This is a genomic window from Pseudomonas sp. W17 (assembly GCF_040268305.1).
GTDB classification, from domain to species: domain Bacteria; phylum Pseudomonadota; class Gammaproteobacteria; order Pseudomonadales; family Pseudomonadaceae; genus Aquipseudomonas; species Aquipseudomonas protegens.
In genome coordinates, this window is record NZ_CP158490.1 from 3161022 (window position 1) to 3218692 (window position 57671).

Consider the following 57671-nt stretch of genomic DNA (forward strand, 5'->3'; position numbering starts at 1 on the left):
GCAGACGTGGCTGAAACCGTCATCAAGGCGCTGGAAAAACCTCGGCTTGAACTGTTCGTTCGTCCCAGTGAGTCCTGGACTGCGCGTTTAGTCATGCTTGTGCCGGGAGTTTTACCGTACGTATTGCCCTTGTTCCGGCGCAAGAGCGAAAAGGGCCATCGCAACTACGTCGTATCGCTCGAGCAGCGAGGGTTGATAACCAGAAATGGTGAAGGCTGGCGTCTGAAATGACCTGAGGAGAATGAACAGAGTAGGCAAGGACAAAGCAGTCGATGAGTTCTTCAGGGCTTATTTGAGTGAGCATCTGAATAGGCCAGCAAGTCGACTGCATTTTGTCGGGTCGCCTAATGCAGTCGACTTGCTGGTCGTGACCTGCGTATGACTGTCACTCACTCGCACTGCCCGAATTGCCTTAGCGCAAAGCCCTCTGGTTTTTATTGAACAACACCACGTAGAGCACCGGAATCAACCCAAGGGTCACCAATGTGCCCAGCGCCAGGCCACCCATCAGCGTGATCGCCATGCCTTCCCACAGTGGGCCGGCGAAGAGCATCAGCGGGATCAACCCGATAATGCAGGTCAGCTTGGTCATGACGATGGGGCGCAGGCGTTTCACGGCAGCATTCACCACCGCTTCGTACACCGGCAGGCCATAGTGGAGTTCCGCTTCAATCCGTTCCAGCAGCAACACGGCGTTGTTGACGATAATCCCCGCCAAGGACAACAGGCCGAACGTGGCCATGAAGCCGAACGGGTAGCCTGTGATCAGCAGCGCGATCGCAACGCCGATCAATACAAAGGGGATTGCGGAGATGACGATCAGCACCTTGCGCAACGAATTGAATTGCCAGACGAACAACAGCAGCATGGCGATCAGCGCGTGGGGCAGGTATTGCAACAGCGCCTGGTTGGCGTCTGCCGAGTCTTCGATTTCGCCCCCCAGCTCAACGCGGTAGCCCGGCGGTAAGGCCAGTGCGGCCACCTGCGGGGCCAGCTGTTCGACGATGGAGGTCGCCGTCAATGAAGGGTTGTGCCCGACCACGGTGATGCAGCGCTCCTGATTGCGGCGCACCAGTGTGGAGGGTTCGCTGGACGCGACGATGTTCGCGATGGCCGTCAGCGGCAGCGGGGTCGAGCCGTCGGCCGGGTAGACCAGAATGCCGCGCAGATCGGGCGAGTCATGGTTGGCCGTGGCGGGTTCGCGCACCACCAGAGGGACGCGTGTTTCGTTGTCCTGCAACGACGAGATCTGGATGCCGCCGAAGTGTAGTTGCAACGCCTGGGCAATCGCTTGGGTGTCTACACCGGCACGGCGAGCACTGTGCTGATCGACCTCGACGGTATAACGCGCCAGTCGCGTGCTCCAGTCATTGTGCACATCCAGTGTGCCAGGCACGTTACGTAAGGCCTGCTCGATCTGGCCGGCCAGGGTGCGTAATACGTTCTCGTCCGGACCCAGCACGCGATAGATGACGACACCGGCCTCGGTGGTGCCCAGGGAAAACCGTTTCGGCTCGGCGCGCAGTTCAGGGTGTTCTTTGAGCAGGTAGCGACGCATATTGGCGATGACCGCGTCGATATCCGTACCAGCCTTGACGCTGACCGTGAAGTACGCGGTTTCCGGTGCCGGCAAGGGCGGGTTGAGGCCCAGCACGATGCGCGGCCCGCCATCACCCACGTAGCCGATGCTGTCGACCACCTGCGGTTCCCTGCTCAGCCACAGGCTGATCTCATGCACCTTTTGCAAGGTTTTGCGCGAGCCGCTGCCGGGCTCCAGGGTGATGGGCACCTGAAACTGCAAGCGGTCCGACTGAGGCAGGAAGTCATAGGGCACGCGCATCAGTTCGAACACGGCGGCGCCCAGCAACACCAGCATGGCAATCAGAAACAGCGCCTTGTGCTGCAGCACACGGCAGATGACGGCCCGATAGCCACGGTAAAAACCGCTGTCGTAGTTACCCTCCGACGCCGCGTGACGCGCAGCCTTGGCGAAATACAGGCACAACAATGGCGTAACCGTGATGCTCAATAACCACGAGCCGAGCAGGGTGAGCGCCAGCACGATGGCCAATGAGCGCAGGTATTCATTGGTGCTGGTCTGGCCCAGAAAGAACGGCGAGAACGCCAGCACAATCACCAGTGATGAGGTCAACAACGGAATCGCCAGGGTGCGTCCTGCCTCTTCGCAGGCCTGGCGCCGTTCTTCACCGGCCTGCAACCGGCGTTCAATGTCCTCGGCGATCACAATACCGTTGTCCACCAGCAAGCCGAGCGCGAGGATGATCGCGGCGATCGATACCGTTTGCAACTCCACCCCCAGCATGCGCATGGCGATCAACGTACCCAGAATGGTCAGCGGCACGATGGCGCCTACCACCAGCCCGGTGCGCCAGCCCAGAAACAGCATCACCACGGCCATGACGATGACGACTGTCTCGATCATCACATGCTTCATCTTGGCCATTTGCTGATCGACCACATCGGCTTGGAACGTCACCACATGCGCGGCAAAGCCCAGTGGGAGTTGCTTTTCCAACTGCGCCAAACGAGCGCGCAGGGCTGCGCCGAACTGATGAATGTTCTGCCCGGCCGCCATGGACACAGCCAGCACCACGGCGTCCTGGCCCTGGTACACCGCGGCGGTCTGTGGCGGGTCGGTAGCCATCACCGAAACCTGCGCTATGGCGCCTAGCGCAATGGTTTGCGCGGCGCCGGTGGTAATCGGCAATTCGCGCAGTTGATCCACGCTGAGCAGTTCGCCGGTCACGGTGAGGGTCGTGATCTGCCCGCCGATGTTGGCGATGCCGCCAGGCGCCAACACATTCTGCTGCTGCAATTGCTGGAACAACTGTTGCGGGGACAAACCCATGCCAGCCAGGCGCTGCGGGTTGAAATCGATCGATAGTTGTTGGTCTTGGATACCGTGCAAGGTGACCTGGCCAATGCCGGGTAACCCGCCCAATTGGTCGCGCAGGCGCTTCAACGGTCCACGCATCTCGCTCATGCTGTAGCCGGGCGCGGTGACGGCAATGGAGGCGACAGCGACACGCCCGAAATTGTCATCGACAAATGGGCCCTGGGTGCCCGTTGGAAAGTTCGCACCTGCCTCGGCGGCTTTATTGCGTACTTGTTGCCACAGCACCCCCAGGTCCTTGATTTCGTCGCGAGCCGTCACCTGGATCACCACGCTGCCGGGGTGGATGGTGGTCACGATGTTTTTGATCTGCGACAGCTCGCGCAGCTTTTCTTCCGTGGGGCGGGCCAGCAGTTCTTCGACGCGTTCGCTGGGCAACCCGGGGAACTGGATACTCACCAGTGCGTCGCGGATGGTCACCGAGGGCTCTTCCTGGGTCGGGAAGTTCAGGAACGTTGCCACGCCTGCAAGCAGGATCAACAGGGCGGTGAATAATGTCAGGCGGCTCGCACCCAATGCGTGACGGGTCAGATTGATCATTCGGTCGCGCTCAAACGGCTGGAGGACTGAAGCAGGTTGACGGGCTGGCCGTCGTTGAGAAACGCGACGCCGGTGACCACGACTTGTTCGCCATCTTTGAGACCTTTATCGATGGCGACGCGGCCCTGGTCGATCAGGCCAATGGTGATATCACGCAGGGCGACTTTGCCCTGGGCCGGGTCATAGACGAACACCTGTACCTGGTTGGCGTCGCCACCCATGCGCAGGGCCTGCGTCGGGATAGACAGCGAGAGCGGGGCAGTGCGTGCCAGCCTCACGTTGAGGTTCACGCCGCTGGGCAGCGCGAGTTCGTTGGCGATCAGGCGAAAGCGCGCACTTTGCAGCAAGCCGTTCTGCGCGCGCATCGACAGACCTTCCAATACCATCGGCAGGATAGAGGCGGGCGCGGCCGGGTCGACGGCAACGGCGTGGTCCCCAGGTTTGAGGGCGGTGGCCTGTTCCACCGGCACTTGCACGATAACTTGCAACGCGCCGACGGCCTCCAGCTCCATCACGACTTGGCCGGGAGACAGCTCGCTGTACAACTGCGCGGGTCTTGCCACGACGCGACCGTTAAACGGCGCAATGAGTTGGCCCTGGCGCTGATCGCGTCGCACCAGGTCCAGCGCCGCTTCATCGGTGGCCTGCTGCGCAACGGCCGCCTGCCACGCCGCTTCGGCTTGCTCCACGGCGCTGGCGGCGACGCTGCCCTGGGTATACAGCTGTTGCTGGCGGACCTTGTTGAGCTTGCGTTCGGCGGTCTGCGCCACGCTGGCGAACAAGCTGGCCTGCGCCTGTTTCAAGCGTAACCTGACGGCCGCCGTGTCCAGACTCGCCAGCACCTGGCCTTGTTTCACTGCATCGCCAACGTCAACGTTCAACGCTACCAGGCGGCCCGCACCTTCGAAGGCCAGCGCGGCACGCTCGCGTTGCCGTACGACACCGCTCAAGATCGCGCCGTCGGCCTCCGCGGCGTGCACGCTGGCGACTTTCACCGATCTAACGGCCGGCTCCGGCGGCGGTTCCTCGCGCGAGCAAGCCGCCACAATCAGGCAGGCAAGGCCGAGCAGCAGGGGACGGGCCCAGGGATAAAACAGCTGAGGAAAACCACGCATGCCTGGGACCTCGATATTAGAAGGTGTAGTTGATTGCGAACATGCCAAGGCCTGCATTATTACGCATGACCAACGGGCTCTTGCGGGCCTGGTCGGCGTAATGGGTCAGCGTGAGGCTTACCAGCGTCGACCAGTGCGCGTCCAGGGTGTGTTGCCAGTTCAAGGCGGCGGAGTAGGCATAGATCCCGGCGTCGGCGTCATATCGCCCGTAGAGCGAGCGTTGGCTCTGTGCCTGGGTGACGCCGAAGAAGGTCTGGTTGTAGCGGCCATCACCAGCATGGGCGTCGACGTCCAGGGCCAGGGTATCGCTGTCAGAGTGGAACAGGATGCCTTCCAGGCCGAATCGGTAGCGGTTGCCGCGATGCTCGCCGGCCATGCGCAGTTCGGCTTCGCCGCTGACCGACAGCCAGTCGAACAGTTGCTGGCTGAGGGTGAAGTCGGCGACGGTTGCGCCGTTGATATCACCCAGGCCATTCAACTCGCGTCCGCCCGGGCGTGTGGTGTTGTCCTTTTCCTTGCGGCCCAGGTCGTAGTTGATCGCCATGCTGGCGCCGAAACCGCTGTCGGATTGAAATTGCAGGCCCACGCCACGGGTGGTGTCGGCAAACAGTACCCCGTGCTGGAGACTGAACATCGGCAACACGAGTGCGCGGTAACGGTCGGCGCCCATGTAGCGAGGCGTGACGCCCATGCCAAGCCCGAGGGTAGCCGTGGTTTTGTCGGCTGCCGGAGTGGCATCGGCCGCCTGGACGTTGCTCATGAGTGTGCTGCAGGTTAGCAGGGCGGCGCTCCACAGCACGTGGAGGGTAGGGGGAGTGGTCAAGTTCATGGTGAAACCCTTTCTGCGGAGGAAAACAGCGGTGCGCCGGACAGCGCGCGATATAGCGCCAGGCGGTTGAATAGCAACTGGTGGGCCGCCTTGCGTACCTCTATGGCGGATTCGGCCAGGCGAATTGCAGCGGCCAGGTGTTCCGAGCGCGCGGCCGCACCGGCGGTAATCTGTTGGTCGAGGCGCTTGGCCTTCAGTGCCGTAAACGCCTCCAGATCGATTTGCGTGGTGGCGTTGGCCAAGGCTCGTTGGCGTTGGCTCAACAGGTCGGCGATTTCGCGGAAGGCGTCCTGTACGGTCTTTTCGTATTGGGCGACGGCTGATTGGCGGCGAGCTGTGGCCAGGTCCAGGTTGGCCTGGTTGCGGCCACCGTCGAACAGCGGCAGGTTCAGTTGCGGCGTGAACAGCCACGCGCCGCTGCCGGATGAAAACAAGCTGCTCAAGTGCGGGCTGGCGATGCCGGCACCGGTGCTCAAGGTGATCGAGGGAAAGAACGCTGCACGCGCGGCACCGATGTTGGCATTCGCTGCGCGCAGGGCCTCTTCGCATTGGCGCACATCGAACCGCTGCAACAGTCGCTGTGAGGACAGTTCGACCAGCCATGATGGGGTTTCCAGGTAGATGACGGAGATTTGCGCCGTCTCTGTCGAAGGGGCGGCCTGATAACCGGTGACCCACGACAGCGCCTGCAATGCGCGCTCGTGGTCAGCGCTTGCATCCTGCAATTGCTGGGTGGCGCGACGAACCTCGATGTGTTGGGTGTCGACGGTGTCCTGGGCTACCAGGCCTTCCTTTTGCTGGCCGACGAGCATGCTAAGCAGCTGGTTTTGGTTGTCGGAAATGGACTGCGTGTCGGCCTGCACGCCTGCTTGCAAGCGCTCCTGCAAATACAGTCGGGCTACTTCGACGATCAGCGCCTTGCGCGTGGCCAGGGCGCCGTAGCGCGTCGCCAGGTAGTCATGCTGCGCAGCGTCGGCCAGGCTGCGGACCCTGCCGAAAAAATCCAGCTCGAAGTCCGATACCCCCAAGGAGGCCACTGCGATGTCCTGCCCATAACGCTCGTCGGCAGCCTTGTCGTGCAAGTGCTGGCGGTTGCGTTGCAGCCCTAGTGCCGTCGTGGGCCAGCGGTCGGCGCGGGAAATGCCGTACTGGGCACGAGCCTGTTCGACACGCAATAACGCCAGGCGCAGGTCGCGATTGTAGTTCAGGGCCTGATCAACCAACTGGGGTAACTGCGCCGATGAATCCAGCCCGGCCAGCAGCTGTTTTTCTTCCTCGGAAAGCTTTTCTACTTCGTGGGTCATGGTCGAAGGCACGCCGGTAGTGGGTGCGCCTTGCAGGTTGTCTGGCACCGGCAGCGCTGGCGTCTGGTACGCCGGAGCCAGCGAACAGCCGGCCAGCATGCCGACCAGCAGCAAAACCGCGCCGAGGCGTTCAGGCAGTTTGATAGGCTTGGACAGCGGTGCACTTGTCGGCATAGGATCGGTTCGCGAAAGTTTGGCGTAAGGCAATACTGGCAGTGGACTTTCAATAAACCGTTCGTGAATTATCAAGGTTTCATCAAGGGGCTTCTTTGTGTCAGGAAAACGTATCCTTATCGTCGAAGACGACGCTGACAGCGCCAATATTCTGGAGGCCTATCTGCGCCGGGATGGCTTTGAGGTGGCCTTGGCGGAAGACGGCCGACGCGGGTTGGACCTGCACGAAAGTTGGTGCCCCGATCTGATATTGCTCGACGTGATGCTGCCGCGCTTGAGTGGCACTGAGGTGCTGTCCGCCGTGCGTCGCAGCAGTGACACGCCGGTGATCATGGTCACGGCCATGGGCGACGAACCGGAAAAGCTCGGCGCTTTGCGTTATGGCGCGGACGACTATGTGGTCAAGCCCTACAGCCCGCGAGAGGTGGTAGCGCGGGTGCATGCGGTGTTGCGGCGTACCGCGGGCAGCCAGCCGGTAGAACAACTGCTGCGCCATGAGAACCTGCGGGTGGACCTTGCCGCTTTTACTGCGGCCATTGAGCACTGTGGTATGCCATCGCAGTTGCTGGACCTCACGCCGACTGAATTCAAGCTGCTGGTCACGTTGCTCAAGACTCCCTCCAAGGCCTTCACACGCGATGAGTTGCTGGAAATCTGCCTGCCGGAAAGCGAAGCCCTGGCCCGCGTCGTCGACGCCCACGTGCATAACCTTCGGCGCAAGCTCGAAACCCATGGCATCGCCGGGGTGTTGGTGACAGTGCGCTCCATTGGCTATCGGTTCCGGTAAGCAGCATGCTTGAGCAATCACGGGTCAACGACAAACCTTTGTGGCGCTGGGTCGGCATGCGCATGAGCCTGTTGGCGATCGGCGCCGTGGTGGCTATCGCCTTGTGCATGTGGATCAACTTCAAACTGTCTGACCGGTATTTTTTGCAACACTTGCCGCCGGCGGCGCGCAAGGAGTTGCTACAACTGCGCGCCGAGCCGCAGCTCAACGAGGTACGCTTGCGCCAGCTGGTTGCCGAATATTACCCGGTGGAGTTCTTCCAGCCGAACATCGCCAATCGTGACTGGCTGATCTTGGTCGGTCTGGTGCTGGCCGCCATCCCGATCATCATCGTCTGTGGCTTGTGGTTTTCGCGCCCCTTGTCCAGCCAGTTCTCGGCAATAGCCCAGGGCGCGCGTCGGGTCGCCGGCGGTGATTTCTTCACGCGGCTGCCGAGTCATCCACACACCCCCGACGAGCTGCAACGGCTGGTCAGCGACTTCAACAGCATGACGACGCAATTGGAGCGTTATGAGCGGGATGTGCATGAGTCCAGCGCGGTCATCGCCCACGAACTGCGGACACCGTTGAATGCCGCCATGGGGCGCGTGCAGGGCATGCTTGATGAGGTCTTCCCCAGTAACGCTGCGCAGTTGGGCATGGTCAAGCGACAACTCGATCAACTCAGGAAACTGGTGGATGATCTGCATCTGTTGTCTATGGCCAGGGCGGGGCGGCTAGTGCTTGAATGCAGCGACTTTTCCCTGGCGGCTTTGGTGAGCGAACGGCTGGCCTGGTTCCAGCCGTATTTGGATGAGGCAGGCGTGCAAACGCAGGTAAGTATTGCGGACGGGTTTCGTATCCATGCCGATCGCGATCGACTTGGCCAGGTGCTGAATATCCTGGTCGACAACCTGTTGCGCTATGCTGCAGGGGGCGGGGAATTGGACATCATGGCGCGTCAATTCGAAGAGCGCGTTGTGATTGAGATCGGTGACCGAGGGCCGGGTATTGAAACACAGCACCTGGACAGTGTATTTGACCGCTTCTGGCGGGCGGAGCGCTCCAGGGCGCGTTATTCGGGCGGTAGCGGGTTAGGCCTGTCCATCGCCCGTGCGATCTGCCAGGCTCATGGCGGCACCATTGCTGCTAGCAATCGCGCACAGGGTGGCACGCTGATCAGCGCGGAATTTCCGATGTAGGCCTCCAGTTATATGTTTATCGTGTATTGGCGGTTGATTTCCCTGTTGACCCGGTCCGATGGTCAAGCCAGTGTGCCGTTCTCGAAATAAGTTATTGATAATCTCCTCTAAACTTTAACCGTCATCCTTGCCTTGGGGAGCCTGCAGTGGCGCTCCGGACATAACGCTTCCACCGAAGAAACAATTAAGCTGAAACGGCGAGTCCGCTCTGCGACCGTCGCGTACAGGGAGGGTGGGCGTGTAGGCATAATCCTATTGGCCGCCGAAAGCGAAACCCGAGATAACATTGCGCGGCTGAGCGGCTTCTCCTGCACAACAATTACTCAGTCGTTCAGTGTTTCCAGGCACATCAACCGTTGGACGACAAGTTGGGACGCAAATCATCATTGCCTTCGGCGGCCGTCCGCGGTGTCTTGGAACAGGTCAAGCGACCTTGCATCGGGAAACCGTGCTGGAGCTATCAGAGCATGGCAAGGGCGGCGGGCATTTCCTCGACCACCGCCCATAAACCATGGGCCGTGCTGCTCATGTATGAGCGTGGAGAAGCGCTTCTCTCAAGACACTGCGGCGTACATCCGTGATGGCAAATTTGCTTCTGTGCTTGAGCTGAAGAGATCCATTACAACGTTCTTGGCGTCAGGCGACGCTGAGCCGACCCTCTGCGTTTGGAGTGCTAAGGGAGCGTAGCAACTGAGCAAAGCTCAACTAGTGCGTGAGGGGGCGGATATAGTAAATACTAAGTAAATCATTTCGAGAACAATGCACTAGTGAGATTTATAGGTTGAAGAAAAAACTTTCAATAGAGGTGTTAATGATTAAAAACCCTTTCCCTAACAGGCAAAGGGTTGTCATTGGTTGCATGATCCAGGCTGCGATGACAATTTTAAGAAGTTGTGATGCACGCGTTTAATTTTACGACTCGTTGATCAAATGCTTTGTAAAAAATGAAAATCAGGGCTGCTATGAGGTTCAACGCCGCGGGAATAAGTGAAACAGACATGCTAATCCCTGAAAGTGCGCTTCCCGGCTGGTCGATGAAGCCTTCAGTCGTTTCGACCAAACCGGTGGCCATGAAAATCGCGCCGCTCAAAAGGGCTCCTGTGGCGAATCCTAGCTTTTCTCCCGCAATAAAAATGCCGTTGTACATAGCTTCCGTTGTTAGCTCAGTGTCTGATGTAGTGTTTTCTCGAATGCAGTCTGCCAGCATTGAGAAGGTAAAAACTTGAATGCCTCCCTCGTGCATACTTGCAAGGGTCACTACTGCTAGAAGAGTGGTAAGTGGAGTGGTGGCGCCCACAAAAAAATAGGCAGTGGAGAAGATGACAATCAAGCATAAGCCAGTAATGTAAGCGTAAAATTTTCCGACCAGCCTCCCCAGCCAGACATAAAGTGGTATCACTAGCACTGATGTACCAAATGAGAGCAGAAACAGAAGTGCAAGGAAGTCGGTATCACGTTGCAGGATGTAGGCTACGAAATAGGCTAAGGCAGCCCCAGTAACTCCTGCTCCGACGATGTGTAGGAAATACGCAGATAAAAGCAGAAGAAAAGGACGGTTACTTGAGATTGAGGTCCAAATCTGACGAAAAGAAGGTGGGGTAGTTGTATTTTTTCGAGCTGGCTCACGAGCGGTAACGAAAGTAATCATCGTGGCAACGGCCATTACTGCTCCCATCGCTATCCCCATAGCGGCATAACCATCTTTGCCTCCACCAAAATGCTCCACAATGAGGGGAGCACCAGCACCCGCTAGAAGACATCCCACCATCGAGTACATCGTCCGGTAGGAGTTCAGCGATGTTCGATCATGGTAATCGGTTGCGATTTCTGAATTAAGCGCCAGGAACGTCACGGGAAAACAAGAAAAACAGACAGTGCAGATGCTGAAGGCACCGATCACAAAGAAAGCAGAGACCGTTGCCGAAGAGAATGGCGATACCCAGATCAAGGCAAAACTTGGCAGGATTGTCAACGCAGCAAACAACATGTAAGGGCGCCGTCTTCCTAGTCGGGTCGTGGTGCGGTCGGACAGTGCGCCGATAAATGGATTGGCGAATAGATCGATGACTTTGGGTAGAAACGCCGCAGCTGTTGCCAGTGCTACTGGAATACCCAATATGTTCGTCATATAGAACATCAGCAAAATGCTAGGGGTGACCGAGTAGATGCCGGATGCAAGGTCTCCAATGGTATAGATCGGATACCAGACAAGGTTTTTCGGTTTTTGAGTGTTCATGTCAGTAAGGCCACCAAAAATTGTGATTTTTGTGAAGGGGGCAGGCAATTGTTTGTGGAGGATGGGGTCGCTAAGTGCTCGCCGTAGCTCCATTTTCTTCTTGTTAGCGCTCAGGCATTGCTCGTTGCGTCATACCTGGTTGCTTTGACCTGGATGAACGCTTTCTCTGTTAAGTTCTTGCACTGTAATAGTGCAAAAAACTACATCGACTCATCAAGTTGCTCCCTTTTCGAAAGAAAAATCGTTCGTGGAAGGCAGCGTTTCATGCTTTTTGTGTGCCCGCTATCCGTAGGCAAACCCAGATTCGATGTACCTTTACATGCACGCTTGGAGATGGCATTTTTTTTGCATTAACCTGGCGTAAGTTAGCTTTACACGGCTAAAATTCCTGGTCAAGGACGATTTATGTGGATTACACCCAAAAATTCGTTTGCTTCAACAGATTTGCGGCCATATTATCTGACTAAAATAAAAATATGGGTCGCTGAGCTTTGCCACAATCAAGGCTGCCCACAGGAGAAAAGCAATGACTGAATGTACAACAGGTTCCCTGATGCAGATCGCCTATGTCGTTGAGGATATCGATCTTGCAGTCAAGCACTGGGCTGAGAAGCTCGGCGTCGCACCATTCTTTGTCACCCGGCACGCAAAATACTCCAAGCTCACGTATCAAGGTGAGCAAGCCTATTGCGACATCAGTCTCGCGTTTGCTTACTCAGGTGACTACCAGATTGAGCTTGTCCAGCAACATAACGACATGCCATCTGTCTTTCGGGACTTTGTCGAGCGCAATGGGTTCGGGATGCATCATGTCGGGATCCTGGCCGAAGACCTTGAAGAAGAAATACTAAAGCTGGCGGCACGAGGGGTCGATCCCGTACAGCATTGCATTTCAGAGCTGGGGGTTGAGGCGATATTTTTTAACTGCGACCTTCATCCAGGTGGAATGCTCGAATTGATACAGGCGACCCCTGTTCTGAGTGCGGCGTTTAGCTACATGAAGGATGCGGCAAAAAACTGGGACTGCACGAGTCCTTATTTAATCGAATACTGAATTTTCAATACCTAATAACTAATTTTCTAACGAATTCGCCCGGTCTGTTGCTGAAAGGCCGAAATATAACTGAAAGTTGAGAAAACGTGATGATGCTAAAAATCGGTGATGTTGAGTATCCATCTTTAAAGGGTAAAGTCTCGGAGGAGGAGTGGCAGGCGCGTGTAGAGCTAGCTGCTATGTATCGATTGGTTCCAATGATGGGGTGGGATGATCAGTCTCTGACTCACTGCTCTGCGCGGATCGGTGAGCACTATCTTTTTAATCCACTTGGGTTTTTGTTTGAAGAAATCACTGCCTCCAGTTTGGTGAAAGTCACCCTTGATGGTGAGATTGTTTCGGATACGCCGTTTGAGATTACCATCGGGGGGTGGTATGTAATGAAAGCGGTACATGCGGTTCGTGAAGATGCTAACTTTGTTATTCATACGCATGATGATTTCGGTGCTGCCGTAGCCGCCCAGAAAAGAGGGCTGCTCCCTATATCACAACCGGCGGCGTTTGCGATTGGTGATGGTTTGGCTTATCACGATTATGAGGGCGTCGAAACCTATGAGGCGCGCATGCCTTCTCTTCAAGCGTCGCTGGGGAAAGCCAATAATAACCTTATTCTTCGCAACCATGGTTTGTTGACGTTGGGGTACTTTGCCAAGCACGCGTTTCTGCGACATCATAATTTGAGAAAAGCATGCCGTATTCAAGTAATGGCAGGGGCGGATGGCTGTGAACTGGTTGAAGTTCCAACGCCCATTTTAGAAACGTTTCCAGTTGAAATTATGCGAGCGGCCTCTGGGGAGGGCAATGATGCTTGGCCTGGGTTGCTTCGAAAGCTTGAACGTCTTGATCCAGGGTTTAAAGATTGATATTCGTTTGTCAGTAGCATTCAGGTACTGACTATTTACTGAGTCTTGGTGCGAAGGTTTAATGGAAAACGATAATAAGTTTATCTATCGGGCTGTGCTATCCAAAATTTAGTATTTTGGGCTGATGGTGGTTGATAACTTTCGGGGAAACAAGAATGATACCAATTCGAATGATAACGACTGCTCTCGCATATATTGCCGCGACCGCTGTGTATGCATCTCCAAATAGCGCTGATATTGCCAAACTGGGGAGTGAGCTAACGCCAATTGGCGCTGAAGTGGCCGGAAGCAGTAGCGGAGGAGTTCCTGCATTTGGTGGAGCGGTAATGCATGCTCCTACTGGGTGGTCTGCGGGAGCAAAACCCGTCGATCCATACTCGAGGGAAAAGCCACTTTACATTATTGATGCTGGGAGCGCTGACCAGTACAAGGACAGGCTTTCACCCGGACAATACGCTCTAGTAAAGTCGCTGCCTGGTTATAGTATGGCTGTATTTGAATCTCATCGAAGTTGTGGTATCCCGACCGTTGTTGCCGAGCAAACAAAAAAAAATGCAAGCCTTGCTTCTCTTGATGGTGAAGATCGTCTAACTGCAGCAGTCGGTGGTGGTTATCCATTTCCTTTACCCAAAAGCGGAGCGGAAATCATTTGGAACCATAAACTGCGCTATAACGGACCATCTGTTGAGACGTACGTTGTCAATGTCATTCCGCCTAAAGGCTCGAAAGGAACTGATTTTGGTGAGGTCCAGCTCTATTTGGATCAGTTGTATTTTCCGATGGCGTCAACCTCAGTAACAAGTCCTACCGAAGTAGGCAATGTCGAGTCTGCGTTGCGAGAGCAAACTTTGGCACCTCCGTCGGTCGCAGGTGATGGCGTTGCGTCCATCTCTTACATAGATAAGCCTACAGAAGCTAATTTGTATTTTTCTGCTCAACGCAGGATGCGTCGCGCACCCAACTATCAGTACGACGCGCCAATTTTAAATACGGATAACCTCATCACTGCCGATGTGGCCTGGATGTTCAACGGCGCAATGGATAGATATGACTTTAAGCTGATCGGAAAGCGAGAACTGCTCATTCCTTATAATACCTTCTCGCTTTATGACCATACGCTAAAAGCAACGGATGTGTTTCAAGGGGAGTTTATAAAGCGCAGTATGGTGCGTTATGAACTTCATCGGGTGTGGGAGGTTGAGGCCACCGTCAAAGCAGGGAAACGGCACTCAATGCCGAAACGAGTATTTTATGTCGATGAAGATACTTGGACTATATCCGTTCAGGATCTTTATGATAGTTCTGGAAAGACCTGGCGTACTATGGAAGGGTATTTGGTTCCTGAGTATTCATTGGGTACATGTTTTCTCGCTGGCAGTACGATATACGATGTTCAAGCTGGTCGGTATGCCGGGCAAAGTATTGTTGCCGCCTCCGGTAAACCTGCTCGGTTTTCGAACGATTTGAAAGCCAGCGATTTTTCCGCTGATGCATTCCGGCGATGGATTGGTCGCTGATAGTACTGAACTTTATAGTTACTAGCGGAGCTTCCTCCAATGAAAATAAGTACTAATCTTCGAAAATTTGGCGTGTCGCCTGCAGCAACGTTAGCATCGGCATGTTTACTTCAGTACGCCCCGGCAGGCCATGCAGCATTATTTGATTTGGGAAATGGGGTGTCGGGTAGTTTTGACAGTACCTTGTCTATTGCGACTCAGATTAGAACTGGCAATCCGAGTTGCCGCTATGTTGGCTATGACAACGGGGGGTGTCCAAGCGGCTCATCGGCTCGTGCTTCTGGCGTTTTTGATCAGACTGGCATAGTCAATATAGATGACGGGGACCTGAATTATAAAAAAGGGCGCCCATTCAGTACCACCGTTCGAGGGGTGCATGATCTTTATATACGAGCGCCAGACGATCTGAAAGTGCTTCTGCGCGCAGCGTGGTTCAAAGACTACTCCGTTACGCATACGGAAAGGACATCAATTGAGGGTGATGCTCATGATGATGCCGTTTCAGATATAGAATTGTTGGACGCCTACGTCGATAAAGGTTTTCAGTGGCAAGAACAGTCAGCTAGTGTCCGTATCGGCAATCAAGTAATCAATTGGGGCGAGGCGCTTTTAACTCAAGGTGGTATCAACGAAGCGAACCCGCTGGATATACGTAAAGCGACTGCAGCAGGGGTGCAACTAAAGGAGCTGTATATTCCGCGGCCGATGTTTAGTATTAGCAGCAGTTTAACTGACAAGCTTGGGGTGCAAGCGTTTTATGAGCTAGGATTCAAGCCTTCAACATTGCCTGCCTCCGGTACGTTCTTCAATACCGCAGATTTATTGGGGGCGGGGGGGCGAGCACTATATTTTGGTACTAATGCGCTGGCCGGCTTTATAGGGCCAGGCGCAATTGGTGGTGATAACGGAACAATAGACGCTGTCACTGGTCGCCCGCTTACAGTTGAAGAGCGTCTTGCCAGAGGGTTCGCTGTTGGTCGTGGTCGTGATATCAAGCCGGGCTCTGACCAGTGGGGCATAAGCATGAAGTACGCCTTGGATTCGGGTGACGAGTTTGGTCTTTATTACATGCGCTACCACGAAAAATTACCGATGGTTTCGTATGTGATGGACGCTAATAGTCTAGTTGCTACTAATACCGGGGGTGGATTTCCTGTGGCTGCCTACGCTGCTGAATATGTCGGTAATCGCGACGTATTCGGCGCCTCCTATAATTTAAAATTAGGTGATTTCTCCTGGGGGATGGAGGCGGCTTATCGCCCGAATCAAGTTTTAGCAATTGATCCAACGACGTTGTTTAACACCGGTTTATCTGGCGACTGTGCCGGACTTCCAAGTGGCTCTATATGTCATGGGTTTGTAGAGACCAAGAAGTGGCAGTTTACGGTGTCAGGCATGGAAATTTTGCAGTCGTCAAGCTGGGGAGGGTTAGTTGGTCTTCTCGGAGCGACTGAGGGTACGCTGCTGGCTGAAATGGCGGCGGCCTACTATCCCGATTTAGACCGTTCTCGGCTACAGGCTCCCTTGGCGTCTGCACCTCTAAATAGCACCCTCGTACCATATTCTAATAGTATTGGTTATGAGGTGCCGACAAAAAGCTCTGGAGGTCTCGCTTTCGATCTAGTGTTGAACTACGCAAACGTATTTGGCACGCGAATTAAAGTTTCACCGGAACTCGCGGTTAACCAGGGCCTATGGGGGATCGCAGCGCAGTCAATGCCTGGATTTTCAAGAGATGTAGGACAGATGACTGCGGCGTTGAATATTGACTTCAAAACAGAAGTTCCGTTGAAAGCACGTTTGGATTACACGCAATTCTACGGCGGGGGGGATACCAATCCGATGCAGGATCGTGATTACGTTAGTATTTCACTTAGTAGTTCATTCTAGGCCGTATTATTCGACCTGGCTTGATAAGGCAGGTCGATTACCCCAATAATCTTTCAGAGGTGCGACAGAGTTCGTAATGTCCTCATGCTAATAAGAGTTATTAATATTCTGGAGTCTTGGCTGTTTGGGCACCGCGCACTGGTTATCAGCCTATTCGCGTTGGCGACACTCGTTGCAGGTTTTTTTGCGGTGGAGCTGCGAATGGAGGCAGGGTTTGAGAAGCAGTTGCCTCAAGATCATGAGTACATCAAAACATTCAATGAATTTCGGGACCAACTATTTGGAGCTAATCGGGTAACTGTGGTTTTGCACTCCAGGCACGGTGACATCTGGAACGAAAATGGGTTACGGCGGTTGCTTGATGTGACTGAAGCTATCAGTGCTTTACCGGGTGTGAACCGGTCGTCGGTGACTTCGTTGTGGACGCCCAACGTTTTCTTTACGCAAGTAACCGAGAATGGCTTTGAAGCTCAGCCGGTAACGGGGGGGGATGTTGCTCCAAATGGTCTTACCGATGAGGTGATCGCCCAGATCCGCGACCGTGCAACTCGAGGAGGGCATATAGGAACCTTGGTTTCGAATGATCAGACCAGTGGTGCAGTCACCGCTGATTTATTCGATCAGGAGCCGGGGTCAGGCCAGAAGTTAGACTATATTGCGTTCAATAAGTTGTTAGAAGGTGAGATTCGAACCAAATTTGAGAATGACGATTATGAGGTACAGATCATTGGCTTTGCAAAGCAAATAGGAGCCATTGCAGATGAAGGTCGTGCCTCCACGCCATTTTTTATTTTGGCGTTTGTGCTTACGGCGCTTGCAGTATTTTGGTATTGTCATTCGATTAAGCTTACTGTACTACCGCTATTTTGCTCGCTTATCTCTTTAGTCTGGCAGTTAGGGGCTTTGCATTTACTCGGTTATGGGTTGGATCCCCTTGCAGTGTTAGTGCCTTTCTTAGTTTTTGCGATCGGCGTTTCGCATGGTGTACAGCAAATAAATTTTATTGTTAGAGAACTTGCAGCCGGCAATACGGCAATGGGTGCTGCGCGTGCCAGCTTTACAGGCTTGCTTATTCCTGGAACTCTGGCTCTTGTGACGGCTCTCGTCAGTTTTATTACATTGTTGATGATTCCGATTCCAATGATCCACGAGTTGGCGATCACAGCATCTATAGGTGTTTTGTTCAAAATATTAACTAACTTAGTGCTTTTGCCTGTTGCCGCATCCTTCATTAATGTCCCTGCTGAATATGCCCGTAGGGCAATGTTTCATAGAGAACGGCGTAGCGGCTGGCTGACTGGACTCTCTCGGCTTGCTGAACCGCAGTATGCCCGCTGGGTGGTTATGATTGGGGTGGCTGTTTTTTGCCTTGCCTACTGGCAAAGCCTTGGACGACATATAGGTAGCCTCGAGCGAGGAGCACCTGAGCTGAGAGCAGACTCGCGGTTCAATCAGGACGCGCTTTCCATTGCCAGCAGCTTCAATGTTGGATTGGACTGGTTGACAGTTGTATTGGTCGCACCGGCTAACTCCTGTGATAGCCAAGGCTTACTCCAATTAGCGGATGATATGGGATGGGCGATATTTCAAGCCCCTGGTGTAGTTGCTGTTGAGTCAGCGGCAACCCTAGGTAAGGAATATTCCGCAGCGCTCAATGAAGCGAACCCGAAGATGCTGAGCCTGCCAAGGGACTCTCGGGCGTTGGGGGGGGCCATTAATAATCTACAAAAGTTGCAAGGTGTTCGCGCTCGTGATTGCTCCGTCATTGCCGTTAATTTCTATCTTCAAGATCATAAAGCGACGACAATTCAGGAGGTTGTTGAGCGGGTCAAAGCATTTCGCACGAATAACATAGTTGCGGGTGTTGAGATACGTTTAGCTAGTGGAAACGCCGGTGTGCAAGCGGCCATAAACGAGGTCGTGGAGAAGAGTGAAACTCCGATGCTCCTATATGTGTATGGAACTATTCTTTTGTTGGTTTTTCTGACCTACCGCGATTGGCGTGCCATGTTGGTCTGCTGTGTACCTCTGACGGTTGCTACATGGGTGGGCTATTGGTTCATGAAGGATCTGGATATAGGTCTGACAGTTGCAACTTTGCCGGTAATGGTTTTGGCTGTGGGAGTAGGAGTCGACTACGCCTTCTACATATATAACCGTCTTCAATTACACCTATCCAAAGGCATGACAACTACTCAGGCCGCAAAGCATGCACTACTGGAAACGGGCGTTGCTACGATTTTTACAGCAATAACTTTGTCTATTGGGGTCGCGACGTGGTCATTTTCTCAGCTTAAATTTCAAGCAGACATGGGCAAGCTCCTGGCATTTATGTTCATGATTAATATGGTCATGGCCATGACGCTGCTTCCTGCTGTGGCTGTGATGCTGGATAAGTGGATTCCAAGACGTAGACCTGTCCGTGCGTTGGGTATAGCGGCTCATTGAGTACTGATTATGCAAATTTTCCGATTTCGAACTGAGTTCCATTTGGTTGTTTTGTTTATCGCTTTAAGTTGTGCAGGCTCGTCTCTGCAGGTTCAGGCGAGCGCCCTAGACAAGCCGTTACGTATTCCCGCTGATCGGCCGGCCTTGCAAGCAGCTAAGGCCGTGTCTGCCAATATTGTATCGGCCACTCACGCCGGTGGTGGCGATGCGTCCAGGATTGTTGCCGTGGGTGACTATGGCGTGGTGTTGCTCAGTGATGATGGCAAGTCATTTCGACAGGCTGGCGAGGTGCCGGTTCAATCCACGCTGACTGATGTCCAGTTCTTGGATACAGAGCATGGCTGGGCGGTTGGGCACGATGGGGTGGTCCTGTCGACCGATGACGGAGGGGAGCATTGGAGATTGCTTCGGCGAGATGATGCGGCACGGATTCCCTTACTTGGTGTCTGGTTTGAGAACCCTTCGCATGGAATTGCTGTTGGTCAATTTGGCATGGCAATCGAAACACAGGATTATGGAAAAACATGGTCCGTAATCCACCCAGCTGGTGATGACGCTGAGAGCATGGATATGCACCTCAACGGTATTGCAGGTGTTCGAGGAGGTCCGCTTGTTATAGTCGGAGAGCGTGGCTTAATTCTGGTCTCGATGGATAACGGCAAACACTGGGAACAGCACTCCACTGCGCAGAATGGTTCGCTGTGGAATGTCATTCCACTACGAGAAGGCGGATTTGTGGCGGGGGGCATTGGCGGACATCTCTATTTAAGCACAAAAAACGGGCTGCAATGGCGCCGTGTAAAAGTGGAGGGCCAAGAGTCGTTAAACGGTATTACTCAGTTTGATGATGGAAGTATTTGGGTTGCCGCTTCCGGGGGGCTGGTGCTGAGTAGTTATGACGGTGGCGAGACGTTCAATATGTCTACGCGAGCTGACAGGCTACCTCTCACGTCGATTGTCGGCAGCGCTGCAGGTCCAATTTTATTCTCGCCAATAGGGTTGGTTGGCGCTAACTAATCGTGCCACTGATCGGTCGGCAGTGGGTACGAGTTAATGTGGGAGGAGATCAATATGTTTAATTCAAATACAAGAAAAATTAAAACAGCAATTGACTCAAGGCCAGATAGAGAAAAGGAGGATTTTCAAGGAGGTATTGGAGACTGGGTTTGCTGCACGATGTTCATTGCTGTTGGGCTAGGTGCATGGGCGGGTGTGTGGCTGATACATGCTTGGTGGGGCTAATAAGGGGCTTGCTAACAAAACTAAGCGCTTCTACAAGATTACGGAATACGGTTATTCATCCTAAAGTTATTTACATTTAGGGTAGGAAACTTTCTTTTCTTTATTTTAGTTTTAAGAGTTAAAGGGGCTTTATGAAAAACTCGCTCAATGGTGCGCAGTCACTGGTCAAAACATTGGTCAATTGTGGTATTGAAATATGTTTTGCTAATCCGGGTACCTCGGAAATGCATTTCGTGGCAGCTCTCGACTCGGTGCCAGAGATGCGTGCTGTCCTTTGTTTGTTTGAGGGCGTGGCCACCGGTGCCGCAGATGGCTATGGGAGAATCGCTTGTAAGCCTGCAGCAACGTTATTGCATTTGGGCCCCGGCCTTGCCAATGGACTCGCTAACCTGCATAACGCACGGCGGGCGAACACGCCGATCGTCAACGTGGTGGGGGATCACGCGACTTATCACCTTCAGTACGATGCGTTATTAACTTCCGACATCGTCGGCTTTGCTCGACCAGTTTCATCTTGGATACATCAGTCCACGAGTGCTCGAGTTGTTGCGAGTGATGCTGCCAGAGCAGTACAAGCAGCGAGATCCGCGCCCGGGGGGGTGGCAACGTTGATTTTACCGGCAGATACCGCTTGGAACGATGCTGAGCGACCGTCTGATATGTTGGCAGATATTGGGCCGGCGGCCGTCAGTGCGAAGGCTGTTGAAGATGTGGCCAACTTGTTAGGGAACGGTAAAAAGACTGCGATTTTATTGCGAGGTGTGGCTCTATATGGCTTGGGGTTGGAGGCCGCCGGTCGGGTTCAGGCAAAAACGGGGGCTCGCTTGTTGTGTGATACTTTCGCTCCGCACATTGAATTAGGTGCAGGGCGCGTCCCGGTACAGCGTATCCCTTATTTTTCTGAGCAGATCACTGACTTTTTAAGCGACATTGAACAAGTCATTCTTGTAGGGGCCAAGCCTCCAGTTTCTTTTTTTGCCTACCCTGGAAAGCCTAGTTGGTGTGCCCCGGAAGGCTGTTTATTTAGCTATCTAGCTCATCCCCATGAGGATAGCGTCGAGGCTCTGAATTCTTTAGCAGATGCTTTGGGCGCGCCGATCCACTTAGTTGAGCGAGTCCCTCTAGCATTACCTGGTATGCCTAACGGGCTTCTAAGTGCGATAAGCGTGGCTCAGATAATGGCGGAGCTGACCCCTGAGAACGCAATCATTGCGGATGAGTCTGCGACGTCCGGGATGGCGCTGTTAACGATGTTCGGACGCGCGCGTCCGCATACGCACTTGCCACTTACAGGTGGATCTATTGGGCAGGGCTTGCCCGTGGCGGTTGGTGCAGCGCTCGCAGCACCAGACCGTAAAGTTATTTGTCCCCATGGTGATGGCGGGGCGGCCTATACAGTACAAGCGCTTTGGACAATGGCACGGGAAAACCTCGATATAACGGTAGTCATCTACGCTAATCGTTCCTATGCAATCCTTAATGTTGAACTGCAGCGTGTAGGGGTAATCGGGGCGGGGGACAAGGCGTTATCGATGCTGGATTTGCATAATCCGGAAATGAACTGGGTGAAGATAGCTGAAGGCCTAGGAGTCGAAGCGAGTCGCGCGACGACTTGCGAGCAATTTGCTGCTCAGTATGAATCTGCAATGAAGCAACGAGGGCCGAGATTGATCGAAGCAATGATTTGATCTTAGCGGGTCATGGTAGTGAAGGGTCTCCTACGACTCTTCACATCTCGTAACCTTCTCGAACCGATATGCTTGTTGCACGCATCAAGCGCCAGGAGCGGAGCCGTGATACGTTTTTTTGCTGATTTAGGGTTTCGTTGGAAAATCGCCTTGCCGTTTATATTGCTAGCTTTATTGCTGGTGATTGTAGGCGGTATGGGCATGCAGAGCATAACTCAGGTAGCGGATTCCAGCAGACAACTAACTAACCGTTATCTACCCGCTGTTAGCCTGCTTCTGAACGCCGATCAGGATCTTTATCGAGCCTTTGTCGCTGAGCGTAATCTCGTGGATGATGCGGGTGGAGAACTTTCACCTTCGCTAAAAGCTGCTCATGAGCAAAGTTTGCAACTGGCCTACGAACGAGTTCAAAAGTATGCGGCCATGAACCCTGGGGGCGAATCTAAACAACTGCTGGCACAGTTTGAGCAAGCCTTCTCACTTTGGCGAGAAACCTCGCGCGAAGTTGCCGAGTTGTCGAGCCGTGACCCAGCAATGGCCAGCTCCATTAATGCGGGAGACAGTGAACGTCAGTTTTATAAAATGCGTGAGGTGATAGATAAACTCGGCAAATTAGAGGACAAAGCAGCCAAACTCGAAGGTCGACGGGCCATTGCGCTGGGTGAAGTCCATATTTGGCAACAAGGGCTGGTAATTTCCATCGGTCTGATTGTTTGCTTGGTATTGGTGATTGGCTTTCCGATGCTGGTTACACGATCGCTGCAGAATCTGTTGGAGCGTATTGAGCAGATTGCCGATGGTGATGGAGACCTGCGTATACGCTTGGTTGCCTTGTCGCAGGATGAACTGGGTAAGCTGGGGCGAGCGTTCAACCGTTTCCTCGACAAGCTGCAACTGCTAATTCGAGAGGTCACTCAGGTTACCGGTGAGGTGGCTGACTCCGCTCGCTGCATGGCGGATATGACGATGGCTAATGACCACTTGATTAGTAGCGAGCACATGGCGGTCAACCAGGTAAGCACTGCGGTGGCTGAGATGAGTGAGGTTGTGTTTCAAGTTGCACGTAATGCGCAAAGCGCCTCTGAGGCGGCACATCAAGCCGAGATTCGGACGCGCGAAGGTGGTGAGGTCGTGGGTGCAACCATCGATGCTATTCGTCGGTTGGCACAAGAGGTGGAGAATGCTTCCAATACTATCCAGGCTTTGGAGCAAGAGACCGCTAGCATTGGTTCGGTGCTGGAGGTGATCAAGAGCATTGCCGAACAAACCAATTTGTTAGCGCTAAACGCGGCGATTGAAGCTGCGCGTGCGGGGGATCAGGGGCGTGGCTTTGCCGTAGTGGCAGACGAGGTACGTGCTCTGGCAGCACGAACCCAGGACTCGACCAAAGATATTCAAAAGATGATCGATCGTCTTCAAGCTAGCGTTCAAAACGCGGTGGAGGCGACACGTTCTGGAAGTCTGAAGGCCCGCGACAGTGTAGTACGTGCAGCAGGAGTCGAAGAGGCGTTATCCTATACTGGCGACTCGGTGCGACGAATAAGTAATATGGCCGCACAAATCGCTACTGCCTGTGAGCAGCAGAGTTGTGTTACTGAGGAAATCGTCCGTAATATTACCGATATTCGTGATCTTTCAATTGATGCGGCTAAAACATCGGAGCAAAGCGCTCAGGCAAGTCAACATCTGTCGCGGCTTTCCAATGGTTTGGCTCAGTTGGTAGGACGCTTCCGGGTGTGATTTGCGAGCGCATAACGCATCGCAGGAGGGTCAATTGCATTTTTTGTAGCTCAACACAAACTCACAAGAGCAGAAGGTCAACGATCCCACCCATGCTCTCATGATTTTTTATCTTAACAGTGTCGAGTTCAGACTTCCTTGATTTCCACTCCCATGGAGCGTAGAGCATCAATGTAGGCATGAATGTCATCAGCTTGTTCTGGATAGCTGATGCCGGTGGGGGGGCGAGATCGACCGTTGAGCCCCAGGAGTCGCTCAACCTGAGTTACTGTGCCTATGGCCGTCAGGTGAGTCTGCCCTAGCTTATGCTTTACTAGAATACGCTGGGTATCTTCTTCTTTTATGGTTATAACGAACTCATGGGAAGCGCCGCTCCCCGGGTTGTACAGCATCTTGATTCGAGTGTTTCTCGATAGTCGAGCCCATAGCCCTGAGCGAACGACCTTGGCGAAAATGAACGTCATCAGCGAATTATCAAAGGCCATGCGTGTGGATACACCCAGTGCATTTCCTGTTCGGACGAGGGTCATTTGGTCTGGGCTGTCAACGCGACGACAGTTCGCCGACTGGTTATTGCTGAACTGTACCGGTCGACCGTCGGACATGGCTTGCACCAAGCGCCGCTCGCCGTTGCTCCAGATTGTAAACGGGTGATGTGCATCAATAAAGCCAACCACGGAGTCGGGTCCGGCCCTGTCACCCGTTGCAAATAGAATGTCGATATCTATCTGTTGAGCGGGTTGTGGGAGACGTCTGAATGCTGCCGCGGTCACTGAGGCAACTCCAGCCATCCATCCCGAAGATAACACCACCGGTGCCCGGAGGGGCTGGCCTGCCAAGACCTCTTGCGCATCGTGAATCCGCTCTAGCCATCGAGCAATATCAACTATCGCTACGCCGCGCTTTACTGCGGAAAGTAACAGTCGGTCATTGGTGTCATTGACGGCTACTACGATTGCATCCGGCATCGTGGCTAGCGACGCTAATGGGTCGCTATTGTCGACATCTATTAATATAGCGCTTGCATTTTTTATACCTTGAGCAATCCGTTCTGCTTTTACCAGTGATCTACCACCGACCCATATTTTTAGTCTGGGGTGGCGTTGGGACAGTAAATTACATGCCTGCGTACCTACTACGCCATAGCCACCAACTACTAGAACTGAGAGAGGCGTAACGGATGCTGTATTTCTGTCAATTTCGGACTGCATCGGAGTGCTCCTATTATATTAAGAGATGTTGATTGGTGAGTGTGCTGAAGCTTTGTTGATCTATTGTGGAGAGATTTTACTTCACGTGTGTGCGGCCATAGAGAATCCTCAATCTTGGCTTAAAATGCGTGATCTAAATCTAAGTGGAGTGTCTAGTGAATTATTTTCAGTTAGTGAAAGTAAACTTTGGATTCATTTTTTGACCCGCTTTGCGTATGTCGTGGCGCATCACCGCCGACAATCCCTTTACGACGGTCGATGTGATAAAGCGATTCGGCCATTTTAGTTTGTCTCGGGTAACCAACCAAGACAATGTACTATCAGTGGATCCTTCAAGCATGAGTTCTGCAAGTGTTCGCCCGTTATGCGCACCAATGGGAAGACCATGCCCCCAGCAGCCATTGGCATAACCAATTCGCGCGTCCTCAAGCAACCCGACGTGCGGAATGTAATCCCTTGTTGTTGAGATTGGGCCCCCCCAGCTCTGCTCAGTCCGCACTCCTGCTAGTGCTGGGAAGAACGACTGGAGGTGCTGTGGCCCATCCAACATAAAACCCTTGCTAATATCCAGGGCCATTTCGTTTCCGCTTGGCACCGCCGCATAGTAATTACCGACATACAAAAGCCTGCCGTCAGATGTTGGGGCAAAAGAATAGAATAGCTTAGACATCATATTGACCCCACATCGTCGAGGCCATTTCAGTTCGCGCCATTGCTCGGCGGTAAGCCGCTCGGTAATATTGGCGTAGACAAATACAGGGGATTGCATGCGGGTTGTGCCCAGATCTTGCAAACCATGAATCAAATGTGAATACGCATTTGTGGCAAGAACTAATTTTGCGCAACGAACGGTTCCGCTGCCTGTGCGAACGGTAATCCCGTTTAAGTCTCGCTCAATACTAACTGCTGGGCTATGTTCATAAATTTTTGCACCAAGCTGTTCTGTAGCGTTCTTTAGTCCGTGAAGCAGCTTCAAGGGGTTAAGTTGACCTCCCCGCGAATCGAAGCATGCATTGCCGAAGTATGGACTGTTGAATTCTAGTGCTACTTGTTCGGCGGAGATGCTTTCTAGGTAGCTTGCTTGCCCTATCGATTTGCAGAATTTTATGTAGTCATTTACTGTACCATCGCCATTCGATTTTAATCCCATTTCGTAATAGCCGGTTTGTTCATAATCGCAGTGTATATCGTGCTCTAGGATGAGATCCTCAATCATCTGCAAGCCTTCATGGACATAGTGATACGCTTGGGCTAATCGTTTCTCGCCGTAACGCTTTAGTTGCGCCCGGAAATCGCCCTCCCCAAACGCAATGATAAGCTGGCCAGCATTCCTACCGCTTGCACCGAACCCTATGACCTCTCCCTCGAGCAGCGCCACAGAAGCGTTCGAATCAATCTTACGAACGTGGTAGGCCGTCGATAGCCCTGTGATACCGCCACCGATGACGCATACATCGACCTCAACCGATTGCTTCAACGGTTCGTTGGGTGGGTATAGCAGGGCTGATTCAAACCAATGCGAACGACTCCTATGTAACATGGTAAGCATCTCTTTGATAGAATGATGAAAACGCTATATTAGGCTGAGTAATCTCAGAGATCTAATACGGCAAAAGGATTTGTCGGATCGATGTAGCGCAAAGGTCGTTCGCCGTTCCAATTGGCTACCGTTTTTTGGAAGAGCTCAGTGATTGGTTTGTATATTTCGGGCATTTTTATAAACTCAACGAGCCCGCCATTGTGATGTTCGGTGTTCAAATAAATGGTTTCTACTCCGTCGGGTGTCGAACTATATTGAATGATATCCTCTGGCGTTAGAGAGTTAGTTATGATTTCAAGGTCATCACAAAAACTTGCCACATGAATGAGACCATTGCCACTGCGGTGCTTGAGGGCTGTGTAGACTGACGGCGCATCGTTGTGTTGATAGATTAACTCCAACATTATGGAACCTATGTAGGAGAACGCCAGTGTCAATTGTACGGGTGTGTCTTCATTCATATAAGTGAATTTTTCGTATTCAACATTTTGATGAATGAAGAATGGTCCGACTCCGCAAGTGTTAACCCAGTGCATGGCGGCTTCTTCGATATTGTCAACAATGAATCCCAGTTGATCAATTTTATTTATCTTGGTTTTCATAGAGGCTCCATATATTTTATTTGTAGAGTGTGGTGGGGCAAGGTGTTGGGTTTGTATGTTTTTTGAGGATGTGTTCCGCTACCCGAAGTGCGTTGGCTGCAATTGTGAGTGAGGGGTTTGTGCCGGAGCTTGTCGGGAAGAATGAACTATCTACGACGTAGAGATTATCAAGCTCATGCGCCTTGTTGTAGCGGTCTAGGACACTGTCTTTAGGTGATTCACCAAAACGACAAGTACCGCAGACATGGCCCAGGAGGCTATTTTTTTGTGCCGCTTGATTTAATTTTGGGTGGTACTTTTTTAAAAGCTTCTTTATTTTATCTCGAAATAGTTCTAGGCGTTCTTTGTCGTTCTCATGGATCGAATAGTTAATGACGACCTTGCCATCAGTTCCAAGCGTGAGTCGGTTATCCGGGTATGGGTAATCTTCCATGATCGATGCGAAAACGATCGTTTTTTTAAGCGAGGCTTTTACAGCTTGCTCAATAACCGGCAAAAACTTGGATGCGATAAATCCGAGCACTGATGAATGGCGAGAGATGTCTTCCTTCATTGAACGCGCAATGATGCGTGGGGGAGGAAGATTGCCATTGGATTGCACCGTACCCAATTTTACGCCGTCGCTGATGTAGAAGTCGTTCCAGGCCAGTTGTTTGACTAAATCACTCTCATGTGGGGACTTTCGCGGTTTGACAACGTAATAGTCAAACAGGTGACGCATCAGGTTCCGTCCGACCTGATCCGATCCGTTCGCGAGTCCATGCGGCCATGCCTTGGAGGCTGAACGCAATAGTAATGCTGGCGTACCAATGGCGCCGGCTGCGAGTATTATCGTATTGCCACGCAACGTGACATCGGCGCCATTCCACCGACAGTGCAAAGTCGTGACGCATGTATTTTCAGTGGTTAGCTTGAGGACGTCGCAGTTATCGGCAAGGACCGCTCCATGTTCACGCAATGCCGGTTCCAGGCAAATATTTACGCTGTCCCCCTTGCAGCGTTTCTCGCAGATAAAGCCAATACACTCTCGACAGCCTGGTTTGTAGTCGCACGCCATTGGCACATGGTAGGGGTTGCATCCTTGGGCGCTCAGGTACTCGAATAGCTCTGAGTTTGCAGGACTGTAAGAGGGTGGTGAGAGGATCGACCGGCACTCTGTATCAGGACGTAAGGGATCACGAGTCGCTTTTACACGGTAAAGCGCTTCTGCCTCGGAATAATAGGGCTCCAGTTCTTCCATTGTGATTGGCCACCGTTCCGGAATCTGGGCTTGTGTCGCTGCTTTAGCGTATTTGGCGGGCTCGAAATCGGAAGGGAAAAAACGCTCCATGACCATGCCGTAGAGCGTGCTGGACCCTCCAGTACCCTCACCCAAAATGGGGAGGACGGCTCTGCTTGTTATTCCGCTCAGCTCAAATATTGGGTCCGATAACCGTCCGCTACGTTTGAGATAATTCGCATAGGAGTCACCCTCGCATTCGCGTTCAAACAAGGTTTCTGTCCAATCGCCCGTAAGGGCAGTTGAGGTGCTCAGATGATCCATTCCTTTTTCGCAGAAGAGCACTTTCATTCCGGATTGCGCGAGGCTATAACCGAGAGTGGCACCCCCAATACCAGTACCAACGATGATTGCATCCCATTGGCATGCCTGTATTTCGGCTGGGGTCATACGTGCAACCTCATTTCTAGAATTGGCTCGCATTCCCTCAAACCTTTTTTGATGCGCGCTGTAAAAGATCAGTGATCGCCGTCAGCGACTGCGGCTCATCCAGCAAGGGAGGATGTCCTCGGTCTGACACGCTGGTAAGCGTCGCAGAAGCATTCACGGCCAGCATGCGTGTAGCGATATCGGCGGTAAGCAGATCCGATAGCTCTCCTCTTATTAGCGCAGCCGGTACTGCGCTCGCTTTGGCAAACTCCAGCCAAAATTCCGGTCGTTTTGCTTGCATGCGCGCAGATTCGCGCATCGTAAGCAGGTCAAAATCTCGCTCGTAACGGCCAGTAGTGGTCTCGTGGTAAGCGCGCAGCATCAAGCGACTCCACTCACTCTGTTCCAGCCCGGGGTAAATAGCCTCGTTGTGCTCTTTTACTCTCGCGACAGCTTCATCGAATGAGTAGTCTGCATTTTCTGCATGGCTGGCCATTCGTTTGAGCGCTGCCAAGGGGACTTCTGCTCCAATATCGTTAACCACGATTCCCGCAACGCGCTCGGGGTTTTGCCCTGCCATTTCAATGGCCATTAGGCCGCCCAGTGTTGTACCGATGATCACGACGCGCTTGATCTCCAAATGATCCAAGAGCTCCCACGTATCTTGGATTAGAAGATCAAAGTGATATCCCTCGGCGTCGGTGGCACGGTCGGATCGCCCGCGCCCACGCAGGTCAGGCGCGATGACGCGCCTGCCTGTCGACAGGTGAGGGGCGAGATCCTCAAAGTCACGAGAGTTGCGCATGAATCCGTGTAGGCAGATCACCGGAATTTCAGAGCCCTTTGAGGTGTAGTCTCGGTAGAAAAGCTTCAGCCCTGTCTTTGTCGTGAACCACGATTTTTGGTATTCGGTCTCGTCGTTTTTCATCTCACCCCTACCCCTGTCTTGAAACTCTTATTTGGCGGTTGCTCGCGCAGATGTGCCCATCGTGGGCGCTTGCATCAGCTTCATATAAAACCTGATGTTAGTCAACTTATAGTGGTAGCATCGCGGATCAGCGAGGTGGGAGCTTTGCGATGAAGGGGCGATGAAGCATGAAAGACGGACACATTATTGTGATTGGAGCTGGGATCACTGGGTTGGCATCTGCGGCTGCTTTGAGCAAGCGTGGTCGAAAGGTGACTGTCCTCGAGGCATCTGAGCGACCTGGTGGACGGATCCGGCGCTTAACACGTCACGGGGATTCAGTGGAGGTCGGTGCACAGGGAATTCATTCGAACTACACAGAGATGCTCAGTCTAATAAATCAAGTGGGTTTACAGAGCGAGCTTATGCCTTTGCAAGGCAAGGTTTCATTTCTTGATCGAAGCGGATCACTCCGTATCCCGGATAGGGATTTAGGCGTGATAAAGTTGATGAATGCGCGTGGTGTCCGGGACTTTTCCTGGTTTGCTGCTCGTTATATTGCTTTTGCAAAGCGATTTCCTCAATTCGAGATTTCTCGAGATATTCCCTCATATGATGATGTTTCTGCGGAGGACGCATTTTCTTGGGCGGGTGATGATTTTCACGATTTTCTGCTTCGACCAATGATGCATGCAATGACAAATACAACTCTCTCTGATACCAGCCTTTACCATGCTATTAATTCAATGAGGCTCGCGCTTTCGACAAAGGTTTTTGGGCTTCGTACGGGAATTGTAACGCTAGCTGAGCGCTTGGCATCATCGATGTCGGTTCAATATTCTAATTCGGCCGCGCAAATTTTGACAGCGGGAGCGCGTATCGACGGGGTTCTTCTTGAGGACGGGAGAATACTCAAGTGTGATCATGTAATTGTTGCATGCCCAATTGAGGCGGCAGCCAAAATTCTTCCCGATGAACTAAGTGTTGCAAAAGAATTTCTGTATGAATGTCCCAGTGCTCCATTTGTATTGGTTTATTTTTTTCTGGATAGACCGGTTTCGTCCGAAGCTTATGTATACATGGGGCATCCCTATCGGGATGTGGTATTCAATATGGCGATTAATCACAGTAGGAAAGCGCCCTACATGGTACCTAGTGGTAAGGCGATCATTTCAGCGTGGTCGAGTTATCCGAGCTCAACCAACCTTTTTTTTCAAACGGATGACGCTGTTGTTTCCCAGGCTTTGCGGGATATGGAAGCATTTTTTCCTGGAATATCTGGGTGGGTGGATGAGGCCCGGGTGATAAGGCACTCGTGGGGGATCGCGAGATACGTCCCTGGTGCTTATCGCAAAATTCTTGAGTTCAAGAGGCATGCCCAGACGCTTGAGGGCATCTCCTTTGCGGGAAATGATTATGATGGCGTTCACATGGAGGCCGGCGTTCGAAGCGGCCAGCGAGCAGCTCGGCGCGCATGCGAGGGGTAATGCTATTCTGATTAAACTGGTGCGCGCGCGACCTTTTGCCGCATAAATTCAAGTGTCGTGGTATCTTTATAAAGTAGCTTACTAAGCTCTAGCTCCGGTTAAAATAAAGCAGGAAAAAGTTCAGAAATTCAAATTAGGTAAGTAAAGTGGACGAAAATTATTCAGGTGGCGGTGATGATGGTGATGTGCCGGTAGTTCGCGCTAAGGCGTCACATCGAAAGGGGCGAACTGCGGAGGTGCTGCGGACTCCCCGAGTTCCAACTCAGGAGCGAAGTCGGCGTCGATACCAATCGATTCTCGATGCTACCCAAAGATTGTTGAATGCCGCCAATATTGAAGATATTAGTTTATATGATATTGCCAAGGAGGCTGGGATTAGTCCTGCCTCTGTGCACTACTTGTTTAATACGGTGGCGGCGGTTCATGTTGAGTTGAACAGGGTTTATAATGATATTATAACGGGGCAGATAATCGCTGCGCAAACAACGCTCGTCGATCAACAGGTCAGCACTTGGCAAGAGTGGACACGTATTAGTCTGGATGCAGCTCGAGTACATTTTAATTCGAATCGCCCGATGTGCGAGATTTTGTTGGGGCCAGCTTTACATAGGAAAAGTCGCGTGGCGAATATGCAGGGTAGTAATACCTTGGGGCAGGCTGCATTGGTTAACCTGAAGCGCGTCTTTATGGTTCCGGATATTCCTGGTCTAGAAAAAAACTTTATGTACGCGGGAGAGATTCTCGATGCTTTTTGGTCGGGAGCATATTCTGCTCGTGGTTATATCGATGATGAAACATTCGAAGAGACAATGAAGGCTATCATTGGTTACTTACGAAATGTTCTTCCTGAAACGATGCGCTTAATTAATCCCAAGGCTGTCCTCGGAGCTAAATAGCGGTCTAAGGGGGCGTGTTGTAGTTTGATATCTAGGTATCCTGACACTCGTTCACGGCGCACTGTTTAGAATGCATAGCCCACCCGGCGTACTGGTCGTTCATTGTTGAGTTGGCTTGCCAGGTGGGGCACGCAGTCGTGCTCTGTCTGCGTGAAATGGACGAGCGGTCTCTGGATTCGTACACGAGTCGAGCGGTCATCGAGACTCTTTCCCCCGCGTTGCGTGCGTTTCTTCGTACCCGTTTCAACCGCATGATGAGCGCTCATTCGCTTTCAGTGCGGTCAAATCGTCGAATTGATCCCTACCTTACTGACTGACTTGCGAGCCTTGTCTGAACGCTATAATCTGACTTACAGCAGGTTATGGTTGGTCAAGCAGTCCTCTTGTGCGGTATGAAGGCTTGGTTTTCCGCAATTTGCCCACGTAAATCCGTTAACATTTCAATGTCATGGAGTCTGCTATGAGCGATCAAATCATTACCGAAGGGCTGAAAAAGGTTCTGACAAAAGGTGTCCTGGGGGCTGTTGCGCGCGTTGAGTTCAACGACGGTTCTGCGATCGTAATAACGAGTACGACAGATACGCAGGACGTCTCCTGGGATTCGGACGAGAAGGGGACCTGTCAGTTATTGTGCTCAAAAGACACCTTCCTTGATCTCCTGTCCGGTCGGCAGGGAGCAACGATGGCTTTTATGAAGGGGCAGTTGAAGGTGAACGGCGACATGGGCGTCGCGTTGAAGCTATCTCAATTGATCTGAATCAAATATGCGGGCACGAGCGTTGAAGTACAGATCGTGCCTGCATTTGTAATCAATGGCTATTGATTGATCCACAACGTCCGGTGAGTCACAGCGGCAGCTTTTCCAAAATGCGAGCTTTTCAGCTTGCCGTAAATTCGGCTCAGGAATTGACCGTGGCAATGAAAAAAAAGCGTGGCGGGCGGGGAGCGTGTCAATTCCGATATTCTGGATGACGAGCAGCGATACTACGATGCGCTCCGCAATCTGGCCCAGGCGCGTTATGCCTACCTGAGGTCGTGGCTAAAAGTACGATTCCTGGCAGGCAAGCTTTCGGATGTGGACATAAGTAGTCTGGCACTGTGTTTTGAAAAAACTCCACGCTAGGACTATTCAGTCGCCACTAATGTCAGGCAACTGGCTCAGAGCTGGGACGTGGTGGTCGTTCGCCGAATCACCTGCGTCTTGGCCCTTGATACACCCCAAAAACAAGTCCAGAATTGAGTCTTTTCCTGCTTCGGCAAGAAAATAAACCCCTTAGATTTCAATGGGTCGGACGCCAGATGCGAGTCTCGTTTCCCGCTCCAATCTCCTGATTTGTATTCGCTGTATCGTCAATCTGTGGTTATTCGCGCCGCGTTTTGACGCAACTGATCTAGGTAGTTCGCCCATTGTTGGGAAGCCTCTCGGCGTTGCGCCAGCAATTGAGCCCGTGCATACACAGCCCCGAGCGCACCCGGCATTCGGTGGGATAAAGACAGTTCAAGCACGATAGGATCTATACCCAAATGCTCGTGGGCTATGGTCCGGAAGGTGGCGCGAAAGCCGTGGGCAGTAATGTTGTACTCCGGCCAGATACGCTGAAAGGACTTGAGCATGGAGGTCGGGTTTATGGGGCGTCCCGGATAGACCGGCGAGACGAACACCCAGCCTTTGCCTTCTTCATCCACCACGCGGGTTTTATGTAGCTCACGTAACTGAACCAAGGCTTGCTCAGGCAACGGCACGATGTGCTTGCTCTTATCCAGATGCTTGGTCTTGCTCACCACATAACGCCAATCCGCGCCCACCAAGTCGACATCTTCCCAGCGCATCCGCACCAGTTCGCCTGGGCGGACCGGCAACATGACCAGCAGACGCATTGCGGCGGCAACGCTGCCGTCGTTGCAGTCATCCAGACGCAGGAGAAACTTGCCTAGGTCGGCTGGCCTTTCGATCGCTGGGTTGCTGGTCACGACATGGCGGATCTTCAACTCCTCAATGTTGCTGAGCGCCACATTGCGTTCCACCCATCCGCGCCCCTCGGCAAAACCCAGAACGGCACGGATGATGGTACGCACGCGCCGGGCCATGGCCATGGTGCGCTGACGTCGCAACTCCGTAATGACTGTGGTGATGTGCTCCAGTTTGATCTCGCTGACCGGTTTTTTACCAATCGCGGGCAAGATGTGGTTGTTCAGCGCTCCGTTAAACCCCGAGATGGATTTGGTTACCAGTTCGGCAGACTTGAATGCCAACCATTGCTTGGCTACGTATTCGAAGGTGCGCACCTCGTTGAGCAGGTGTGCTTCGATCTTGGCGGTCTTGGCCTTGAGCGGTGCAGTGTGGTTAGCCACGTCGCGGCGTGCGCCACGGGCAATGTCGCGCGCCTCCTTGAGACCAATGTCGGGGTAAGCGCCGATGGAGAAGCGGTTTTCCTTACCATGCAGCCGATACTTCAATCGCCAAACCTTGGAAGGGGATTTGCCGACCCTGCTCGACGCCCTCACCTCCAAGTAGAGACCAGGGACTTCGCCGTCGGCGTGCTTGCCGGGTTCGGTCAGCGAGCGGATCAAGGCATCGCTGAGTTTTCGTTTGAAAACGACCGCATTAGCTGGGGGCATCGGTGGGGGCATCCTTTTTAAGGAACCGAAATTTGCCCCCAATTATGCCCCCATGAGTCGTGGAATCCATTGGATTTAGACAGGCGGTAATGGACTGAAATTACCAATAACCTATTGTTATAAAACTGTTTTATGGAATTCACTGGAACTCCATTACAAGCTATCGGGGTCCCCAAAAAACATCTGAATCCGCGAACGCAACCAGCGCTCCCCTGGATCGTTGTCCTGTGAGCCACGCCAGGCCATGTGCAGCTCAAAACTGCGCACCGGCAGTGGCGGATCTTCGGCGCGTACGCCGCCGGCGGCAGTGAGGGCATCGGCGGTGTAGTCGGGCACGGTGGCAAGGATGTCGGTGCCGGCCAGCAGGGTGCTCAGGCCGTTGAATTGCGGTACGGCGAGCACGACGTGGCGCTTGCGGCCGAGTTTCTCCAGTTCTTCATCGATAAAGCCGCTCAGGTCCCCGGCGAACGACACCAGGGCGTGGGGGCGGGCGCAGAAGTCGTCCAGGGTCAGGGGGCCGGGCACGGTGTCGGCCCGCAGCAGTTTGGGCAGGCTGCGGCGCAGGACCTTGCGCTTGGCGTTGGCCGGCAGGTCGGCGGTGTAGCTGACGCCGATGGAGATTTCGCCGGAGGCCAGCAGCGCGGGCATCAGCAGATAGTTGGCGCGGCGTACCACCAGCACGATGCCCGGGGCTTCGGCGCGCAGGCGTTTGAGCAGCATCGGCAGCAGGGCGAATTCCACGTCGTCGGAAAGACCGATACGGAATACGGCGGTGCTGGTGGCCGGGTCGAATTCGGCGGCGCGGCTGACGGCGGTGGAGATCGAATCCAGGGCCGGCGAGAGCAGGGCGAAGATTTCCACTGCCCGGGCCGAGGGTTCCATGCTGCGCCCGGTGCGCACGAACAGCGGGTCGTCGAACAGGTTGCGCAGGCGCGACAGGGCTGCACTGATGGCCGGCTGGCCGAGGAACAGCTTCTCGGCGGCGCGGGTCACACTGCGTTCGTGCATCAGTGTTTCGAATACGATCAACAGATTCAGGTCGACACGACGCAGGTCATTACGATTCATCTGGAGTCCTGGCAGAGTCAGCGAGCTTGACGGGAGCGACCATATCGGAACAATGGCCGGCGTGAATCTTACGGGGAAAGGCTGGTACTCTGCATCGGCTAAATGTTGTTTGTTTGTAGCCGGGCAAGGTTCGAGCACGCTGTACGCCCCGATTTTCAAGGGCACGAAATCAATGCCAGGCATGTCGACTATTAATAGGCACTGATAGTCTTGCTTGCAAAGCCCGGATAAAGTTCGCGGCATTAGAGGTTAATTTGACGAGGTTTGCGATGTCCCGCACGATTCGTTTTCACAAGTTTGGACCGGCCGAGGTGCTCAAATGCGAAGAGCATGCGGCCTCGTTGCCTGCGCCAGGCGAAGTGCAGGTACGAGTCGAAGCCATCGGTATCAGCTGGTATGACGTGCTCTGGCGGCAGAACCTGGCGTCGTCCCATGCGCGCCTGCCCTCGGGCCTGGGGCACGAAATGGCCGGTGTGGTCACGGCCGTGGGCGAGGGCGTCGACGACCTGGCGGTAGGTGACAAGGTGGCGAGTTTTCCCGCCGAAAGCCCCAACGATTACCCGGTGTATGGCGAGCTGATCGTCCTGCCGCGTTCGGCCCTGACCCGTTATCCCGATGTTCTCAGCCCGATCGAGGCTGCTGTTCATTACACGCCGCTGCTGATCGCCTATTTCGCCTACGCCGACCTGGCGCGGGTCAAGCCGGGGCAGTTTGCCCTGGTCACCGACGCCAGCCATTGTGCCGGGCCGTCCTTTGTCCAGTTGGGCAAGGCCCTGGGTGTGCGGGTGATTGCCGCGACCAAGACCGCTGAAGAGCGTGAATACCTGCTGTCCCTGGGTGCCGAGAAGGTGATTGTCACCGAGGAACAGGACCTGCTGATGCAGATCAACAAGCTCACCGACAACCGCGGCGTCGACGTGGTGTTCGACGGCCTGGGCGGCCCGCAGATGTCCATGCTCGGCGATGTCCTGGCGCCCCGTGGCAGCCTGGTGCTCTATGGCCTGCAAGGCGGCAACCAGACGCCGTTCCCGGCCTGCGCGGCGTTCCAGAAGAACATCCAGTTCTTCGTCCATTGCATCGGCAACTTCACTGGCAAGCCGGAGCTTGGAATTGTTCAGGATCAGGTCGCGCTGCAGCGTGCGTTGCGCGACATCAACCAGCTCACCGCGGACCGGGTGCTGCTCCCCCTGAAGACCCGGGTATTCGCGTTCAACGAGTTTGTCGAGGCGCACCGCTACATGGATGAATGCCCATGCCGCGAACGGGTCGCGCTTCAGGTCGAATCGGTCTGATCCCAACGCCAGGCAAAGCCTGGCGTTTTTTATTGCCTCGATTTGCCGGCCCTTGCGCCGGCTTTTTAGTTTTTCCCCTGGCAGTCCTTTTGCCGGCAAGCCGGCTGCTGCATAAAAGCGCCGGGGCGCCGGGATAGATTCCATCGCGCTGCGGTCAAACTGCCAGTAAACTGCGGCCCATTTCCGAACCATCCTTTTCCAGAGGTTTTGCATGACTCTCAGTCCTTTTGCGGGCAAACCGGCACCGGCTGAATTGTTGGTCGACATCCCGCGACTGGTTACGGCTTATTACACCGGTCAGCCTGATGCATCGGTGTCTACCCAGCGTGTGGCCTTCGGCACCTCCGGGCACCGTGGCAGCTCGTTCGATCTGAGTTTCAACGAATGGCATGTGCTGGCCATCAGCCAGGCCATTTGCCTGTACCGCGAATCCCAGGGCATCGACGGCCCGCTGTTTGTCGGCATCGACACCCATGCCCTGTCGACCCCGGCCGGGGCCAGCGCCCTGGAAGTGCTGGCGGCCAATGGCGTGACCGTGATGATTGCTGCCGGCGACGAGTACACCCCGACCCCAGCGGTGTCCCACGCCATCCTCAGCTATAACCGGGGGCGTACATCGGGCCTGGCGGACGGCATCGTCATCACCCCGTCCCATAACCCGCCACAAAGCGGCGGCTACAAGTACAACCCCACCAACGGCGGCCCGGCCGACACCCACATCACCAAGTGGATCGAAGCCAAGGCCAATGAACTGCTGGCAGCCAAGCTGGCCGGGGTCAAGCGCATCGGTTACGAACAGGCGCTGAAGGCGGACACCACCCATCGCCACGATTACCTCAACACCTACGTCGCCGACCTGGTCAACGTCATCGACCTGGACGCCATCCGCAACGCCAAGCTGCGCCTAGGCGTGGATCCGCTGGGCGGAGCAGGGGTGCGCTACTGGTCGGCGATCGCCGAGCACTACCGCCTGGACCTGGAGGTGGTGAACAAGCAAGTGGACGCCACTTTCCGCTTCATGTCGGTGGATTGGGACGGGCAGATCCGCATGGACCCGTCCTCCAGCTACGCCATGCAGGGCCTGATCGGCCTCAAGGAGCGCTTCGACGTGGCCTTCGCCTGCGACCCTGATCACGATCGCCACGGCATCGTCACCCCGAGCGGCGGCCTGCTGGCGCCGAACAACTACCTGGCGGTGTCTATCGATTACCTGTTCCAGAATCGGCCGCAATGGCGCGCTGATGCCGCGGTGGGCAAGACCGTGGTCAGCAGCGGCCTGATCGACCGGGTCGCTGCACGCCTGGGCCGCCGTCTGTATGAAGTGCCGGTGGGCTTCAAGTGGTTTGCCGATGGCCTGTTCGACGGCTCACTGGGCTTTGGCGGCGAAGAAAGCGCCGGTGCCTCTTTCCTGCGCCGCGACGGTGGCGTCTGGAGCACCGACAAGGATGGCCTGATCCCGTCCCTGCTGGCGGCGGAAATGACCGCGCGTACCGGTCGCGATCCGAGCCAGGCCTACCGCGCTCTGTGCGACGAGCTGGGTGAGCCGTTCTCGGTCCGCGTCGATGCCAAGGCCAACCCGCAGCAGAAGGCCCTGCTCAGCAAGCTGTCGCCACAGCAGGTGACTTCGACCCAATTGGCCGGCGAGCCGATCCAGCAGATCCTCAGCCATGCACCGGGCAATGACCAGGCCATTGGCGGCCTGAAAGTCATGACGGAGAACGGCTGGTTCGCCGCACGCCCGTCGGGTACTGAAGACATCTACAAGATCTACGCTGAAAGCTTCATCGGCGACGACCACCTCAAGCAACTGGTGCAGGAAGCCCAGACCCTGGTGGACACCGCCATCAGCGGCAACTGACCGACGCTCCGGGCCCGTCAGACAAAAAAAGGGGCGACCATCACGGTCGCCCCTTTTTATTGGCCGCTGTATTTCACGCCAGATCCACCAGCACGATCTCGCTGTCTTGCAACGCCGTAACCCGTAGCACCGGCTCATTCTCAATCGCGATGCCGTCTCGAGCTTCGGCGCGCAGGCCGTTGACCTCAATCGCGCCAGTCGCCGGAACCAGGTAAGCCCGGCGCCCGTCGTCCAGGTGATACTCGGCCGTTTCCCCGGCCTTCAGGTTGGCCGCCACCAGCCGCGCATCGGCGCGAATCCGCAGGCTTTCCTCATCGCCAGCCTTGCCACTGGCCAGGGTCACGAAACCTTCACGCTGGCCCTTGGGAAAAGGCTTGGCACCCCAGGAAGGCGCAGAGCCTGCCTGGTTGGGGATGATCCAGATCTGGAATATCTTGGTTGGCGTGGCTTCCAGGTTGTACTCGCTGTGGGCGATCCCGGTGCCGGCGCTCATCACCTGTACATCACCGGCTTCGGTGCGGCCCTTGTTGCCCAGGTTGTCCTGGTGGCTGATGGCGCCTTCGCGAACGTAGGTGATGATTTCCATGTCCCGGTGCGGGTGCTGGGGGAAGCCGGTGCCAGGGGCGATCACATCATCGTTCCAGACCCGCAGGTTGCCCCAGTGCATGCGCTTGGGGTCATGGTACTCGGCGAAGGAAAAATGGTGGTGGGCATCCAGCCAGCCGTGGTGCGCGCCGCCCAGGGAGCTGAAAGGTCTGAGTTCAAGCATGATCTTCTCCTCATTAAGGGCTCGTCATGGCACGTTATACCCGGGCCAGAAAACGATAACCGTTGGTTGATGGCGAGCATCTTCCATCAGCTATAGATCGATAAAAAGCGCAAAAAATGCCGTAATCCAATCGTAAAATTAGATGATTATTTTGTCGCAAAGTTGGTGTTAAACCTTCGGTTCATCGCTTAAGTTAATGACCTGCAAGCAATTGGCTGGATACCGTGGAACAATCCGCCGAAGATTACTGCTCAGCCTCACACCCTGGAGTCCGCGTGTCGCAACACACCCCCGATCTGCCCCCCGAGCTTTTGCCCCTGGCCCAGATGCCCTTGTTGAAACGCCTCGCGGCGCGCTTCTTCGGCCATGGCCTGAACCGCCTGCGGGCCCAGCATCGGGCTTCCTGGCTGCATGGTCAGGCCGATGGCTTTCGCAGTGGTCACACTGCCGGCGTGGAATACGGCTACCAGGAAGGTCGGCTTGAGGGGCTGGAGGAAGGCCGCCAGGTGCTGTTGATCCGCGACAGCCGCAACACCGAGCACCGCCCGCCCGGGGTGGATGACCGGCTGTTCGATGACTGGCGCCTGCCGTTGAGCGCCGAGCTGAAAAAGCGCTTCAAGGCCGATGTCGCCCGCCTGCTGCCCGCCGCCGCGCAGCCCAGCGCCGCGCAGTGGAAGATGATTTTCAGCGACACACCCGCCACCGCGGTGATCGCCGGGGCCGGGGCCGGCAAGTCGACCTCGCTGGTGCTGCGCCTGCTGCTGTTGCATCACTATCTGGGCTTCGAACTGGACGCCATGACCGTGGTGACCTTCACCCGGGAGTCGCGCAAGGACTTCATCACCAAGCTCACGCAAGTCTTTGCCCTGTGGGGGCGGCAACTGGGCGCCAGGGAAGCCCGGGAGCTGGTGCGGACTTTCCACTCGCGGATTCTGCCCATGGTCCGCAGCCTGCCGGGCTTCGAGCGCCTGCAGGCCTTCGAGAACCTCAGCGATCGGCTCCAAGGCGGCGAAGACGAGGTGGACAGCAACCCATTCGATCTGCGCATCAACGACGCCCAGCGCCGGCACCTGAATGCCTGCTACCAGGCACTGTACCGCGATGACCCGCGCTTTCGCCTGGCGTTGCAGCCGTTGGTGCGCCACGCCCTGCAGCTCAAGGAACTGGAGCGCGATCACCCTGACGTGCAAAAGCGCATGGCGGTGACCGAACTGGCGGCCAAGCGCGATGAAGAGCTCTGCGACACCGTGGAGGACCTGTGGTTTCGCGCGGGCGCCTGGCCGATCAAGGGCATCGAGCCGCAGCGCCAGCGGTTCGAAATCAACGGTGCGACCTTTCACAGCCATGGCTATTGTGCGGAGCTGGACGCCTGGGTGGTGCTGGGTTTCGACCCGCGCGAGAGCCCGCAGCTGACCCGGCCCGGGGCCAAGCTGACGGTGCGGGCGGAGTGGGCTGTAAAGCGCACCCTGTTTCAAGCTTTTTGTCGTAAGTCATTGATTTGGCTTGATAGTTACGAAGCTTCAAAGCGTTCTGCCGGCGCCTTTTCGGCCCAGGTCAATGGCGGTCCGGGTTTCGATTATAAGGTCAAGGGTGAGCTGGCGTCGGCGCCGCTGCTCGATTGCTTTGTCGCCGCCGCAGGCTTTATCGAGAACCTGGGCTTGGAAGTGGGCGATGCCGTCGCGGGCATGAGTTTTGCCCAGGACGATCCGGACCGGTTTTTCTTCGAGGCCCTGAGCCTGTTCTGGCGAGCCCTGGAGGATCATCTGCTGGATCAGTCGCCGCCCATCATGAGCTACAACCGCATGTTCGCCTTGTTCAGCGAGCGCTCGCCGGAGAACTTCAAGCTGCTCAGCGATGCCTGCCTGCGCCCGATGTCACACCTGATGATCGACGAGTTCCAGGATGTTTCGCCGCAGATCGTTTCCTGGATCAGGGCCAGCCTTTCGGCGATCCGCAGCCGAGGCGCCGCCTTGCACATCGGGCGCGCCGCCCAGCATTCCTCGCTGCTCTGCGTCGGTGACGACTGGCAGTCGATCTACGGCTGGCGGGGCAGCTCGCCCAAGTACTTCATCGAGTTCAACAAGGAGTTCCCGTCCCCGAGCACCACCCGGGTCATGCTCAGCGAGAACTACCGCAGCCATCAGCATGTGATCGATGCCGCGGAACATATTGTCCGCGCGGCGCCGGCCATTGCCGGAAAGAAGGCCAAGGCCAGCGGCGAAGCTACGGAGCTGTGGCCGGTGCAGGTGCTCGATCGCGATGACCAGGGCCTGGCCCAGCGTCTGGCTGAGCACTATGAGCGGGGTGATTCGATCTTGATGTTGTTTCGAAAAAGTAGCGATAAGTTATTGATTGAAAACGTTATTTCACAAATAGTTAATGTTGATTCTAGCCTGCCTTCAGGGTCGCGGCGCCTGAAACAGCTGACCTATCACAGCGCCAAGGGACTGCAGGCGGATGCGGTATTCCTGCTGGGCGACTGCCAGCACCTGAGCAGTTCGCCGTACAAGAACCAGGTCTATCGCATGGCCGGGTTGGGCAAGGACGGCGATGCCGAGCCCTACGACAGCGCACAGAAGGACGAGATCCTGCGGCTGGCCTATGTGGGCATCACTCGGGCGGCCAAGCATTGCTACTGGTATGTGGACCGCCAGGAAGGCCCCTCGGGCAATGCGCCCAAGGCTTCGGACCGGGTACCGCGAGACAAGCCGTACTTCCAGGACTTGCGCCAGGCGACATGAAAAAAGCCCGCTGGCGAGGCGGGCTTCGGGTGAGGCAGCGGGGCTTCAGGCCTTGAGTGCCAGGGACGGGGAAAAGGCCTCCAGCTCATCTTCCACCGCCTCGATTATTCGTTCGACATCCGCAGCGCTCATTACCGTGGCACAGGGAATGCCGGCGATGGCGATCATGGTTTCGCCGCTGGCGCGATCGAAGAGCCGGGCGATCATGCTGCCGGGCGCATCCATGCTGGCTTCGAAACCCATGGGATGAAAATGCCAGCGCATCAGCTGGCAGGCGTTGGGAAAGGTGACTTTACTGGCCCAGACTCTGTTCATCGGTGGCCCACCTTGATTCATTGAGCGCTTCCTTGTGCTCGCGGTAGGAACGACCGGATCGTCAATGACCCGATCGGTTGAGGTTTTAAAAATAGCATTGGCTTGTGACGGTTCGCAGTTTTTTTGCCCACCGTCCGGCGGTTCACTCACGGATTATTGATGCAAGTCATGTCATCTCCCAGGCACCCCCCGGCGGCTGCCGTATCTGGCCGGCGGCCGGTCGTTGAAGCCCTTGGCGAAGTTCGGCAAGCTGCGCCTTTTCCTGTTCGAGAAACCTATGTCTGCCCCCGATGACGGGCCGCTGCACACCCAGGCCACCGGTGAAACCGTGATGCGCTACCACCTGTGCTGGAAGCACCGGGACCTGGATGGAGTAATGGCGCTGTACCACCCGGACATCCAATACAACGACTTTTTCCAGAACCGCACCCTGGGCCTGGAGGAACTGCGCGAATACGTGCGGGCCAGCATGCCCCGGGCTCCCGACGAGGCCCTGGAGCACAGCGATCGCATCCGCCTGGATGGCAACACCGCGTTTATCCAGTACCAGGTGACCCTGCGCGGCGGCCAGGGCCTGGTGTCATTTCGCTCCAGTGAAGCGATCACCGTGCGCGACGGGCTGATCTGGCGGGTCAACGAGTACGCTTCACTGGTCCGGGAGCCGGCACCGAGCAAGTCCTCCGCCAGACTGCGCCCGGCGGCCAGCCGGCTGGGGCTGTCGCCGCGCCAGTTGAGTTTCATGGCCGAGGACCTGCAGCAGTATTTCCAGCGCCAGCAGCCGTACCTGGACCCCGAGCTGGACCTGCAGCGGGTGTCCCGGGAATGCGGTTACAGCCGCAACCAGATTTCCTACCTGCTCAACCAGGTGCTGGGGCAGAGCTTCTACCGCTACGTCAACCAGGCGCGCCTGCAGCATCTGCTGGCAGCGCTGGACCAGGCCACGCCGCCGCTGCGCATCGACGAGCTGGCGTTTGCCGCAGGGTTCAACTCGCTGTCGGCCTTCTACAGCTGTTTTCGCCAGCACACCGGCCAGTCGCCCAAGGCCTACGCCAAGCAAATTTCTTTGCGTGCACGCGCGCAAGACAGCCCCTGAGGCCAGGCACTAGGATCGCCGCATTCGAAATTCGGGTTGCGGAGTGCTTGCATGCCAGCGTGGCGCAGTATCAGTTTGTGGATGGACCAGCTCGACGAGCCGCTATTGCCGCGGCCGCAGCTTGCGCAAGACCTGGACCTGGACGTGGCGATCATCGGCGCCGGCTATACCGGGCTGTGGACCGCCTATTACCTCAAGCGCCAGGCGCCGCAGTTGAATATTGCGGTGATCGAAGCGCAAACCGCCGGTTTTGGTGCCTCGGGCCGCAATGGCGGCTGGCTGATGGGCAACCTGCTGGGAGAAGACCGGCTGCTGGCCGCTCTGTCGCCGCAGCAGCGCCGGGCCTCCTTCGACCTGTTGCACGGAATCCCCGATGAAGTGGCCAATGTCATCGAACGTGAGGGCATCGACTGCGATTACCGCAAGGGCGGGGTGCTGTATTGCGCCGCCCGCTACCCGGAGCAGGAAACCAGCCTGCGCCACTATTTGGACAAACTCTATGCCCAGGGCCTGAACCAGGACGACTACCGCTGGCTCAACCCCGAGCAACTGGCCCAGCAGATCCGCCTGGCCAAGCCCTATGGCGGTATCTATGCCCCGCATTGCGCCACCATCCAGCCGGCCAAGCTGGTGCGCGGCCTGGCCCGGGCGGTTGAGCGCCTGGGGGTGACCCTCTATGAAAACAGCCCGGTGACCCATTGGCAGTCCGGCAGCCTGCAGACGGCCCAGGCTTCGGTGCGCAGCCGCTGGATAGTGCCGGCAGTGGAAGGCTATTCGGTCACCTTGCCGCCCCTGGGCCGCTACCAGTTGCCGGTGCAAAGCCTGCTGGTGGCCACCGAGCCGCTGGCGGAGTCCGTCTGGGAAGAAATCGGCCTGAGCCAGGGCCAGGCCTTCAGCGAAAGCAGCCGACAGGTGACTTATGGCCAGCGCTCCATGGACAACCGGCTGGTGTTCGGTGCCCGGGGCGGCTATCAGTTCGCCAGCAAGCTGCGCCATGACTTCGACCTGACCCGTGACGAAGTGGAACTGCGCCGCTACCTGTTCGGCGAGCTGTTCCCGCAACTCAAGAACGTGCGCATCAGCCATTCCTGGGGCGGCAACCTGGGCATGTCCCGGCACTTCAAGCCGCACATGCTCTGCGACCGGCGCAAGGGCATCGCCCTGTCCGGCGGCTATGGCGGCGAGGGTGTGGGCGCCAGCAACCTCGGCGGCCGGACCTTGGCGGACCTGATCCTGGAACGCGACAGCCCTCTGGTACACCAACCCTGGGTCATGCCCGAGTGCGGCCTGGAGGCCCTGCGGGCCTGGGAGCCGGAGCCGTGCCGCTGGCTGGGCTACAACGCGATCATTCGCAGCTTCGTGCACGAGGACCAGACCCTGGCCAACCCGGCCTCGGCTCCATGGCGGCGCAGGATGGCCAGCCGGATCGCCGGCTTCATGGAAGGTTTCATGCACTGAGCCGGCCTCTATGTACCGAACGCTGTCCGTTCGGATTTCCCGTCGAAAGGTAGAACCATGAGCATCACCCAATTCAAGCAAACCGCCACCGCCACCCTGGCCGAATCGGCACCAGTGGCGGTGCCCCTGGGCACTCCGGTGGCCGTGACCTCGGTGACCGCCGTCGAACGCAACGACGGGGTCGAGACCGGCATCTGGGAATGCACCCCGGGGCGCTGGCGGCGGCAGATCGTCGCCCAGGAGTTCTGCCACTTCATCCAGGGCCGTTGCACCTTCACCCCGGACAACGGCGAAACCCTGCACATAGAAGCCGGTGATGCACTGATGTTGCCGGCCAACAGCACCGGGATCTGGGATATCCAGGAAACGGTGCGCAAGACCTATGTCTTGATTTTCTGATCCCTTGATTGCCTGCCAACAACAAAACCAGCCACAGGTATCGACTCATGATCCGCAAGACTTGCGCGTTGCTATTGCTCAGCCCGTTGTTCCTGGCCACGTCCCTGGTCCAGGCCGATACGGTGAAGATCTACAACTGGTCGGACTACATCGCCCCGGACACCACCAAGGCCTTCCAGAAGGAAACCGGGATTGGTTTCACCTACGATGTCTATGACAGCAACGAGACCCTGGACGGCAAGTTGATGACCGGAAAATCCGGGTATGACGTGGTGTTTCCTTCCAACCACTTCATGGCCCGGCAGATTCAGGGCGGGGCACTGAAGAAGCTCGACAAGAGCCTGCTGCCCAACTGGAAGAACCTCAACCCGGTGCTGCTCAAGGCCCTGGAGGTCAACGACCCGGGCAACCAGCACGGCTTCCCCTACCTTTGGGGCAGCACCGGCATTGGCTACAACGTGGCCAAGATCAAGGAAGTGCTGGGCAACGATGCCCCACTGGATTCCTGGGACCTGATCTTCAAGCCCGAGTACATGCAGAAGCTGCAGAAGTGCGGGGTGGCGATCCTCGACAATGGCCCGGAACTGATCCCTACCGCTCTCAATTACCTCGGGCTGGCGCACCACAGCAAGAACCCGGCTGACTACAAGCAGGCCGAGGCGTTGCTGATGAAGGTCCGGCCTTATGTCAGCTACTTCCACTCGTCGAAGTACACCAGCGACCTGGCCAACGGCAATATCTGCGTGGCGGTGGGATTCTCCGGCGACATCCTGCAAGCGGAAAGCCGTGCCAGGGAGGCGAAGAACGGGGTGGAGATCGGCTACTCGATTCCCAAGGAAGGCTCGCCGATCTGGTTCGACATGGTGGCCATGCCAGTGGATGCCCCGGATGAGCAGGCCGGCTATGCCTTCATGAACTACCTGCTGCGCCCCGAAGTGATGGCCGGCGTGAGCAACTACGTGCACTACGCCAATGGCAACCTGCAGGCCGACAGCCTGATCGACCCGGCCATCAAGAACGACACCAAGGTCTACCCGAGCCCGGAAATGATGAACAAGCTGTTTGCCCTGGAGGCCATGCCGCTGGACATCGACCGCATCCGCACCCGCCTGTGGAACAAGATCCGCAGCGGCAGCTGACCTGACCCCTTCGTAGGAGCCGCCTTGCCGACGAAGAGGGCCTCAAGCCTTGTGTTGCGCTCGGGGTCGCCTTCGCTGGCAGGCCAGCTCCTACGCCCGTCGTTCTCCATAGAGGGCGCCAGCCGGTCCGCCTCTTAGGTGCCGGTGTGGGGGCGGCAGTTTCTATAGCTGGGTGTTTTCCGGGAGCAGGGCGCCGCCATCCACCACCAGGGTCTGGCCGGTGATATAGCCCGCTTGCCGTGACGCCAGGAACAGCATGGCCCAGGCAATATCCTCGGCACTGCCCAGGCGCTTCAAGGGAATGCTCGAAGCCAGGGTCGAAGCGTCGCCGAGATTGTCCATGGCCTGGGTGGCAATCAGCCCGGGCTCCACGCCGTTGACCGTGATTGCATATTCCGCCAGCTCCAGCGCGGCAGCGCGGATAAAACCATTGACCCCGGCCTTGGAGGCCGCGTAGTGCGCGAGCCCGGGAATCGCCGTGCGCGGGCCGGTGACCGAGGAGGTGATGACGATCCTCGGCTGCTGGGACCGGCGCAACGCCGGCAAGGCGGCTCGGGTCAGCCAGAAGCAGCTTTTCAGGTTCACCGCCAGGGTGCTATCCAGGGTTTCATCCTCCAGTTCGGCCAGCTTCTGCATCGGAAAGATCGCGGCATTGTGCAGCAGCAGGTCGAGGCCGCCGAAGGCCTCCAGGGTTGCCGCCACTGCCTGTTCGGCGGCATTGCGGGTGCCCAGGTCCACAGGCAGCAGTTCGGCGGTGCCGCCGGCTTGGCGAATCAGCCGCAGGGTTTCATCGCCTGATGCCGCGCTGCGGGTCGCCAGCATGACCCTGGCCCCCTGGGCGGCGAACAGTTGGGCGATGGCCCGGCCGATGCCCTGGCCGGAACCGGTGACCAGGGCGATGCGCCCATGCAGAGCCTGGCTCATGAGGCGGCTCCTGGCAGAACCTGGGCCAGGCACTGGTCCAGCAGGCGGTTGTGCAGGTCGACCTGCGCCTCGCTGGCGGTGGGGCACAGCAGCGCCATGTTGTGGAACGGCGTCAGCAACACCCCGCGATTGAGCAGGTACAGGTGCAGATAGGCTTCGATCAGCCCATGGCGGGCATGATGGGCCTCACCGCCGTTGCGCGGAGGCTGCTGCATGAACAGGTATTCGACCCGGGCACCGATGCGGGTCACGTGCCAGGGCAGGCGGTGCTTGTGGATGATGGCTTGGACCCCGGCCCGCAGGCGCTCGGCGAGATGGAACATATGGGCGTAGCTGGCCTCGTTCATCACTTCGCTGAAGGTGGCGCGCATGGCCGCCATCTGCAGGGCGTTGCCGGCCAGAGTGCCGCCGAAGCCGAAATGGTTGATCGCCTGGCCCGGCTGGAAATGCGGCAGCACCTGCCAGATCCGTTCGGCCATGGCCTGGCTGGCGCCCCAGACCGCCGTGGGAATGCCACCGGCGATGGATTTGCCGAGAACGAAGAAGTCCGGCTGCAACCCGTGTTCGCCGCAATAGCCGCCGGGGCCGCAGGACAGGGTATGGGTCTCGTCGATGATCAGCGGCACCTCGTAGCGCCGGGTCAGCTCCCGCAGGCCATCATGAAAGCCCGGGGCTGGCGGCACCATGCCGACGTTGGTCATGAAGGGTTCGGTGAGTACCGCGGCCACGTCGCCATGGGCCAGGGCCGCTTCCAGGGCTGGCAGGTCGTTGAACTCCACCAGCCGCGTGGTGGCCTGGTGCTGCAGGCCGTTGGCGTGCACGCCGTCCCGCGGGATCATCTGGCCCTGGGCGTCGAACTCCACCTGGGACTCGTCGACGCTGCCGTGGTAGTTGCAGTTGAATACCAGGACCTTCTGCCGCCCGGTGATCATCCGGCACAGGCGCAGGACAAAACGATTGGCGTCGGTGGCCGAGGTGGTGACCTGCCAGTAGGGCAGGCCAAAGCGCCGGGTCAGTTCCTTGCCGACCCACAGGCTGTCGGCCGTGGGCAGCATCAGGGTCGAACCATGCAGTGCCTGTTCGGCGATGGCAGCGGCGACCGCCGGTTGGGCGTGGCCGAACATCGCTCCGGTGTCACCCAGGGCAAAGTCCACGTAGTGATGACCGTCGCAATCGGTGAGGGTCGCGCCCTGGGCGTCGGCCACCATGATCGGGTAGGAGCCGGGCCATTGCTGCATCCAGTGCAAGGGCGCGCCGTACAGCCAATGCTGGAGGTTTTCCTGGTAGAAAGCGCCGGAGCGCGGGTGTTTCTCGGCAAACAGTTGCAGTTCGGTCTGGTAGCAACTGGCGACGCGTTGCAGATCGAGGCCCAGAGTCATGGCAGTGTCCTGTGAGGAAGAGGGCTGGCTGGCCCAGGTGCCGGCCTGGGCCGGCAGCCTGGAGCCAGGGGGCGGGTATCAGCGGTGCCGGGTACGGTTGAGCACCTCTGCCAGGGCTCCCACCGGAAAGTTGGCGGCGCTGCTGAAGTCGGCACCCTGGTAGCCGAAGATCTTGCCGTCGCTGCGACCGGCCTTGAGGTCGATCAGCACCAGGCCCAGGGTCGGGACGATCTTTTCTCGCCAGACGAACAGGTACAGCTGCTCGGCGATCTTGTAGTAGTGGCAGCGGTCGGTATCCGCCAGCCCCTGTTCGACGCCCCGCAGGCATTGCCAGCTGTAGAAGTTGGCATTCAGGTAGATGTGCTCGTAGGCCTCGCTGGCGCTGTAGATGTACCGGTTGCGCAGGCCCACCAGTTCATCGGTGGGTTCATGGCGTGGCGTGCTGGCGGTGACCGGCGTGTCGATGGCGCCGTGGAGAAACTGGGCCTTGACCGAGGTCAGCTCGCCACCGGCCAGGGCCCGGCTGAACAGGTCGACGCTGGATTCGGCCTGGCTGGGCATCTGCCCGATGACGGCGCTGAAGCATTGCTGCTCAAGGTCCAGGACCAGGCTCACCGAGTGGATCTGCCCCTGTTCGTGCTTGAGGAAGTCCACCAGGTAGATGCCGGGGCGCAGGCAGGTTGCGCGATAGGGCAACTCGGCGCCGGCCGCTTCCCCGACGTTGTTCCAGCGCAGGGTGTGGGCGGCGAAATGGTGTTCGATCTGCCAGTGGTTGTCGAAGTGCAGAGTCAGGTGGCGACCCGCCAGGTCGTCGACCGCCGGGAGGATGTGATTGTCTTCGGCAAAGCCATCGGCGAGGGCTCCGACGGTGATCCATTCAGGTTGCGGGTTCATGGCAAGGCTCTTGTCAGCAAGGAGAGCTGTATGTTCGGCCGCCAGCCCCGGGTTGCCCATCAACCTTATGGTTGAAGTGCCCGGGCTTTACAGGAACAGCGCCCTGACCAGCTCCGTACGGTTACTGACGCCGACCTTGCGGAACAGGTTGATCAAGTGGGTCTTGACCGTGGGCAGGCCCAGGTCCAGGCGCCGGGCGATGGTCTTGTTGTCTGCGCCGTCGCGCAGCAGCCAGGCGATTTCCCGCTCCCGGGGTGTCAGGCCCGACAGGCGCTCATCGACCTGGGACCAGGGCGCCAGGGCGGCAATCTCCAGCAGGCCCTGCAAGGCATGCAGGGTGCCCAGTTCCTCCACGCTGAAGTGCCCCAGCCCGACGTCGCGCAGCAACGACAGGCCGGCGACCGGCCGTTCGCCATCGCGGGCCAGGATTTCCACCACATCCAGTACCCCATGGCGCTGCAGGAACCCCTGATAAACCTCGCTCTCGTGATGGCCCTGGTGGGCCATGCCCATGTGCAGAGACAGCACCGGGCGCCCCGCCGCGGCGCAGTGACGAGGTTGCAGGGGGTCGTAGTGGCGAAAGTGCTGCAGGTAGGCCTGGTGCATCTGCTCCGGCATGCGGTACAGCGAAAAATCCCGGGCCTGCAGTTGGGCATCGATGCGGTAGAAGGCGCAGAGGCTGGCGGGTACTACCCGGGTGAAAGCGGCGATGCAGCGGTGGCCCAGTTCATGGGGGCCGGGCAGGGACGCGGGTGCGTTCATCGGATGGCTCCTGGCTGCACCTGGGGCAGTGGCTCGGTGAAAGGGGCGCAACGACGTGGATTGATCCTGTCCGGAACCCGGACTGCCACAGTGAAACGGTGCTGGGCGTGCCTGGCAAGCCTCCAGCGCTGCAGGCTGCGATCGTGATTGCCTCGATCGCAGCCTGCGGCCGGGGTTAGCGGCGGGCCTTGCTCAAGCCTTCGGCCAGGGCGTCGACTATGGCATCGGCCTGTGCCTGCTGGATCACCAGGGGCGGCGAGAGAATGATCTTGGTGCCCACCGGGCGCACCATGACCCCGTTGTCCCGGGCGATCTGTGCCACCTGATTGGCGTAGCCGCTCATGGGGTCAATGGGTTCGCGGGTGGTCTTGTCCGCCACCAGGTCCAGGGCCAGCATCAGGCCCTTGCCGCGCACTTCGCCGACGGTGTCGAAGCGCTCGACGAAGGGCAGCAGCTTGTCGAGCATGTAGTCGCCCATTTTCGCGGCGTTGGCCGGCAGGTCCTCCTTGACCACGATGTCCAGGCACGCCAGGGCGGCGGCGCAGGCTACCGGGTGCCCGGAGTAGGTGTAGCCATGCATGATGGCCCCGGTGAAGTTGGCGTTCTTCTCGAAGGCTTCCTCGATGCGCCGGTTGACCACCGTGGCGCCCAGTGGGATGTAGCCCGAGGTGATGCCCTTGGCCAGGCACATGATGTCGGGCTTGACGCCCCACAGGCGGCTGCCGAACATCGAGCCGCTGCGACCGAAGCCGGTGACCACTTCGTCGGCGATCAGCAATACGCCGTACTTGTCGCAGACTTCACGGATCAGCGGCCAGTAGTTGGCCGGTGGCACTATCACGCCGCCAGCGCCCTGGATCGGCTCGGCAATGAAGGCGGCGACGGTGTCCGGGCTCTGGAACTGGATTTCCCGCTCCAGCAGGTCGGCGCAGATCTTGCCCAGCTCTTCCGGGTCCTGGCTGTAGGGGTTGCGGTACAGCCAGGGGGTATCGATGTGGTAGCAGCCCGGCAGCAGCGGCTCGTAGTTGCGGCGGAACACCGTGTTGCCGTTGACCGAGGCGCCGCCGAAGTGGGTGCCGTGGTAGCCCTGGCGCAGGGAAATGAACTTGGTGCGGTCGGCCTGGCCTTCGAGCTTCCAGTACTGGCGGGCCAGCTTCAAAGCGCTTTCGATGGCGTCCGAGCCGCCGGAGCTGAAGGCCACCCGGCGCATGTCCTCGGGTTCCAGCAGGTTCATCACCACCCGCGACAGTTCTTCGGCCCGGGGATGGCTGACCCCGTCGAACAGCTGGAAGTATTCCAGTTCATCAAGTTGCGCGGTGATCGCCGCCTTCACTTCCTTGCGGTTGTGGCCGACGTTGACGTTCCACAACCCGGCAACGCCATCCACCAGCTGGTGGCCCTTGTCGTCATACACATAGCAGCCGTCGCCACGGACGATGCGGATCGGCTCGCGTTGCTTCATTTCGTTGGGGTGCAGCATGGGGTGCCAGAAACGGCTTGGTTCGCTCACGTTGAGTCTCCTGATAACGCACGGACAGCGTGGAGATATTAGTGCGTCATTTATGCGCCCCTGGCTTGCCTCTGTGTGCCAGGGCACTTGACCCAGGCTGCCAGTGGCGGGTTTGCGGGCCTGTTCGCTGGTAAATGGCGTGCACCTGCAAGGGCTGGCTTGCCAGCGAAGGCCCTGGCGGGGCTGGCAGCCAGGGCCAAGTTTCGCGGCAGCCAGGGTCAAGACGGCGTGCGCCTTTGCGCTCAAAGTCCATCTCGAACTAGGTCTACCTGCGAGGATTCAAGATGAGCGTTGCCATCGACCCACGTGTCGCTGCATTCATAGACAGTCAGCATGGCCTGCTGATCGACGGTCACAGCCAGCCGGCCCTCAGCGGTGCGCGGATGGCGGTGTACAACCCCGCCAGTGGCGAACAATTGGCCGAGGTCGCGGCAGCCGCCCAGGCCGATATCGACCTGGCGGTGAACGCCGCACGTCGGGCCTTCGAGGGGAGTTGGAAGGCGCAGCGCCCCGCCGACCGCGAGCGCCTGCTGCTGAAGCTGGCGGACCTGCTGGAAGCCAATGGCGAGGAACTGGCGCAACTGGAAACCCTCAATAACGGCCAGTCGATCCACCTGGCCCGGGCCCTGGAGGTGGGAGCGGCCGCAGAGTTCACCCGCTACATGGCCGGCTGGGCCACCAAGATCGAGGGCAAGAGCCTGGATGTTTCCATCGCCGCAGTGCCCGGGGCGCAGTACCGGGCCTACACCGTGCCGGAGCCGGTGGGCGTGGTGGGGGCCATCGTGCCCTGGAACTTCCCGCTGCTGATGGCCATCTGGAAAATCGTTCCGGCCCTGGCCTGTGGCTGCACCGTGGTGCTCAAGCCGGCGGACGAAACCCCGCTGACCGCGTTGCGCCTGGGCCAGTTGTGCCTGGAAGCGGGGATCGCCCCCGGGGTGGTCAACGTGGTCACCGGCAGTGGCGCCCAGGCCGGCGCGGCCCTGGCCGCCCATTCGGGAATCGACAAGCTGGCGTTCACCGGCTCGACCCAGGTGGGCAAGCTGATCGGCCATGCCGCGGTGGACAACATGACCCGTTTTTCCCTGGAGCTGGGCGGCAAGTCGCCGGTGATCGTGCTTGACGACTGCGACCCGCAGACCGCCGCCGCCGGCGCCGCCGGGGCGATCTTCTTCAACCAGGGGCAGGTGTGCACGGCGGGTTCGCGGCTGTACATCCAGCGCCGCATCTATAACGAGGTGCTGGAGCGCCTGGTGGCCATTGCCGGGTCCCTGAGCATCGGGCCGGGGCTGGACGAGCAGGCACAGATCAATCCGCTGATTTCCGCCAAGCAGCAAAAACGCGTGCTACAGATGGTCCAGCGCGGAGTTGAAGAGGGCGCCCGGCTGCTCTGTGGCGGTGTCGCCCATGGCGAGCGGGGCTTCTATGTGCGCCCGACGGTGGTGGCCGATGTGCACGCCGACCAGCAACTGGTGCGCGAGGAAATCTTCGGCCCGGTGGTGGTGGCCACGCCGTTCGACACCCTGGACGAAGTGGTGGGCCTGGCCAATGACAACCAGTACGGGCTGGGGGCGAGCATCTGGTCCAACGACCTGGGGCGGGTCATGCAGCTGATTCCACAGATCAAGGCCGGCACTGTCTGGGTCAACACCCACAACATGCTGGACCCATCGATGCCCTTCGGTGGCTACAAGCAGTCGGGCATCGGTCGCGAGATGGGCCATGCGGCCATCGAGGCCTACACCGAGAACAAGTCGGTGTGCATCGCTTATTGAGCCGAACGCCTTCGCCGGCCAGCCGGCCCCTGCGGGCTCAGGGCCAACCGGTTTACTGTAGGAGCCGGCTGGCCGACGAAGAGGCCCCTGGATTGGGCGGTGATCTTGCCGACGCCTTCGCTGGCGAGCCAGCTCCTACAGGGTGTGAACATGAAGACAGCTGCGTCAGACAGCCAAGCACTCCGCCATCAGGCGTGCCCTTGAAATGCCTAGAACAACAATCATCAACCCATGCTTTCGAGGTTTACCACCATGTCGCTCAACGACAGACTCAGTCGCCACCTGGATCAAGGTGTAGTCGGCTTTCCCACGGCCCTGGCCAGTGCCGTGGGCTTGATCATGGCCAGCCCGGTGATCCTCACGGCCACCACTGGTTTTGGTATCGGCGGTGGCGCCTTTGCCATGGCGATGGTGATCGCCCTGGTGATGATGCTGGCGCAATCCACCACCTTCGCCGAAGCGGCCTGCCTGCTGCCCACCAACGGTTCGGTCTATGACTACTTGGCCTGTGGCCTGGGGCGTTTTTTCGCCATCACCGGGACCTTGTCCGCCTACCTGATCGTGCACGTGTTCGCCGGTACCGCGGAGACCATTCTCAGTGGAGTCATGGCCCTGGTTAACTTCGAGTCCCTCAACACCCTGCTGGAGCAGAGCGGCAGTGCCTGGCTGGTGGGGGTGGGGCTGGTGCTGTTCTTCGGTGCGCTGAACGCCGTGGGCATCACCGCCTTCAGCCGTGCCGAGGTGATCCTGACCTTCGGCATGTGGACCACCCTGATCATCTTTGGCGTGCTCGGGGTGCTCAAGGCACCGGCGGTGCAGCTCGATGGCTGGTTCGGCGCCTCGATGGTGGGTACCGACCTGCCGACCATCCTGTCCCTGGTGGGCATGGCCATGTTCATGTTCGTCGGCTGTGAATTCGTCACGCCCCTGACGCCGGATGTGCGCAAGGCCGCCAGGACCATTCCCCGGGCCATGGCCCTGGGGCTGGTGGGGGTAGCGGTGTGCATGTTCATCTATGGCGCGGCGATGAAGCGCCAAGTGGAAAACATCGCCCTGAGCGAGGATGGCAGCGTGCACCTGCTGGATACGCCCATGGCCATTCCGCATTTTGCCGAGCAGATCATGGGGCCCTTCGGCCGTATCTGGCTGGGCATCGGCCTGCTGTTCGCCGGCGCCGCCACCATCAACACGCTGATGGCCGGCTTGCCGCGGATCCTTTACGGCATGGCTCTGGATGGGGCGTTGCCGAAGGTCTTCACTTACCTGCACCCGCGCTTCAAGACGCCGTTGCTGTGCATTGCCGTAGCCGTGCTGATTCCCTGCCTGCATGCCTGGTGGCTGGGGGGCAGCACCGACAGCATCATGCACCTGGTGCTGGCGGCGGTCTGTGCCTGGAGCACTGCCTATCTGCTGGTCACCCTGTCAGTGGTGATGCTGCGCATTCGCCGGCCGGACCTGCCCCGGGCCTACAAGTCGCCGTGGTTTCCGCTGCCGCAGATCCTGTCTTCGGTGGGCATCCTGCTGGGCATGTGGTTCATCACGCCGCCGGGCATGAATCCGCGGGACATCTATGTGCCTTTCGGCAGCATGCTGGGCCTGACCGCGATCTATGCGCTGGTCTGGACCCTGCTGGTGCAGAAGGTCAATCCGTTTCGCCCGGTGCCGGTGGAGGAGGTGCTGGAACAGGCGCTGGGCCTGAATCCGGATACCGCCCATAACCTACGGGAGAGCGCGCCTGATGAATCTTTCAAGCTGGCGGCAAAACCTCTTTGAACTGTGGAACCGCGCGCCATCGGGCTATCGCCCGGGGCTGACCCTGGGGCAGTTGCGTCGGGATCTGGCGGGGCTCGATTTCACTCCACGGAGCCAGGTGCAGGGCGGTTTTCATTGCCCGCAAAACGGTTTGAGGTTCGAGGTGCAAGAGCGCGCCCAGGCGCAGTTCCTGATGCATATCGTGGCCTGTGAGTGGCGCCTGCCGGTGCCTTGTGACACGGCCCGGCAGGCGCGGATCCGTCTGCGTCACACTGGCGCGATCCGCCGTCAGGGTGTCGCAGCTCGGCTGCTCACGGGGGAGGACGCTGAATGGGCGCCGCTGCTGCAGCGCCTGTGCAGTGACCAGCGATTGCTGGAGCACCTGTTGCCCCTGGATTTCAAACACCTGGAATTGCGGCGCGATGCCCAGGGCTGGCAGGTGCACCTGGAGCATTTCGGCGCCAGCGAAGTGGTCAACCGCCTGCCCGGGTTCCGCCGCTATATCCGCTTGAGCGCTGAACAGCGGGCGGCGCTACTGGGCAGCTTCACTGAGTTGTACAAGCTACTGCGAGATTTCTGAGGGACATAACCGTAAGCGCTGGCATACAGCCTGCTTAAGCCATAACAGACTATCCATGCTGTCAGGCGCCTTGCCTGGCAAATAGATAACATGTTAATGATATCGCCATAACAACAAAGGCGGTTGGAACCGGCTTCTGGAGGTGCACAGTGCTTGCTTCGCATAGTTTCAGTTCCTGGGTGGGCGCCCTGCAGGGCGTCTGCGGTCGATTCGATGCCCGTCCGGCGCGCAATCCCGCCTTGTTCATTGGTGAAGTGGGCATGCAGGATTACGCCGGGCTGGAGGTGGCGCAGATCCGCACCAACGCCGGGCTGATCTCCCGCCAGAGCACCAAGGTCGATCATGAGGACGATCGCCATTGCTTCCTCATCATCCAGCGCAGCGGCCATGCGCGCTTGAGCCAGGGCGGCGAAAGTGTCGAACTGGCCCCGGGGGACATGGCGCTGCTGGACTCCGCCGGAGCCTGCGAGATCGTGCCCCATGGCCTGATCGAGCATGCTTCGTTCCATCTGTGCCGGGAGGAGGTCTACCGTCACCTGCCGGCCCAGCAGCGCAAGTTCGGCAAGCTGTCGCAAAATTGCGCCAGCGGGCGCCTGATGCGTTTGCTGGTGGAGCAGATCTGCGCCGGCGAATTGCAGGGTTGTGCGGCCCAGCAGGAAGGGCAGGCCTTGCAGGAAGCCCTGATTGCCTTGCTCGGTCCGACCTTGCGCCAGACCGTCAACAGCCTGGATGGCTTTGACGAGGGCCTGCATGGCGGATGCCTGCGTGATCAGGCGCGGCAGTTGATCAGCCAGTCCCTCAATGAGCCGGGCCTGACTCCGGTATCACTGGCCGGCCAGCTGAATATCTCGGTGCGCCAGCTGTACCGGCTGTTCGAGGAGCAGGGGGACAGCGTTTGCCGCTTCATCCAGCGCTCGCGGCTCAAGCGCAGCGCCGCGGACCTGAGCAATCCGCACCTGCGCAACGAATCCATCACCGACATTGCCTTCAAATGGGGCTTCACCGATTCGGCGCATTTCAGCCGCACCTTCAAGAAGCATTTCGAACAATCGCCCCGGGATTTCCGCGCCCGGTCCCTGAACGCCTGACGGCATGGCCCTTGCGGCCGCCGTCGTTGCCGGCGGCCGCACCGCAAGGCATGCGTCGCTCTTGAATGCGCCTTCGTCTGTAGGAGCCGGCTTGCCGACGAAAAGGACCGTAAGGCATGCGTCGAACTTGAGGGCGCCTTCGCTGGCAAGCCAGCTCCTACCGATAGCAGATAGCAGATAGCGGATAGCAGATAGCGGATAGCAGATGACGGGCGGCAGATGGCCGCTGGCAGACCGGCAATCACGGATTTTCCAGGTCGTGCCCCAGGGATTGGATAAACAGCGAGAACAGCTCCGGCTGGCTGGAGATATCCAGCTTGGCGTAGAGGTGGCGGCGGTGGACCTTGATGGTGTCCGGCGAGATCTTCAGCCGTTCCGCCATGGCCTTTGAAGAAAATCCCCGGAGGATCAGGCGGGCTATCTCCAGCTCCCGCTCCGAAAGTACG

At 57.2% G+C, this 57671-nt stretch carries 47 protein-coding genes and 1 pseudogene (2 of these 48 cut by a window edge); 28 read left to right on the forward strand and 20 right to left on the reverse strand.

Annotated features, from left to right (window positions below; translation table 11 throughout):
• Both ABCR88_RS14805 and ABCR88_RS14810 read left to right on the forward strand, forming a co-directional pair.
• Window positions 1–231 carry the end of an SDR family NAD(P)-dependent oxidoreductase gene (locus ABCR88_RS14805; RefSeq protein WP_236184348.1) on the forward strand. Its footprint begins 639 nt before the window's first position, so the window shows 231 of its 870 coding nt (coding positions 640–870); its start codon lies beyond the left edge, outside the window; it ends in the stop codon at window positions 229–231.
• A 10-nt stretch (window positions 232–241) separates the two neighbouring features.
• Complete coding sequence (locus tag ABCR88_RS14810; protein ID WP_350404772.1) at window positions 242–382, forward strand: Mpo1-like protein; 141 nt, start codon at window positions 242–244, stop codon at window positions 380–382.
• Window positions 383–412: 30 nt separating this feature from the next.
• On the opposite strand, the gene ABCR88_RS14815 is transcribed toward ABCR88_RS14810, so the two are convergent.
• Genes ABCR88_RS14815 through ABCR88_RS14830 form a run of 4 tightly spaced genes read right to left on the reverse strand, consistent with a single transcriptional unit; the run spans window position 413 to window position 6876 of the window.
• Window positions 413–3454 carry an efflux RND transporter permease subunit gene (locus tag ABCR88_RS14815; RefSeq protein WP_236184346.1) on the reverse strand — a complete coding sequence of 1014 codons (3042 nt, stop codon included), beginning with the start codon at window positions 3452–3454 and terminating at the stop codon, window positions 413–415.
• On the reverse strand, window positions 3451–4569 hold the full coding sequence (locus ABCR88_RS14820; protein ID WP_236184344.1) for an efflux RND transporter periplasmic adaptor subunit: 1119 nt from the start codon (window positions 4567–4569) through the stop codon (window positions 3451–3453). Before ABCR88_RS14820 ends, ABCR88_RS14815 begins: the two co-directional genes overlap by 4 nt.
• Before the next feature lie 16 nt (window positions 4570–4585).
• Window positions 4586–5398 (reverse strand): MipA/OmpV family protein, encoded by an 813-nt coding sequence (locus ABCR88_RS14825; RefSeq protein ID WP_236188135.1) that lies wholly within the window; start codon window positions 5396–5398, stop codon window positions 4586–4588.
• Window positions 5395–6876 carry an efflux transporter outer membrane subunit gene (locus tag ABCR88_RS14830; RefSeq protein WP_236184823.1) on the reverse strand — a complete coding sequence of 494 codons (1482 nt, stop codon included), beginning with the start codon at window positions 6874–6876 and terminating at the stop codon, window positions 5395–5397. The genes ABCR88_RS14825 and ABCR88_RS14830 overlap by 4 nt, the downstream gene beginning before the upstream one ends.
• Window positions 6877–6973: 97 nt before the next feature.
• On the opposite strand from ABCR88_RS14830, the gene ABCR88_RS14835 reads away from it, so the two are divergent.
• The 3 genes and pseudogenes from ABCR88_RS14835 (at window position 6974) to ABCR88_RS14845 (ending at window position 9531) form a co-directional block, all read left to right on the forward strand.
• Window positions 6974–7663: a response regulator gene (locus tag ABCR88_RS14835; protein ID WP_236184342.1), complete on the forward strand. Its 690-nt coding sequence runs from the start codon at window positions 6974–6976 to the stop codon at window positions 7661–7663.
• A gap of 5 nt (window positions 7664–7668) precedes the next feature.
• Window positions 7669–8844: an ATP-binding protein gene (locus ABCR88_RS14840; RefSeq protein ID WP_236184340.1), complete on the forward strand. Its 1176-nt coding sequence runs from the start codon at window positions 7669–7671 to the stop codon at window positions 8842–8844.
• Between the two features lie 141 nt (window positions 8845–8985).
• Window positions 8986–9531 (forward strand): annotated as a pseudogene (locus ABCR88_RS14845) (hypothetical protein).
• 196 nt (window positions 9532–9727) lie between these two features.
• Here the strand turns inward: ABCR88_RS14845 and ABCR88_RS14850 are convergent.
• The gene (locus tag ABCR88_RS14850) at window positions 9728–11080 is read right to left on the reverse strand and encodes an MFS transporter (protein ID WP_236184338.1); all 1353 of its coding nucleotides are present in this window, start codon (window positions 11078–11080) and stop codon (window positions 9728–9730) included.
• Window positions 11081–11606: 526 nt separating this feature from the next.
• On the opposite strand from ABCR88_RS14850, the gene ABCR88_RS14855 reads away from it, so the two are divergent.
• The 9 genes from ABCR88_RS14855 to ABCR88_RS14895 all read left to right on the forward strand — a co-directional run bounded on the left by ABCR88_RS14855 (window position 11607) and on the right by ABCR88_RS14895 (window position 23522).
• Window positions 11607–12134: a VOC family protein gene (locus ABCR88_RS14855; RefSeq protein ID WP_108538195.1), complete on the forward strand. Its 528-nt coding sequence runs from the start codon at window positions 11607–11609 to the stop codon at window positions 12132–12134.
• 89 nt (window positions 12135–12223) lie between these two features.
• On the forward strand, window positions 12224–12997 hold the full coding sequence (locus tag ABCR88_RS14860; RefSeq protein ID WP_236178709.1) for a class II aldolase/adducin family protein: 774 nt from the start codon (window positions 12224–12226) through the stop codon (window positions 12995–12997).
• Window positions 12998–13167: 170 nt separating this feature from the next.
• Window positions 13168–14514, forward strand: coding sequence for a DUF1329 domain-containing protein (locus tag ABCR88_RS14865; RefSeq protein WP_236178710.1), 1347 nt, complete (start codon window positions 13168–13170; stop codon window positions 14512–14514).
• Window positions 14515–14553: 39 nt separating this feature from the next.
• Window positions 14554–16404, forward strand: coding sequence for a DUF1302 domain-containing protein (locus ABCR88_RS14870; RefSeq protein ID WP_236184330.1), 1851 nt, complete (start codon window positions 14554–14556; stop codon window positions 16402–16404).
• An 84-nt stretch (window positions 16405–16488) separates the two neighbouring features.
• The gene (locus tag ABCR88_RS14875) at window positions 16489–18852 is read left to right on the forward strand and encodes an efflux RND transporter permease subunit (RefSeq protein WP_236178712.1); all 2364 of its coding nucleotides are present in this window, start codon (window positions 16489–16491) and stop codon (window positions 18850–18852) included.
• Window positions 18853–18861: 9 nt separating this feature from the next.
• Window positions 18862–19869, forward strand: a complete 1008-nt coding sequence (locus ABCR88_RS14880; RefSeq protein ID WP_108538191.1) for a YCF48-related protein — start codon at window positions 18862–18864, stop codon at window positions 19867–19869.
• A 54-nt stretch (window positions 19870–19923) separates the two neighbouring features.
• The gene (locus ABCR88_RS14885; protein ID WP_158275423.1) at window positions 19924–20094 is read left to right on the forward strand and encodes a hypothetical protein; all 171 of its coding nucleotides are present in this window, start codon (window positions 19924–19926) and stop codon (window positions 20092–20094) included.
• Between the two features lie 131 nt (window positions 20095–20225).
• On the forward strand, window positions 20226–21782 hold the full coding sequence (locus ABCR88_RS14890) for an acetolactate synthase large subunit (protein ID WP_236184328.1): 1557 nt from the start codon (window positions 20226–20228) through the stop codon (window positions 21780–21782).
• Between the two features lie 105 nt (window positions 21783–21887).
• Window positions 21888–23522, forward strand: coding sequence for a methyl-accepting chemotaxis protein (locus ABCR88_RS14895; RefSeq protein ID WP_236178715.1), 1635 nt, complete (start codon window positions 21888–21890; stop codon window positions 23520–23522).
• 128 nt (window positions 23523–23650) lie between these two features.
• On the opposite strand, the gene ABCR88_RS14900 is transcribed toward ABCR88_RS14895, so the two are convergent.
• The 5 genes from ABCR88_RS14900 to ABCR88_RS14920 form a co-directional block, all read right to left on the reverse strand.
• Window positions 23651–24733, reverse strand: coding sequence for a saccharopine dehydrogenase NADP-binding domain-containing protein (locus tag ABCR88_RS14900; protein ID WP_236184326.1), 1083 nt, complete (start codon window positions 24731–24733; stop codon window positions 23651–23653).
• A 166-nt stretch (window positions 24734–24899) separates the two neighbouring features.
• Window positions 24900–26210: an FAD-dependent oxidoreductase gene (locus tag ABCR88_RS14905; RefSeq protein WP_350404776.1), complete on the reverse strand. Its 1311-nt coding sequence runs from the start codon at window positions 26208–26210 to the stop codon at window positions 24900–24902.
• Between the two features lie 116 nt (window positions 26211–26326).
• Window positions 26327–26875 (reverse strand): VOC family protein, encoded by a 549-nt coding sequence (locus tag ABCR88_RS14910; RefSeq protein ID WP_108538186.1) that lies wholly within the window; start codon window positions 26873–26875, stop codon window positions 26327–26329.
• A 16-nt stretch (window positions 26876–26891) separates the two neighbouring features.
• Window positions 26892–28544, reverse strand: a complete 1653-nt coding sequence (locus ABCR88_RS14915) for a GMC family oxidoreductase (RefSeq protein WP_236184322.1) — start codon at window positions 28542–28544, stop codon at window positions 26892–26894.
• Window positions 28545–28581: 37 nt separating this feature from the next.
• Window positions 28582–29451 (reverse strand): alpha/beta hydrolase, encoded by an 870-nt coding sequence (locus tag ABCR88_RS14920; protein ID WP_236178719.1) that lies wholly within the window; start codon window positions 29449–29451, stop codon window positions 28582–28584.
• Window positions 29452–29618: 167 nt separating this feature from the next.
• On the opposite strand from ABCR88_RS14920, the gene ABCR88_RS14925 reads away from it, so the two are divergent.
• From ABCR88_RS14925 to ABCR88_RS14935, 3 genes are all read left to right on the forward strand, one after another.
• Window positions 29619–30917, forward strand: coding sequence for an FAD-dependent oxidoreductase (locus ABCR88_RS14925; protein ID WP_236188131.1), 1299 nt, complete (start codon window positions 29619–29621; stop codon window positions 30915–30917).
• A 146-nt stretch (window positions 30918–31063) separates the two neighbouring features.
• Entirely contained in the window at window positions 31064–31813 is a 750-nt protein-coding gene (locus ABCR88_RS14930) for a TetR/AcrR family transcriptional regulator (protein ID WP_236184318.1), read from the forward strand.
• Window positions 31814–32273: 460 nt separating this feature from the next.
• Window positions 32274–32570, forward strand: coding sequence for an SCP2 sterol-binding domain-containing protein (locus ABCR88_RS14935; protein WP_108538181.1), 297 nt, complete (start codon window positions 32274–32276; stop codon window positions 32568–32570).
• Between the two features lie 593 nt (window positions 32571–33163).
• On the opposite strand, the gene ABCR88_RS14940 is transcribed toward ABCR88_RS14935, so the two are convergent.
• Entirely contained in the window at window positions 33164–34432 is a 1269-nt protein-coding gene (locus tag ABCR88_RS14940; RefSeq protein ID WP_236184316.1) for a site-specific integrase, read from the reverse strand.
• A gap of 153 nt (window positions 34433–34585) precedes the next feature.
• On the reverse strand, window positions 34586–35500 hold the full coding sequence (locus tag ABCR88_RS14945; protein WP_011061517.1) for a LysR family transcriptional regulator: 915 nt from the start codon (window positions 35498–35500) through the stop codon (window positions 34586–34588).
• Window positions 35501–35769: 269 nt separating this feature from the next.
• Here ABCR88_RS14945 and ABCR88_RS14950 point away from each other — a divergent pair, with 269 nt between their 5' ends.
• Window positions 35770–36792 carry a zinc-dependent alcohol dehydrogenase family protein gene (locus ABCR88_RS14950; protein ID WP_072441700.1) on the forward strand — a complete coding sequence of 341 codons (1023 nt, stop codon included), beginning with the start codon at window positions 35770–35772 and terminating at the stop codon, window positions 36790–36792.
• A 211-nt stretch (window positions 36793–37003) separates the two neighbouring features.
• Window positions 37004–38650 (forward strand): phosphoglucomutase (alpha-D-glucose-1,6-bisphosphate-dependent), encoded by a 1647-nt coding sequence (gene pgm / locus ABCR88_RS14955; RefSeq protein ID WP_325984727.1) that lies wholly within the window; start codon window positions 37004–37006, stop codon window positions 38648–38650.
• A gap of 73 nt (window positions 38651–38723) precedes the next feature.
• Here pgm and ABCR88_RS14960 read toward each other — a convergent pair whose 3' ends face one another.
• Entirely contained in the window at window positions 38724–39419 is a 696-nt protein-coding gene (locus ABCR88_RS14960; protein WP_041118416.1) for a pirin family protein, read from the reverse strand.
• A gap of 275 nt (window positions 39420–39694) precedes the next feature.
• Here ABCR88_RS14960 and ABCR88_RS14965 point away from each other — a divergent pair, with 275 nt between their 5' ends.
• Entirely contained in the window at window positions 39695–42160 is a 2466-nt protein-coding gene (locus ABCR88_RS14965) for a UvrD-helicase domain-containing protein (protein WP_350404778.1), read from the forward strand.
• A gap of 45 nt (window positions 42161–42205) precedes the next feature.
• On the opposite strand, the gene ABCR88_RS14970 is transcribed toward ABCR88_RS14965, so the two are convergent.
• Entirely contained in the window at window positions 42206–42475 is a 270-nt protein-coding gene (locus tag ABCR88_RS14970; protein WP_011061512.1) for a DUF1652 domain-containing protein, read from the reverse strand.
• A gap of 277 nt (window positions 42476–42752) precedes the next feature.
• Between ABCR88_RS14970 and ABCR88_RS14975 the strand changes: the two genes are divergently transcribed.
• Genes ABCR88_RS14975 through ABCR88_RS14990 form a run of 4 tightly spaced genes read left to right on the forward strand, consistent with a single transcriptional unit; the run spans window position 42753 to window position 46564 of the window.
• On the forward strand, window positions 42753–43568 hold the full coding sequence (locus tag ABCR88_RS14975; protein WP_011061511.1) for a helix-turn-helix domain-containing protein: 816 nt from the start codon (window positions 42753–42755) through the stop codon (window positions 43566–43568).
• A 51-nt stretch (window positions 43569–43619) separates the two neighbouring features.
• Window positions 43620–45026 (forward strand): FAD-dependent oxidoreductase, encoded by a 1407-nt coding sequence (locus ABCR88_RS14980; protein ID WP_015635771.1) that lies wholly within the window; start codon window positions 43620–43622, stop codon window positions 45024–45026.
• 57 nt (window positions 45027–45083) lie between these two features.
• Window positions 45084–45425, forward strand: coding sequence for a cupin domain-containing protein (locus tag ABCR88_RS14985; RefSeq protein WP_019095326.1), 342 nt, complete (start codon window positions 45084–45086; stop codon window positions 45423–45425).
• A gap of 47 nt (window positions 45426–45472) precedes the next feature.
• Window positions 45473–46564 (forward strand): polyamine ABC transporter substrate-binding protein, encoded by a 1092-nt coding sequence (locus ABCR88_RS14990; RefSeq protein WP_350404780.1) that lies wholly within the window; start codon window positions 45473–45475, stop codon window positions 46562–46564.
• A gap of 162 nt (window positions 46565–46726) precedes the next feature.
• On the opposite strand, the gene ABCR88_RS14995 is transcribed toward ABCR88_RS14990, so the two are convergent.
• The 5 genes from ABCR88_RS14995 to ABCR88_RS15015 all read right to left on the reverse strand — a co-directional run bounded on the left by ABCR88_RS14995 (window position 46727) and on the right by ABCR88_RS15015 (window position 52033).
• Window positions 46727–47488 carry an SDR family oxidoreductase gene (locus ABCR88_RS14995; protein ID WP_041118407.1) on the reverse strand — a complete coding sequence of 254 codons (762 nt, stop codon included), beginning with the start codon at window positions 47486–47488 and terminating at the stop codon, window positions 46727–46729.
• Entirely contained in the window at window positions 47485–48867 is a 1383-nt protein-coding gene (locus ABCR88_RS15000) for an aspartate aminotransferase family protein (RefSeq protein WP_325984724.1), read from the reverse strand. The genes ABCR88_RS14995 and ABCR88_RS15000 overlap by 4 nt, the downstream gene beginning before the upstream one ends.
• Window positions 48868–48945: 78 nt before the next feature.
• On the reverse strand, window positions 48946–49761 hold the full coding sequence (locus ABCR88_RS15005) for a molybdenum cofactor biosynthesis F family protein (RefSeq protein WP_041118403.1): 816 nt from the start codon (window positions 49759–49761) through the stop codon (window positions 48946–48948).
• An 87-nt stretch (window positions 49762–49848) separates the two neighbouring features.
• Window positions 49849–50523: a helix-turn-helix transcriptional regulator gene (locus tag ABCR88_RS15010; RefSeq protein ID WP_041118401.1), complete on the reverse strand. Its 675-nt coding sequence runs from the start codon at window positions 50521–50523 to the stop codon at window positions 49849–49851.
• Between the two features lie 175 nt (window positions 50524–50698).
• Complete coding sequence (locus ABCR88_RS15015) at window positions 50699–52033, reverse strand: aspartate aminotransferase family protein (protein ID WP_011061503.1); 1335 nt, start codon at window positions 52031–52033, stop codon at window positions 50699–50701.
• A 284-nt stretch (window positions 52034–52317) separates the two neighbouring features.
• Between ABCR88_RS15015 and ABCR88_RS15020 the strand changes: the two genes are divergently transcribed.
• The 4 genes from ABCR88_RS15020 to feaR all read left to right on the forward strand — a co-directional run bounded on the left by ABCR88_RS15020 (window position 52318) and on the right by feaR (window position 57225).
• Window positions 52318–53805 (forward strand): aldehyde dehydrogenase family protein, encoded by a 1488-nt coding sequence (locus ABCR88_RS15020; protein WP_011061501.1) that lies wholly within the window; start codon window positions 52318–52320, stop codon window positions 53803–53805.
• A 252-nt stretch (window positions 53806–54057) separates the two neighbouring features.
• On the forward strand, window positions 54058–55578 hold the full coding sequence (locus ABCR88_RS15025) for an APC family permease (protein ID WP_019095319.1): 1521 nt from the start codon (window positions 54058–54060) through the stop codon (window positions 55576–55578).
• The gene (locus tag ABCR88_RS15030) at window positions 55544–56137 is read left to right on the forward strand and encodes a DUF3156 family protein (protein WP_210458657.1); all 594 of its coding nucleotides are present in this window, start codon (window positions 55544–55546) and stop codon (window positions 56135–56137) included. The genes ABCR88_RS15025 and ABCR88_RS15030 overlap by 35 nt, the downstream gene beginning before the upstream one ends.
• 149 nt (window positions 56138–56286) lie before the next feature.
• Window positions 56287–57225, forward strand: coding sequence for a transcriptional regulator FeaR (gene feaR, locus ABCR88_RS15035; RefSeq protein WP_019095317.1), 939 nt, complete (start codon window positions 56287–56289; stop codon window positions 57223–57225).
• A gap of 241 nt (window positions 57226–57466) precedes the next feature.
• Here the strand turns inward: feaR and ABCR88_RS15040 are convergent, their stop codons facing one another.
• A protein-coding gene (locus ABCR88_RS15040) for a helix-turn-helix transcriptional regulator (RefSeq protein ID WP_015635760.1) crosses the window boundary here: on the reverse strand, window positions 57467–57671 show its 3' portion. It continues 599 nt past the right edge of the window; the window shows 205 of its 804 coding nt (coding positions 600–804); its start codon lies off the right edge, out of view; its stop codon occupies window positions 57467–57469.

Coding starts and splice junctions, on each gene's coding strand:
- ABCR88_RS14810 (WP_350404772.1), top strand. CDS start 242: ATGAACAGAGTAGGCAAGGACAAAGCAGTCGATGAGTTCTTCAGGGCT.
- ABCR88_RS14815 (WP_236184346.1), bottom strand. CDS start 3,454: ATGATCAATCTGACCCGTCACGCATTGGGTGCGAGCCGCCTGACATTA.
- ABCR88_RS14820 (WP_236184344.1), bottom strand. CDS start 4,569: ATGCGTGGTTTTCCTCAGCTGTTTTATCCCTGGGCCCGTCCCCTGCTG.
- ABCR88_RS14825 (WP_236188135.1), bottom strand. CDS start 5,398: ATGAACTTGACCACTCCCCCTACCCTCCACGTGCTGTGGAGCGCCGCC.
- ABCR88_RS14830 (WP_236184823.1), bottom strand. CDS start 6,876: ATGCCGACAAGTGCACCGCTGTCCAAGCCTATCAAACTGCCTGAACGC.
- ABCR88_RS14840 (WP_236184340.1), top strand. CDS start 7,669: ATGCTTGAGCAATCACGGGTCAACGACAAACCTTTGTGGCGCTGGGTC.
- ABCR88_RS14850 (WP_236184338.1), bottom strand. CDS start 11,080: ATGAACACTCAAAAACCGAAAAACCTTGTCTGGTATCCGATCTATACC.
- ABCR88_RS14855 (WP_108538195.1), top strand. CDS start 11,607: ATGACTGAATGTACAACAGGTTCCCTGATGCAGATCGCCTATGTCGTT.
- ABCR88_RS14860 (WP_236178709.1), top strand. CDS start 12,224: ATGATGCTAAAAATCGGTGATGTTGAGTATCCATCTTTAAAGGGTAAA.
- ABCR88_RS14865 (WP_236178710.1), top strand. CDS start 13,168: ATGATAACGACTGCTCTCGCATATATTGCCGCGACCGCTGTGTATGCA.
- ABCR88_RS14870 (WP_236184330.1), top strand. CDS start 14,554: ATGAAAATAAGTACTAATCTTCGAAAATTTGGCGTGTCGCCTGCAGCA.
- ABCR88_RS14875 (WP_236178712.1), top strand. CDS start 16,489: ATGCTAATAAGAGTTATTAATATTCTGGAGTCTTGGCTGTTTGGGCAC.
- ABCR88_RS14880 (WP_108538191.1), top strand. CDS start 18,862: ATGCAAATTTTCCGATTTCGAACTGAGTTCCATTTGGTTGTTTTGTTT.
- ABCR88_RS14885 (WP_158275423.1), top strand. CDS start 19,924: ATGTTTAATTCAAATACAAGAAAAATTAAAACAGCAATTGACTCAAGG.
- ABCR88_RS14890 (WP_236184328.1), top strand. CDS start 20,226: ATGAAAAACTCGCTCAATGGTGCGCAGTCACTGGTCAAAACATTGGTC.
- ABCR88_RS14900 (WP_236184326.1), bottom strand. CDS start 24,733: ATGCAGTCCGAAATTGACAGAAATACAGCATCCGTTACGCCTCTCTCA.
- ABCR88_RS14910 (WP_108538186.1), bottom strand. CDS start 26,875: ATGAAAACCAAGATAAATAAAATTGATCAACTGGGATTCATTGTTGAC.
- ABCR88_RS14915 (WP_236184322.1), bottom strand. CDS start 28,544: ATGACCCCAGCCGAAATACAGGCATGCCAATGGGATGCAATCATCGTT.
- ABCR88_RS14920 (WP_236178719.1), bottom strand. CDS start 29,451: ATGAAAAACGACGAGACCGAATACCAAAAATCGTGGTTCACGACAAAG.
- ABCR88_RS14925 (WP_236188131.1), top strand. CDS start 29,619: ATGAAAGACGGACACATTATTGTGATTGGAGCTGGGATCACTGGGTTG.
- ABCR88_RS14935 (WP_108538181.1), top strand. CDS start 32,274: ATGAGCGATCAAATCATTACCGAAGGGCTGAAAAAGGTTCTGACAAAA.
- ABCR88_RS14940 (WP_236184316.1), bottom strand. CDS start 34,432: ATGCCCCCAGCTAATGCGGTCGTTTTCAAACGAAAACTCAGCGATGCC.
- ABCR88_RS14945 (WP_011061517.1), bottom strand. CDS start 35,500: ATGAATCGTAATGACCTGCGTCGTGTCGACCTGAATCTGTTGATCGTA.
- ABCR88_RS14950 (WP_072441700.1), top strand. CDS start 35,770: ATGTCCCGCACGATTCGTTTTCACAAGTTTGGACCGGCCGAGGTGCTC.
- pgm (WP_325984727.1), top strand. CDS start 37,004: ATGACTCTCAGTCCTTTTGCGGGCAAACCGGCACCGGCTGAATTGTTG.
- ABCR88_RS14960 (WP_041118416.1), bottom strand. CDS start 39,419: ATGCTTGAACTCAGACCTTTCAGCTCCCTGGGCGGCGCGCACCACGGC.
- ABCR88_RS14970 (WP_011061512.1), bottom strand. CDS start 42,475: ATGAACAGAGTCTGGGCCAGTAAAGTCACCTTTCCCAACGCCTGCCAG.
- ABCR88_RS14975 (WP_011061511.1), top strand. CDS start 42,753: ATGTCTGCCCCCGATGACGGGCCGCTGCACACCCAGGCCACCGGTGAA.
- ABCR88_RS14980 (WP_015635771.1), top strand. CDS start 43,620: ATGCCAGCGTGGCGCAGTATCAGTTTGTGGATGGACCAGCTCGACGAG.
- ABCR88_RS14985 (WP_019095326.1), top strand. CDS start 45,084: ATGAGCATCACCCAATTCAAGCAAACCGCCACCGCCACCCTGGCCGAA.
- ABCR88_RS14990 (WP_350404780.1), top strand. CDS start 45,473: ATGATCCGCAAGACTTGCGCGTTGCTATTGCTCAGCCCGTTGTTCCTG.
- ABCR88_RS14995 (WP_041118407.1), bottom strand. CDS start 47,488: ATGAGCCAGGCTCTGCATGGGCGCATCGCCCTGGTCACCGGTTCCGGC.
- ABCR88_RS15000 (WP_325984724.1), bottom strand. CDS start 48,867: ATGACTCTGGGCCTCGATCTGCAACGCGTCGCCAGTTGCTACCAGACC.
- ABCR88_RS15005 (WP_041118403.1), bottom strand. CDS start 49,761: ATGAACCCGCAACCTGAATGGATCACCGTCGGAGCCCTCGCCGATGGC.
- ABCR88_RS15010 (WP_041118401.1), bottom strand. CDS start 50,523: ATGAACGCACCCGCGTCCCTGCCCGGCCCCCATGAACTGGGCCACCGC.
- ABCR88_RS15020 (WP_011061501.1), top strand. CDS start 52,318: ATGAGCGTTGCCATCGACCCACGTGTCGCTGCATTCATAGACAGTCAG.
- ABCR88_RS15025 (WP_019095319.1), top strand. CDS start 54,058: ATGTCGCTCAACGACAGACTCAGTCGCCACCTGGATCAAGGTGTAGTC.
- ABCR88_RS15030 (WP_210458657.1), top strand. CDS start 55,544: ATGAATCTTTCAAGCTGGCGGCAAAACCTCTTTGAACTGTGGAACCGC.